The organism is Leptolyngbya sp. PL-A3 (assembly GCF_039962325.1).
Lineage (GTDB): Bacteria > Cyanobacteriota > Cyanobacteriia > Elainellales > Elainellaceae > Vacuolonema.
Window position 1 is genome coordinate 1 of record NZ_JAMPLB010000056.1, and the last position, 43,428, is coordinate 43,428.

Below are 43,428 nucleotides of genomic sequence, written 5' to 3' on the forward strand. Positions count from 1 at the left end.
CACAAAGGCTAAGCGACTTAAGGCAGGGTGGGATGGGCATTATCTCACCAAGATTCTGGCTCAAATTCCTACCCCCTCTCGCAAATTGTAAAGAAAGGTATGCGTTTGCCCTACCCGAACAGTTACTCCTGTTTCAAAAGCTGTTTATACAGTTTCCTGAAGCCCTCATCGTACAAAGCTTTGTTGGCCCAAGCAACGGCTTAACCATTTGATTGGGTAGGCATCCTACCTCATTCCACTCATTGAGCTCCTCCTTAGAGCGCTGATGCTCGTATCTTGCTTTTGGCGATACGGCAATTTTTCCATGCCAAACCTCCGAAAGAAGGTTTGGTTTGCAGCAGAAACTTCCTGAAGTCCTAAACCACTATCGTTCCCGAAATCCCCCTTTCTATGTCTATAAAACTCATTTCTACTTCCAATCAAGCTCTGACCACTTTCTTTGGGGCTTCCACCAGTCGATCTGAGTACCAAACTTCTGAGCAATTAGCCGTTATTGATGCTCGGATTGCTGACTTACCAATTTTGCTCGAAGCGATCAGGAAAGGGGTTGCAACGTACGTTGTCGGGCCAGAAGAAGATGCACTCCTTCAAATCACCCGATTACTCTCGGAAACTGGAGCAAAGCATCTGGCACTGGTGGCTCACGGAGAACCCGGTGTCGTACATTTGGGAGGCGAGGCGATCGCACTAGATCAGTTAAAGCGGCGATCGGCTCTACTTCAGGAATGGAGTCTCGAAACCATCAGCCTCTATAGCTGCAACGTTGCCCAGGATGAGCGCTTCATCTCAGAACTGGAGCAGTTGACTGGCGCTAGGGTATTTGGGGCGATCGGAAAGGTCGGTTCTGCGGCTCAAGGTGGAAGCTGGAATATCGAGGAAAAGCCTGCTAAGTCATTTCTTGATCTGGGAGCCATAGCCGCTTATCAACATACTTTAGCGTTCAGTAATGTAAGCATCTCTGGCGCTGGTCCTGATAACATCTTCAACGCAACTGAGGCACAGAGCGTTACCATTTCTGGCAACCTCAGTCTGAATACTGGTAATGGGCAAGATCCTCAAGAAGATGTTTTAGTCGGCATCTACACAACTAGTGGAACACTACTGTATTGGATGATTGTTAATAATCTTTCCAATACTGCAACTTCTTTCACTACAAGCTTAAACCTCAAGCAAGCTATAGGTTCTTACGAAGGTGGCCTGAACTTTCGCTTTTGGCAAGGAACTTATGGGGGAAATGGAAGTTTAGCTTCCCCAAACTATACCAACGGTGCTACGCAAAGTTTACCGAATGAGACCGTTTTTGATGTTGTTCCTGCTGCTAATGGTCAAGGAAATAGAGGGCCTGCTGACAACGGCAATGCCAACAGTATTAGTACGCTTCCCAGCTTTTCAGTTAATACCGTTGCTCCAAGCACTGCCGCAATTAATGCTATTACCTCTCTTAGCAGTGATACGGGCACCACAGGTGACTTTATTACAAATGCTGCTACCCAGAATGTTCAAGGTACCTTCACAGGCTCTCTTGCTGCGGGTGAATCTATTCAAGTCTCTGCTAATGGTGGCGTCACTTGGATAACAGCAACAACTAGCGGGCAAACATGGACAGCCAGTAACGTTACGCTTGTATCTGGAACCAACACCCTACAGACCCGTGTAATCAATAGTGCTGGCAATACAACGAGTGGTGCAACGCGGTCTTATACCCTCGACACAACCGCTCCCACGGTTACTATCGCTAGCAATAGAACAACGTTCAGGGCAGGCGAGACAGCAACGGTTACCTTTACCTTTTCAGAAGCGCCGGTTGGTTTTGATGCGACCGACATTGCTGTTTCAGGGGGAACCATCACGGGGTTAACCGCCACTGCGAATCCTCTGGTTTATACCGCTACCTTCACCCCCACCGCCAACACAAATAGCCTCAGCGGCTCGATCTCAGTCGCATCAGGACGTTTCACAGATACCGCTGCCAACAGTAACACAGTCAGTAATACCCTCCCCATCACTGGCGACACATTAGCTCCCCTAGTCCCCACATTAAGCCTGACTACCGATTCCGGTACCGCTGGTGATAACATCACCAGCTCCGGGGTGATCAGCGTTGCAGGGCTGGAGAACGGTTCCACGCGCCAGTACAGCACGGACAATGGGCAAAACTGGACGACCTTTACGGGCACCAGCTTCACCCTCACCGGTGATGGAACAAAGGCTGTCCTCGTTCGTCAAACTGATGCTGCAGGAAACACTTCCACCTCCAACGCCTTCAATTTCACGCTTGATACGACTGCACTGGCTCCGGGTGTTGCTTTAAACAACGATACAGGTAGCTCGAATACTGACCGAGTCACCAGCAATGGTGCCCTTGCCATCACAGCGGAAAATGGTGCCACGACTCAGTACAGCACTAACGGGGGAACAACCTGGACCAATTCTTTTACACCAGTGGAAGGGAGTAACACTGTCCAGGTGCGCCAAGTTGACGTAGCAGGCAATACCTCTGCAGCCGCCACTTTTACCTTCACGCTGGATACAGGTGCCGTTGCTCCAGGCGTTGCGCTCACCAGCGACACTGGCAGTTCCAACACAGACAGAGTTACCAGCAATGGTGCGCTGACGATCAGTGCCGAGACAGGAGCCACAATTCAGTACAGCACCAACGGAGGTACGAGCTGGAGTAATTCCTTTACACCAGTGGAAGGCAGCAACACCATCCAGGTGCGTCAGATTGATGTAGCAGGCAATACCTCTGCAGCTACCACCTTTACCTTCACCCTGGATACAGGTGCCGTTGCTCCGGGTGTGGCTTTAGCCAACGACACGGGTACCTCCAACAGCGACAGAATCACCAGCAATGGCGTGCTGACGATCAGTACCGAGAGTGGGGCCACGATTCAATACAGCACTAACGGTGGCACTGCTTGGACCAATTCCTTCACGCCTGTGGAAGGCAGCAACACGGTTCAGGTACGGCAAATTGATACCGCAGGTAACATCTCTGCGGCTACCCCCTTCACGTTCACGTTGGATACAGGTGCCGCAGCACCCGGTGTTGCATTGACCAGCGATACGGGTACTTCTAGTAGCGATCGCATTACCCGCAACGGTGCCCTCAGCATCAGCGCTGAGAGTGGCGCTACCGTTCAATACAGCACCAACGGGGGCACCACTTGGACGAATACCTTCACACCCGTGGAAGGTAGCAACACGGTCTTGGTACGGCAAATTGATACCGCAGGTAATACTTCTCCGACTAGCACCTTTGCCTTCACCCTGGATACCACGGCACCTGTCAACCCAACAATCAATGTGATTGCTGGCGATAACATCGTTAATGCAGCGGAAGCAAATGCTGGATTTGTCCTCACCGGTACGACTGAAGCAGGGTCTACCGTAACCCTCAATTTCTTAGGAATTAATCGCACTGCCACAGTAACGGGTAACACCTGGAGCTACGCCGTTACTGGTAGCGATAGTACCCTTCTAGCCAGCCTTCAGGGCCCAGGCAGAACGGTTGTTGTGACGGCAACAGATGTAGCTGGAAATACTACGTCTATTACTTCACAGCCCTTTACAATCGATACCCTTGCACCCGTAGCTCCTGGGGTTGCACTTAGCAGCGACACTGGCAACTCTAATACAGATAGAGTCACCAGTAATGGGGCCCTCTCGATTACGGCAGAAAATGGGGCCACCATTCAATACAGCACGAACGGTAGCTCTACCTGGGCAACCACCTTTACTCCCGTTGAGGGCAACAACACCGTCCAGGTGCGCCAAATTGATGTGGCGGGTAATACCTCCCCGGCTACCACGTTCAACTTCACCCTCGATACCACTGCTGCAGCTCCAGGTGTTGCGCTCACCAGCGACACTGGCAGCTCCAACACTGACCGCGTTACCAGCAACGGAGCGTTAACTGTCAGCGCTGAGAATGGTGCGACGATTCAGTACAGCGCAGACGGAGGCAGCAACTGGAGCAACTCCTTTAACGCCGTAGAAGGTAACAATACCGTTCAGGTGCGCCAGATTGATGCTGCGGGTAACACCTCGTCTGCCACCACCTTCACCTTTACACTGGATACCGGTGCGCTGGCTCCCGGTGTTGCCCTGGCTAATGACACGGGAAGCTCCAGTACCGACCGAATCACCAACAATGGGGCCCTATCCGTTGCTACAGAAACTGGAGCCACCGTTGAATACAGCACAGATGGTGGCAATACCTGGATCACATCCTTCACCCCAGCCGAGGGGAGCAACACCGTCCAGGTACGCCAAGTTGACGGGGCGGGCAATACGTCTCCTGCCACCACTTTCACCTTTACATTAGACACCATTGCGGCCGCTCCGGGGGTCGCACTCACCAATGATACGGGAAGCTCCAGTACTGACAGAGTCACCAGCAACGGTGCCCTCTCGGTTACAGCGGAAACTGGAGCCACGATTCAGTACAGCATTGATGGTGGCAATACCTGGACACCCTCCTTCACCCCGATTGAAGGAAGTAACACAGTTCAAGTACGGCAGGTTGATGTCGCTGGCAACACCTCCGCAGCTACGACTTACACCTTCACCCTGGATACGGGCGTCTTGGCCCCAGGCGTTGCCCTTGCTAACGACACTGGCAGTTCCGACAGCGATCGCATCACCAACAATGGTGCATTAACTATCGCAGCGGAAAACGGTGCAACGGTTCAATACAGCATAGACGGTGGCACCAACTGGACGACCTCCTTCACCCCCGTGGAGGGCAACAACACGGTTCAGGTGCGGCAGATTGATGTGGCTGGCAACACTTCGGCGGCCACAACCTTCACGTTTGTGTTGGATACAGGCGTTATTGCTCCCAGTGTTGCACTCACCACGGATACTGGAAGCTCCAGCACTGACCGAATCACCAGCAATGGTGCGCTGTCCATCACGGCAGAGCCAGGAGCCACGATCCAGTACAGCACCAACGGAGGCACGACCTGGACAAACTCCTTCATTGCCGTTGAAGGTAACAATACGGTTCAGGTGCGCCAAATTGATGTTGCTGGCAATACTTCTGCGGCCACGACCTTCACCTTTGTGTTGGATACAGGGGCGATCGCTCCTAGCGTTGCCCTAACTAGCGATACCGGAAACTCCAATACGGACCGAATTACGAACAACGATGCACTAACCGTTGTGGCAGAAAACGGCGCCACAATTCAATACAGCACTAATGGGGGCAACACCTGGAGCAATACCTTCATCCCAGTTGAAGGTAACAACACCGTTCAGGTGCGTCAGATTGATGGGGCCGGTAACACCTCCCCGGCTACTACCTTTACCTTTACCCTCGACACAACAGTTGTGGCTCCGGGTGTTGCTCTTAGCAATGACACAGGCCCGTCAAACACTGACAGAGTCACTAGCAATGGTGCGCTGAGTATCACAGCAGAAAATGGTGCCACAATTCCATACAGCACCGATGGTGGAAACGGTTGGAGCAATACCTTCACTCCAGTTGAAGGCAGCAACACAGTCCAAGTACGCCAGATTGACATAGCTGGGAATACCTCTGCTGCCACTAGCTTTACCTTCACTCTAGATACAGGTGTGGTTGCTCCAGGTGTTGCTTTGAGCAATGATACTGGCAGTTCTAACACCGACCGAATTACCAACAATGGTGCCCTCTCTATTACAGCGGAAGATGGTGCCACAATTCAATACAGTACCGATGGTGGCACAACTTGGTCACCTACCTTCACAGCAGTTGAAGGGAACAACACAGTTCAGGTGCGTCAGATTGATGTCGCCGGTAACACTTCTCCTGCTACCACTCTTACCTTCACCCTCGACACAACGGTTGTGGCTCCGGGTGTCGCTCTTAGCAATGATACAGGTCCGTCAAATACAGACAGAGTTACTAGCAATGGTGCGCTGAATATTACAGCAGAAAATGGCGCCACGATTCAATACAGCACCGATGGTGGAAACAACTGGGCCACCTCCTTCACTCCGGTTGAGGGCAACAATACCGTTCAGGTACGGCAGGTTGACGTAGCCGGTAACACTTCTCCTGCCACTAGTTTCACCTTCACCTTAGATACAGGTGTGGTTGCTCCGGGTGTTGCTTTGAGCAATGACACTGGCAGCTCCAACACTGACCGAATTACCAACAATGGTGCCCTCTCTGTTACAGCAGAGGATGGTGCCACAATTCAATACAGTACCGATGGTGGTACGACCTGGACACCTACCTTTACTCCTGTTGAAGGTAGCAACACAGTTCAGGTGCGCCAGATTGATGTCGCCGGTAACACTTCTCCTGCTACCACCTTTACCTTCACCCTTGATACAACTGTTGCGGCTCCAGGTGTTGCTCTTAGCAATGACACAGGCCCGTCAAATACCGACAGAGCCACCAGTAATGGTGCCCTCTCTGTTACAGCGGAAAATGGCACCACGATTCAATACAGCACCGACGGTGGCACGACCTGGACACCTACCTTCACAGCAGTTGAAGGCAGCAACATAGTCCAAGTGCGACAAGTTGATGTCGCGGGTAATACTTCTGCTTCCACTAGTTTCACCTTTACCTTGGATACAGGTGTTGTTGCTCCCAGTGTTGCTTTAACCAGTGATACTGGCAGCTCCACCACCGACCGAATCACCAATAATGGTGCCCTCTCTGTTACACCGGAGACCGGTGCTACTGTTCAATACAGCACCGATGGTGGAAATAATTGGACACCCTCCTTCACTCCGGTTGAAGGCAGCAACACAGTTCAGGTGCGACAGATTGATGTCGCCGGTAACACTTCTCCTGCTACCACCTTTAACTTCACCCTCGACACAACTGTTGCGGCTCCGGGTGTCGCTCTTAGCAATGATACAGGTCCGTCAAATACCGACAGAGTTACTAGCAATGGTGCGCTGAATATTACAGCAGAAAATGGCGCTACGATTCAATACAGCACCGATGGTGGAAACAACTGGGCCACCTCCTTCACTCCGGTTGAGGGCAACAATACCGTTCAGGTACGGCAGGTTGACGTAGCCGGTAACACTTCTACTGCCACTAGTTTCACCTTCACTTTAGATACAGGTGTCGTTGCTCCGGGCGTTGCTTTAACCAGTGATACTGGCAGTTCCACCACTGACCGAATTACTAATAATGGGGCCCTCTCTGTTACAGCGGAGGATGGTGCCACAATTCAATACAGTACCGATGGTGGTACGACCTGGACACCTTCCTTTACTCCTGTTGAAGGTAGCAATACAGTTCAGGTGCGACAGGTTGATGTCGCGGGTAACGTCTCCACAGCTACCACCTTTAACTTCACCCTTGATACAGCCGTTGTTGCTCCAGGTGTTGCTCTTAGCGATGACACAGGTCCTTCAAACACTGACAGAATCACCAGCAATGGTGCGCTAAGCATCACCGCGGAAAATGGCGCAACGATTCAATACAGCACCGATGGTGGAAATAATTGGACCACTTCCTTTACTCCGGTTGAAGGCAACAACACGGTTCAGGTGCGACAGGTTGATGTCGCGGGTAACGTCTCCACAGCTACTACCTTCAATTTCACCCTGGATGCCGGTGTTGTCGCTCCAGTGGTTGCGTTGGCTAGTGATACTGGTATCTCTAGCAGCGATCGCATCACCAACAATGGTGCATTAAGCATCACGGCAGAAAATGGCGCCACAATTCAATACAGCACCGATGGCGGAAGCACCTGGGGTACCTCCTTTGCTCCAGGTGAAGGCACTAACACCATTCAGGTGCGCCAAATTGATGTAGCTGGCAACATTTCTCCTGCTGCTAGCTTCACCTTCGTCCTCGATACAATAGTTGCCGCTCCGGGAATTGCGTTGGCCAATGACACAGGCACATCCAATACCGATAGGGTGACTAGTGACGCTGCACTTGCTATTACGGCAGAGAGTGGGGCCACAATTCAGTACAGCATCGATGGTGGCACAAACTGGACAACGAATTTCACCCCCGTTGAGGGCAACAACACGGTTCAAGTGCGCCAGATTGATGTGGCGGGTAATACGTCCACGGCCACGACCTTTACCTTCACGCTGGATACGGGTGCTGTGGCTCCGGGTGTTGCTTTAGTTAGCGACACGGGTAGTTCCAATACTGACAGAATTACGAACAGCGGTGCCCTGGCTATCAGTGCAGAAACCGGTGCGACGATCCAGTACAGCACCAACGGGGGCACAACCTGGACAAACTCCTTTACGCCGGTCGAAGGTAACAACACGGTTCAAGTGCGCCAGATTGATGCAACGGGTAATATTTCTGCTCCAACGACCTTTAGCTTTACTCTGGATACGGTTGCAGCCGCTCCGGGTGTTGCACTGGCGAACGACACTGGCCCATCCAATGCTGACAGAGTGACCAGCGATGGCACCCTGACTATTGCTGCTGAACCAGGAGCGACCATCCAGTACAGCACCAACGGGGGGACGACCTGGACAAACTCCTTTACCCCAATTGAAGGCAACAATACCGTTCTAGTGCGGCAGGTTGATATTGCGGGTAATACCTCTGCCACCAATAGCTTTACCTTTACGCTGGATACGGGTGTTGTGGCTCCGGGTATTGATTTGAATAGTGATACCGGTAGCTCCAATACCGACAGAATCACGAGCAATGGTGCACTGTCCATTACGACAGAGACAGGTGCCACCGTCGAGTACAGCACGAATGGGGGGACGACCTGGACAAACACCTTTACACCCGTGGAAGGCAGTAATACCGTTCTGGTACGGCAGACCGATACATCTGGTAATACTTCTACGGCTACGAGCTTCACCTTTACCCTTGATACAACGGTGGCTGCTCCTGGGGTTGCGCTGACCAATGACACCGGCCCCTCTAATACCGACCGAGTGACGGGTGATGGTGCGTTGGCGATCGCCGCTGAAAATGGTGCCACGATTCAATACAGCACCAATGGTGGCTCTACCTGGAGCAATGCCTTCACACCAGTAGAAGGCAGTAACACCGTTCAGGTGCGGCAGATTGATGTCGCGGGTAACACCTCTGCGGCTACCACCTTCACATTCACCCTGGATACAGGAGTAGTGGCTCCGGGTGTTGCTTTGAGCAATGACACTGGAAGTTCTAATACCGACCGAATCACGAACAATGGCGCGCTGACTATTACGGCGGAGCCGGGAGCGGCTGTTCAATACAGCATCAACGGCGGCACGACCTGGACAAATTCTTTCACTCCTGTTGAAGGAAGCAACACGGTTCAGGTGCGGCAGATTGATGAATCTGGCAACATCTCTCCTGCTGCTAGCTTGAACTTTACCCTTGATACGATCGCAATCGCTCCGGGTGTTGCGCTGACTAATGACACGGGACTATCCAATAACGATAGAGTCACCAGCGATGGCGCACTCTCCATCACAGCCGAAACTGGATCGACCATCCAGTACAGCACGAACGGGGGAACAACCTGGACGACTTCCTTCACTCCGGTCGAAGGCAACAACACCGTTCTGGTACGTCAAATTGATGTCGCAGGCAATACCTCTGCGGCTACAAGCTTTGCTTTCACCCTGGATTCAGGCGTGGTTGCACCCGGTGTTGCTTTAACCAGTGATACTGGCAGCTCCAATACCGACAGAATTACAAACACTGGTGCGTTGAGCATTACGACGGAGCCGGAAGCGACTGTCCAATACAGCATCAACGGCGGTACGACCTGGACAAATACCTTCACTCCGGTGGAAGGAAATAACACGGTTCTGGTGCGGCAGATTGATGGTTCTGGGAATACTTCTGCGGCTACGAGCTTTAATTTCACCCTCGATACCACAGTTGTTGCTCCGGGTGTTGCTTTGGCTAATGACACGGGCACATCCAACACCGACCGAATCACGAGCGATGGCACCCTGACTATTGGGGCAGAAAATGGGGCCACGGTCCAGTACAGCACCAATGGAGGCACCACCTGGCTCACCACCTTCACACCGGTCGAAGGTAACAACACCATTCAGGTGCGCCAGATTGATGTGGCTGGCAATATCTCCTCGGCTACCAGCTTTACCTTTACGCTCAATACGGATGTAACATCTCCGGGTGTTGCGCTCACCAACGATACTGGGAGTTCCAATACGGACAGAATTACCCGAGATGGGGCGCTGTCTATTACGGCTGGAAATGGTGCCACAATCGAGTACAGCACCAACGGGGGGCAAACCTGGACGACGTCCTTTACCCCCGTGGAAGGTAACAACACCGTTCTGGTGCGTCAACTGGATGAGGCTGGAAATGCCTCCGTTGCCACGAGCTTTGCGTTTACTCTGGATACCACGGTTGCGGCTCCGGGTGTTGCTTTAACCAGCGACACGGGTACATCCAATACGGACCGGATCACTGACAATGGGGCACTCTCCATCACGGCGGAAACGGGAGCTGCAATCCAATACAGTATTGACGGTGGTACGACTTGGGCAGCTTCCTTCACCCCGATTGAAGACAACAACGCTGTTCAGGTCCGTCAGATTGATGTGGCTGGCAATACCTCTACTGCCACCAGCTTCAGCTTCACCCTGGATACAGGGGTTGTCGCTCCAGGGGTGGCGCTGGCGAATGATACAGGTAGCTCCAACACCGACCGAATTACTCGCAATGGGGCACTATCCGTTACGGCGGAAACCGGAGCGACCATCCAGTACAGCACCAATGGAGGTGCAACCTGGCTGACCTCTTTTACCCCTGCCCCTGTAGAAGGCAGTAACACCGTTCTAGTACGGCAGATTGATACATCTGGCAATATCTCTGCGGCAACGAGCTTCACCTTTAGCCTGGATACGATCGCCACAGCTCCAAGTGTTGCCTTACTCAATGACACCGGTAGCTCGAATACCGATAGAGTGACCAGCGACGGTGCCCTATCCATTACGGCGGAAGATGGAGCCACAATCCAGTACAGCACCAACGGGGGGACAACCTGGACAAACTCCTTCACCCCAGTCGAAGGTAACAATACCGTTCAGGTGCGGCAGGTTGATGTGGCTGGCAACACTTCCGCAGCAACCAGCTTTAGCTTCACCCTCGATACTGGGGCACTGGCTCCGGGTGTTGCGCTAACGAACGATACGGGTGGCTCCAATACCGACAGAATCACCAACAATGGTGCTCTGAACATCAGCGCGGAGACAGGATCAACGATCCAGTACAGCACTGACGGGGGAACAACCTGGAGCACTACTTTTACCCCGGTTGAGGGCAACAACACGATTCAGGTGCGGCAGATTGATCTGCTGGGCAATACCTCTGCGGCCACAAGCTTCACCTTTACCCTGGACACGATCGCGCCCGATACTCCAACCATTGGGGCGATCGCGGGAGACAACGTTATCAGTGTGCTCGAATCCACCAACGGCGTTGTTCTCACCGGCTCTGCTGAATCTGGTGCTACGGTCAACCTCAATATTGGTGGGTTTATTCGGACCGTAACGGCTGCCAACGGAAGCTGGAGCTATACCCTCACCAACACGGAGATCAGTGGCCTGGGTCAGGGGACAAGAACTGTTACGGCAACGGCTACAGATGCCGCTGGCAATATCAGCACTCAATTGTCTCAAACCTTTGCGATTGAAACGCTAATCCCAACGACTGCAAGCTTAAGCTTGGGCCTGGATTCTGGTAACTCCAGCAACGACGGCATCACGAACTCGGGTTTAGTGAATGTATCGGGGCTGCAGGCGGGTTCCATCCGGGAGTACAGCACCGACAATGGGCAGACCTGGATTACTTTTACGGGTACGAGCTTCACTCTGACCGATGATGGGGCAAAGTCGGTAGTTGTGCGCCAAACCGATGAGGCTGGTAACATCTCTATCTCTCCAGCCCTGAGTTTTGTCCTCGATACCACGGCTCCGACCCAGACGGCTACGGTCATCCGCATGACCCGGGATACGGGAGCCTCTGCTACGGACTTTCTCACAACGGATGGTGCGGCTGGACGTACCTACACGGGTGTTCTCTCGGGGGCTTTGGGAACTGGAGAAACGTTGCAAATCTCTGTAGATGGCGGTACGACCTGGACGAATGCGACGGTTAACGGAACCAACTGGACGTTTAACGACACCATCGCTAAGAACGGCAACTGGAGCATTCAAACTCGTGTCGTTGATACCGCTGGAAACACGGGAACGGTAACATCGCAGCCCGTCATCCTCGACACATTGGCGCCGACCCAAACCGCTGTCGTCACCTCCATGACCAAGGATACGGGCGACTCAGCAACCGACTTCATCACCACAGACGGTACGGCTGGGCGCACCTACACCGGCACTCTCTCGGCTGCCTTGGGGAATGGGGAAACATTGCAAGTTTCGCTGGATGGCGGTGCTAGCTGGAGCAGTGCAACGGTTACAGGAACAACCTGGACGTTCGACGACACTATCGCTAAGAACGGCAACTGGAATATTCAAACCCGTGTTGTTGACACGGCGGGAAACACTGGAACGGTAACATCCCAACCCGTCATCCTTACCAATGCGGTAGTGTCGCAGACCGCTACCGTGACATCCATGACGCGGGATACGGGGGTTTCTGCCACTGACTTCATCACTAGTGATGGCACCGCTGGACGCATCTACACCGGTACTCTCTCTGCGGCATTGGGTGTAAATGAGTCGCTGCAAGTTTCAGTGGATGGCGGTGCTACCTGGGCAAATGCGGCGGTTACAGGAACAACCTGGACCTTCGATGACACCATTGCCAAGAGCGGGAATTGGAACATCCAAACTCGTGTGATTGATGATGCCGGGAACACCGGAACGGTAACATCTCAAGCTGTCATTCTGGACAACGGATTACCGACGCAAACAGCCACGGTCATTTCAATGACGCGGGACACAGGGGTATTCGCCAACGACTTCATTACGAATGATGGTGCCGCTGGACGCACCTACACCGGTACTCTCTCTGCAGCTCTGGGGACTGGAGAAACGTTGCAAATCTCCGTAGATGGCGGCGCTACCTGGGTGAATGTAGCGGTCAACGGAACCAACTGGACGTTCAACGACAGCACGGCGAAGAACGACAACTGGTCTATCGAAACCCGGGTTGTTGATGTTGCTGGAAATGTTGGGGCGATCGCCTCACAACCTGTCATTCTCGACATGGTCGCACCGACCCAAACCGCTGTCGTCACCTCCATGACCAAGGATACGGGCGACTCGGCAACCGACTTCATTACCGAGGATGGTACGGCTGGGCGCATTTATACCGGCACCCTCTCGGCGGCTCTGGATGCCAATGAGACGTTACAAGTTTCTGTGAATGGTGGCGTGACCTGGAGCAGTGCAACGGTTAGCGGAACCACCTGGACGTTTAACGACACCATCGCTAAAAGCGGCAGCTGGAGCATCCAAACCCGCATTGTAGATACCGCCGGTAACATCGGAACGGTTATCTCCCAACCCGTCATTCTCAACAACGCGCCCCTGCCCCAAACCGCGACCATTACATCAATGACGAAGGATACGGGGGTTTCTACCACGGACTTCATCACCAGTGATGGCACTGCTGGACGGACTTATACAGGCAGCCTCCTGGCAACCTTGGGTGCAGATCAAACCCTGGAAATTTCTGTCGATGATGGTGTGACCTGGTCCAGTGCCACCGTTAACGGCACTACCTGGACGTTTGATGACACCACAGCCAAGAGTGGCGACTGGAGCATCCAAACCCGCATTGTCGATGCTACTGGCAACAGCGGTACTGTGACATCCCAGTTGGTCACCCTCGACACGGCCGCTCCTACGCAGACGGCGACGGTTACCAGCATGACCCGAGATACCGGGGCTTCTGCTACCGACTTCATTACCGAGGATGGTGCCGCTGGGCGCACCTACACGGGTACCCTCTCCGCTGCCTTAGGTGCAGATGAAACCTTACAAGTCTCCGTGAATGGTGGCATTACCTGGAGCAGTGCAACGGTTAACGGAACTGCCTGGACGTTCAATGACACCCTTGCTAAAAACAGCAACTGGAGCATTCAAACTCGTGTTATCGATACCGCGGGGAACACCGGAACGGTAAACTCCCGGACGGTGATCCTCGACACGGTGGCTCCTACCCAAACCGCTGTCGTCACCTCCATGACCCGAGATACGGGCGTTTCTGCCACCGACTTCATCACTACAGATGGAGCCGCTGGACGGACATACACCGGCACCCTCTCTGCAGCCCTGGGAAATGGGGAAACGTTGCAAATCTCGGTGGATGGAGGCACGACCTGGAGCAGTGCAACGGTTACGGGAACCACCTGGACGTTTAACGACACCATCGCTAAGAACGGCAACTGGAACATCCAAACCCGTGTTATTGACACGGCAGGGAATACCGGAACGGTGACATCCCGATCGGTGATTCTTTCCAATACAGTGTTGGCCCAAACCGCGACCGTCACGTCCATGACGCGGGATACAGGGGTTTCTGCTACCGACTTCATCACTAGTGATGGTGCTGCTGGGCGGACCTACACCGGTACCCTGTCTGCGGCGCTGGGTGTCGGTGAAACTCTACAAGTTTCGGTGAATGGTGGCACAACATGGGTTAACGCCAACGCTACGGGCACGAGCTGGACGTTTGTAGATAACGCGGCCAAGACGGGCAACTGGAACATCCAGACCCGCGTCACCAACACGGCTGGAAATGTTGGGGCTATTACAACCCGAGCCGTGACCCTGGATGTTGCAGCTCCCAACGTGCCCACTATCAACGCAGTGGCAGGGGATGGCCGGGTGAATGCTACTGAGCGGGCCGCTGGCGTGACCGTCAGCGGAACAGCGGAAGCGAATAGCCGCCTGAACGTTACCTGGGGGAACACAACCCTCACAACCACGACGGGCGGCAACGGTGCCTGGAGCCTGATATTTAACAACAACCAGATTCCCGCTGATGGCAATACCACGATTAGCGTCACTGCCCAGGATGCGGCAGGTAACACCAGCCCTGCTGCTACCCGCGCCGTTGCCATTGATACGGCGATCGCCACTCCCACCATTACAGCGATTGGCGGACCTGATAGCATCGTTGGCCCGACAGCCGGAGACGGCCAGGTCGTGGGAACAGCCGAAGCGAACAGTACCGTGAGTCTGTTTTTTGGAACGACCCTGCTGGGTACTGTCGTTGCCGACGCCTCAGGGAACTGGAGCTATGCTCTGACTGCGGCGAACATCACCACCCTGGGTCAGGGGAACAACAAGGCGCTTACTGTCACCGCCCGGGATGCCGCCGGTAACCTTTCCACGCCCAGTACTCCCTTCACCTTTACAGTCGCGACTCTGCTTCCTGGAGCCCCCACCATTAGCAGCATTGGAGGTACCGACAGCATTGTCAGCGGCCTTGCTGGAGATGCGGTAGTGGCCGGTACAGCGGTAGCCAATGCGACCGTTACCCTGTTCCTCGGAAGCGCTCCGCTAGCTACGACGGTGGCCAATGCGAACGGTAACTGGGCTTACCCATTAACTGCTGCAGACTTAGCCCTGATTGGTCAAGGCGGAGGCAAGAGCCTGACCGCGAGTGTGCGGGATCTTTTGGGAAATACCTCACCGCTGAGCACGGCCTTCCCCTTTGCCGTCGATACGATCGCCCCATCTGTTCCCACGATTGGAGCGATCGCCACCGACAACATCATCAACCTGGCCGAATTTACCGCTGGGGTTGTCCTGACGGGCAGCACGGAGGCAGTATCTAGCGTCACCCTCAATGTGGCTGGGCAAACCCGTATGGCCACCATGAACGGCACTACCTGGAGCTATACCCTATCCAACGCTGATATCCTCAGCCTGGGTCAAGGACCGGGCAGAACCGTCACCGTTACCAGTCGAGACATTGCGGGCAATGCCACTAGCACCACCTCCCCTGTCTTTACGATTGACACGGTGCCGCCCACGGGTGTGGCGATCGCCCCCATTGCCACCAATAACATCATCGATGCCACAGAAGCCACTACCGGGGTTGTGCTAAGCGGGACAACGGAAGCAGGTTCTACTGTTAGCTTGAGTCTCGGAGGACAAACCCGTAGCGCGACGGTGAATGGCACCACCTGGAGCTACACCCTGACAGCCCAAGACTTGAGCAACTTGGGTGAAGGGGGTGGTAAGACCGTCACCGTGACCGCAACGGATGCTGTTGGCAATACCACAACCCTATCCTCCGCTGCGTTTACCATTGATACACTGCGCCCTGGAGCACCAACGATTGGGGCGATCGCCACCAACAACGAGATCAACGCAGCCGAAGCTGCGGCCGGGGTTGTCCTTAGCGGCACCCTGGAGGCTGGGGCTCTGATTACCCTGAACATTGGCGGACAGACCCGTACTGCCACCGTGAATGGTACGACCTGGAGCTATACCCTCTCAGCCCAAGACTTAGCCAACCTGGGCGAAGGAGCCAATCGAGTCGTAACGGTCACAGCTAGCGATACCGCTGGAAACGCTAGCTCGACCACCTCTCAACCCTTTGCCATTGACACCATTGCCCCTACGGCACCCCAGTTAAGCGCGGCTGATTTGGATGAAAATAATGCTCCCAATGCGTTGGTTGCAACCCTTTCGGCAACGGATAGCAATCCCGTCACCTACACTCTGGTTGCGGGCTTGGGTGCTGATGACAACGCCGCCTTCACCCTCACGGGTAACCAACTGCGGATCAACGACAGAGCAAACTTTGAAACTCAAGCCAACTACAGCATTCGGATTCGAGCTACCGATGTTGCGGGAAATACGATTGAGGTCACGCAGACCATCACGGTTAACGATCGCAACGAGGCCCCCACGGCGATCGCCCTCAGCGGTAACACCGTCGCTGAGAACGTTGCAGGAGCCATTATTGGCACTCTGACCGTGGCCGATCCTGATACCCTGGCAGCCTTCCAAAACAACACAGTGACCGTCAGCGACAACCGCTTTGAAGTGGTGAATAACGCGGGTGTGTTGCAGCTTCAGCTCCAGGCCAACCAATCCCTGAACTATGAAGCCATTACCAACGGGCAACTCAATCTCACGTTAACGGCTCAGGATGCCAACACCCCCACCCTGAGCTATAGCACTGCCGTTGCTCTGACGGTCACGAACGTTGACGAACTGCCTACGGCGATCGCTCTGAGTAACACCACCATTGCTCAAAACCAGCCGGGTGCCATTGTCGGTAACCTGACCATTACAGACCCCGATGTGATTGCGGCATTCCGCAATTACAACCTGACGGTCAGCGATAGCCGCTTTGAAATTGTTGAGGTCAACGGCGTTCTTCAGCTTAAGTTAAAGAGTACTGAGGCGGTCGTGAATCAGGGCCGTACCCAGGCACGTGTGCCGCTGACAGTGACCCTTGCCGCTGGCAACAATCCCAATGCGACGATCACTCAAACCTTCCTGGTATTCGCAATCGGAGAAATTGTTGACCGCACTCTCCGAACTACCCCCGTGTTTGACAACATTTTGCCGGCGGCAGGTTCCGATACGGTAATCGCGACAGTACCGACGATTCGGCAAAATGATCAGCTGGATGGAGGGCTTGGGAGCGATCGCCTACTCCTCTCAGAAGGAACCAGAGCCACCTCTCTCCAACTGACCCTGAATACACCCAATGATCAGTTGCAAGGCATTCCGGGTCTTAGCGTGAAGAACTTTGAGCGATTTGGATTCTCACAGTATGGTGGCACGCTCACATTGACTGGCAGCCTCCAGGGTGACCTGGTTAATAGCGGCTGGGGAAATGACAGCCTGAATGGGGACGGTGGCAATGATAGCCTTCAGGCCGGTCGGGGCAATGACACCGCATGGGGCGGTGTGGGACTGGATCTGCTGAGGGGCGAGATTGGTAACGATCGCCTTCTGGGTGGGGATGGCGACGATTCGCTCTATGGTTGCGCGGACAACGACACTCTGTTTGGCGGATTAGGCCAGGATTTAGTAGGAGGCAATAATGGTAATGACCTCCTGGATGGAGGGGCCGACAACGATACGATTTATGGGGGTCTGGGCAGAGACACACTCCTGGGTGGTTTGGGCAACGATCGCCTGGAAGGAAACGGCAGTAGCGATCGCCTTTCCGGGGATGCCGGTAATGACACCCTGCTCGGAGGTGCTGGAATAGACGCCTTACTGGGCGGTAGCGGAAACGATACGCTCAACGGGCAGGCGGGTGATGATCGCCTGGATGGTGGGAGTGGCGACGACTTGCTGTCTGGCGGCACCGGCAGGGATGTGATTGCTACTGGAACAGGGCGCGATCGCCTGGTTCTCCAACCCCACCAGGGCCTTGATCAGGTCACTGATTTCGCTGACGGCCTGGATCGCATCGTATTGGGTAACTTCCGCTTTGAAGACCTGACGATTCGACAGCAGCAGGGTGGTGTTCTCATTTCCCGAGGAGGCGATCGGCTTCTCCTGCTGGATAACCTGAACACTCGACAAATTACCCGCGCGGATTTCGTCTAACCCGCTCAGCCCGTGATGAGGGGTGGTGCTTTGCACCACTTCTCATCACATAGCAGAACGCAGCTGTCGATTACTTCTAGTTGGTATAGCCGCTCGTGATCGAGCTAACCTCGGTCTGGAATAAGCTGAAGTGCCTATTTTGGTGTACGTGCTACGCACACCAAAATGGGCATTTTGGTTGTGTGTAACCCTTAACCCACCTAAAGACAGAACAATATGCCAACCATCTTTGCGTGCAACACGTTTAATTGAAGAAGTGCCATTATCTATATCTATCCAGACTTCACCACCATGCCGCACTTATTCGAACCGTTTACCCATCGGGGCGTTACCCTTCGCAATCGCACCGCCGTTTCTTCCATGTGTCAATATTCCAGCGAGAATGGCTTTGCTAACGATTGGCATCTGGTTCATCTGGTTAGCCGTGCCACAGGTGGTGCAGGGTTGGTGATGACCGAAGCGGCCGCTGTCACGCCCGAAGGCCGCATCACCCCTCAAGACTTGGGGATCTGGCAAGACGCACACATTGAAAAGTTGGCGCAGATCGTCGAGCTGATTCATCGTAATGGCGCAGCCGCGGGTATTCAACTGGCTCACGCCGGTCGCAAAGCCAGCACCTCCCCACCCTGGGAAGGCGGAAACGTGCTTTCTGACGCCGAGGGAGGTTGGGCTGTAGTTGCTCCTGGTACGGTTCCGTTTCAGCCGGATGGCTTGGATGCGATCGCCCTCACCACGGAAGCCATTCAAGCCCTTACCCAATCCTTTGTGGATGCCGCTCAACGTTCTCTTAACGCAGGCTTTGACATCATCGAAATTCACGCCGCCCACGGCTATCTGCTGCATGAATTTCTATCTCCCCTGAGTAATCAGCGAACCGATGAATATGGTGGCAGTTTTGAAAATCGTATTCGGCTCCTCTGTGAGGTGGTGCAAGCGGTGCGTAATGTTCTGCCCGACTCACGGCCCCTATGGGTACGAATTTCTGCTACCGACTGGTTACCCAACGGTTGGGACATTGAGCAGAGCGTTGAGCTTAGCCATAAGCTCCAATCCCTCGGCGTGGATTTGATCGACTGTTCCTCCGGCGGCATCATGCCGGGTGAAAAAATTCCTGTGGGTGCTGGCTATCAGACGCCTTTTGCCGATCGCATTCGTCGGGATGCCAACATTGCCACAGGTGCGGTTGGCATGATTACGACCGCATCTCAAGCCGATCACATCATTCGGACAGGACAGGCTGATATCGTGTTGCTGGCCCGAGAATTGCTACGCGATCCCTACTGGCCCCTACGAGCTGCAAAACAATTGCATCAACCGGTTCCTACTCCCGTTCAGTACGCTCGCGCCTGGGGATAGTGCATCCTCTCTGCTGTTGCGAAGCGACGGTAAAAAAGGATTCTGAACCCTGTTCCAGGCGTGTAGTGAATGCAAGGGACATCTACCAACTGCACGTCTGGAACATCGATGGGTTTTGGGTACAGGATGTGAGTATCGCTATAATGGCGAGGGCAAAATTCAAATAACAATTTGATGGACGAGCGACGGCAATTACTACACGATCTGGACGATCGCATTGAGTCCAGAGTTCAAGCCATCCGGGCAGAACGCGATTGGTGGCCCTGCCAGCGAGGGTGCGATCATTGCTGCCGTCACCTTGCCCATCCGCCTGAGCTCAGTGCCGTCGAGTGGGAACGGGTTGATGCAGCCGTTGCATTACTCTCAACAACGGAGCAAATGGTTGTCAAACAAAGGATTGAGCATCTTTTAGAACAAATTGCAGACGGTACCCTTAGCTCAGCCGTTGTTTGTCCATTTCTCAACGAATCAGAGGGAGCCTGCCGCATTTATGACTCCCGTCCGATCGCCTGCCGAACCTATGGCTTTTTTGTAGCCCGTAGTCATGATCAGTACTGCAAACAAATTGAGGGTGAAGTGAGCGATCGCCCAGACGACCTCATCATCTGGGGCAATGCAGACGCGATCAGCAACGACATTAAGCGGATTAGCGGTGAACCCATTCCTTTTGACGTGCATTATGGCTGAAAGTTCAGAGGAAAGGGACACAAAGCGCCCCTTTCCTCTGAACTTTCGATCGTTTTCGATTCACTGTGATTGGTGTGGAAGAGGCATTTTGTATCCCTTTCATGTCAATCAAAAGATTAAAGCCTTCGAGTGTAATTATCAGCGGGGGCTAATTCCGGATGAGTCTTCCATACCATACGCCGCAGCCTGGGTAACTGTTGGGCATAGAAGACAGCCACCACAACACAAATTGTTCCGTTAATGACGACGGTAGCAGGTGCACCAATCCAGCTCACAAGGGCACCTTGAAATAAATTACCAAAGGAGATCATACCCAGGAACGACATGATGTAGATGCTCATGACTCGCCCCCGCATTTCATCAGGAACCAGGGTTTGAATAACAGTATTACTGGAAGCAGATTGTAAAAGTGAACCGAAGCCAATAATGGCAAGCAACAAAGCTGAGAGCCAGACTGAGCGGGATGCCGCAAAGCAGATCATACCTAAACCATAAATGATAGGAGCGATCGCGATAAACAACCCTAGACCCCGTACTTCTCGGCGTAAACTCAGTTGAGCTGCTGCAATTAATGAACCCACACCGGATGCCGCCATTAATAATCCCAGTGTGTTTTCATTACCATGCAAAATTTCATTGGAAAAGACGGGAAGAATGACAACAAAGTTTACCCCCAAGAAACTAACGAGCGCAACCATAGTCAAAATAGAGCGAACCGGAGGATATCCGAAGGTGTAGGCAAATCCCTCTTTCAAATGCTGCACAACACTCGATAGCGTAAAGGATTCCTGAGAATTCGCCTTTGTCTTCGGTTGCAGACGCATCGCCATAAGAGCGAGCAGAACAGCGAAATAGCTTATCCCATCAATCAGAAAGCAATAGCCCGCACCAACGCTGGCCAGCAATAACCCACCAATGGCAGGGCCAACTAACCTGGCCCCATTAAACATAGAAGAGTTGAGGGCGATCGCATTCAGCAAATTTTCCTTGCGTTCCACAATCTCGGGTACAAAGGCCTGGCGAGTCGGTGCATCGATGGCATTCACAATGCCTTGAAATAGGCTCAACGCGATGATATGCCAGATTTGAATGGTCCCCGTTAAAGTGAGGATTGCCAGTGCAAACGACTGGAGCATCGATAGCGCCTGCGTCACGATGAGCGTGCGTTGATGGTTCCAGCGATCGCTCAACACCCCTCCAAAGGGAACCAGCACCAAATTTGGTACCTGACTCGCAAAACCTACAACTCCCAGTAACACAGGCGACTGGGTCAAGTGATACACCAGCCAAATCATCGCCACCATCGTAATCCAGGTGCCGACCAGGGAAAGCCCCTGCCCCATAAAAAACAGCCGATAATTTCTCGACTGAAAAGCTGGAAATGATAGGGTCGATTTAATGGAATTCAAAGTTAACGTACCTTTTAAGCTAAATCTAATTGAATCGATAGGATGCGCTATCAGGAGATTGAACGGAACATCTAAATCATTTGCACACCGCCACTCACAGGTAAATAGGCCCCTGTGATGAATTTGGCCTCATCGGACGCTAGCAGCAGAATAGCCCCGGCGACATCATCCGGTAATCCATTACGCTTCAGGGGTACCGTTTGCGCTGCTGCATCTTTATAGTCTTGCGGCAATCGAGCAGTAGCATCGGTCAGAGTCAACCCAGGCGAAACCACATTCGCTCGAATACCATGCGGGCCAAGCTCTAAAGCCAGACTTTTGATAAAGGCATCCAACCCAGATTTAGCCGTGCTATGGGCGACAAAACCCTGACCCGGATGGCGAGATAAACCACTGCTAACGGCAATAATGCAGCCTCGTCCGCGCTCTATCATGGAAGGAACAACGGCTTGGCAGGGGAAGAATGCACCTTTGAGTTCTCCCAACAATTTTGACTCAAAGTCCTCCCACCGATAATCCACAAATGACGCCATAGGAAAATTGGCATTGGCGTTGATAACGAGCGTATCAATGGCCCCTAACGTTTCTGCAACCTGCTGCACCATGGCCTTAACTTGTTCAGAATCGCGCACATCTGCTCGAACCGCCACTGCTCGCCCGCCTTCGGATGTGATCGAGTCAACAACGTCATGCGCTGCTGCTTCACTACCGTAGTAGTTAACGCCAACAGCCGCACCGTGCTGTGCCATTAATTTAGCGGTTTCTGCACCAATTCCACGGCTTGCACCTGTAATTAAAACAATGCGATCGCGCAACAAGTTTCCGCGATCCAAAGATTGCTGGGGATGAGCTGCAACCATACATTTCTCCTAATAATTTTGAGTTTTCGTGCGTTATGCGCACGAAAACTCAACGGTTTTTTGAAACTAAACTTTTCCAGGCGTTGCGAATAACTCGCTGTAATCGTCCGAGAAGTTAGCTCTGACATCTGCAAATTCACCAGGCGTCACCGCCTCGTTGAGCACCATGAAGATAGCTCTGACTTGTAATGCGGCCGCAACGGGGTCTATCCCGGCTTTCTGGCTGACGCGCTCATAAAACTCTTTTAGTGAGAAGAATCCGCCGTTTTCACCCTCATGCCCTCGGAGATATTGACCTAGCTCTTTAGGCAATTGGTCCGCAAGTTGGCTAGCCTCGTTACCGACAATGCGCTCAGCAATGGTCTCTAAAGTGGCACGGGTCGCTTGCTCAGCGGCTTGTCGTGAATCCAGTTGAGCAAGGCCCTGAACCTCTTTAATAAATTCATCGTACTTCATGGTTTTGGGTCTCCATTCACTGTTTTTCTGCTATTGAATCAATCGTTATTCCGTATCATCCTCAAGCCCCTTGGCCCATGTTTTGGGTTAAGCCACCATCGACAAATAATGTCGTTCCATGGATGTATCGCCCATCCTTAGACGCCAAAAATACGGCTGCATGAGCAATCTCTTGGGGTTCTCCCGCCCGTTTCATCGGAATATGCTGGGTCTTCTCTTTCCACGCATTGGGATCATCTATAGACTGTTGATTCATGGGCGTCAAAATCATGCCAGGGGCAATGTTATTGACGTTGATTCGCTTATCACCTAGTTCTAAAGCCAGGACACGAGTGAGATTTTGCAGACCACCTTTCGCGGCGCAATAATCCGCCGTTCCAGGGTTCGCAATCTCTTCATGCACACTGGTGATATTGATAATCACACCACGCTTATCGGAACCATCTATGGCCCGGATGAACTGCTGGCAGCAGAGAAAGGGGCCATACAAGTTAGTTTTGATCGCGTGATCCCAATCCTCGAAAGACATGTCCTTAACAGGCGTGCTTACCGATGAAACAGCTGCATTATTGACCAGGACAGTGGGGATGCCCAACTTGTCCTTAACCGTTTGAAAGAGCTGCTCAACACTCTTAGGTTGAGCCTGATCTAGATGCACCAGAGCCGCTTTTTGTCCTGCTTCTTCAATCAGTTGCACGGTGTGCTCGGCTCCCTTCTGGTCTTCCAGATAAGTTACCGCTACATCGGCACCTTCCCGGGCAAAAGCAACTGCCGTTGCTTGACCAATTCCGGAGTCGGAACCTGTGACGATCGCCACTTCATTTGCCAATTTTTTCTCCGTCATGATTCAGCTCCGTTATAGGTATTCAGGTGAATTGTGATCATGGCCGATCCTCCAGGAGGGATAAGTGCCCACTCTGAGGAGCGAGTAGCCATTACCATGTAGCCTGCTGAGTTCGCTACGGCATCCTATTCCAGATTGGTCTAACCTTATCGCTTCGTTTGCAACGCTATGAAGGCTTATAAGGTTGAGGGAAATGTTTCTGGTAACTCACTCGTATTTTGATGAACCGTGCGATCGAGGGGCTCTACAGCTCGTGTGTCATCGATGTGGATGACGGCATCAAACTGATCGGGTAAACAGGCATAGAAGTAATGGCTGAGCCGTTCAGTTTCAGGGCGATAAATTACTCCGATCGCCCGTTCCATACGTTTTTGCCTCAGTTCGGCAACGGCCTGGTTGTCTGCCCGCAAATCCAGCAGGAAGCGGGGTAATTCTGTGTTGTGAAACAGATCCTCGTAGCTATCGGGCAGAGCTGGGCGGACGTTCTTGAGTTGTGGAGGTTCATCCCAGTTGGAGGCTGCCGTTACAGTTCCGGTATAGGTAGTAAAACCGACCAGAAAAACGGCTTGACCATAGCGTTCACGCATTAACTGTCCTACATTCCACTCTCCCCCCTGGCCCATATCCGTAGCGCGTGCATCACCCAGGTGAGAGTTGTGTTCCCAAACCACCAGTTTGCTTTGCGTACCCTGCTGCTCCAAATGATTCATTAATTGTTCCAGCGTTTCTGCCATATGGCGATCGCGCACATTCCACGAATCAACTCGCCCCTGAAACATCGAGCGGTAGTATTCTTCTGCATTCTTCACCAGCCGTGCGTTTTGCTCAGCATAGAAGAACTCATCTATCGCCACCCCCCCATCCTGCTGGAGATACTTTGCCGTCTGCTGTTGTAGCTCCAATAGTTGATTTACCGTTTCATCCTGGCACGATGCATCGACATCAAAGCTGGCAATATAGCCATACTCCTGAGAGTCCTCCTCAAAATGTTCAAAGCAGGAATAGCGATCGCGTGCCCGCTGAGCGGCCTCCGGATCAACTTGCTCTAAATACTTGAGCACCTCACCGATAGAGGCATACATGCTGTAGAGATCGACGCCATAGAAACCAACTTTCTGGTGGTTTGAAGACAAAGCATCATTGTATTGACGCAACCAGCTCACAAAATTGATGACATCGGTGTTACGCCACATCCAGGCAGGAAATCGTTGAAAGCCCCGTAACGCCTCTTCAGCCGATTGATCCCTGCTTACCCCGCGAACAAAGCGGTTTACCCGATAACCGTCTGGAAAATCAGCCTCTACAGCAACAGCCGTAAAGCCTTTTTCCTGAATTAATCGCTTTGTAATCTCCGCTCGTTGTTCATAAAAGTCATGGGTTCCATGGGTCGCTTCACCAAGCAATACGAAGCGAGCATCCCCAATCAAATCCATTAGCGGATCGTAATCTGAAGCTGCGTCTGTCAGTGGATGGGCTACCTGTCGCACAGCATGCGCAATGGTTTTGACTGTGGTGTCAGGCATCTTAATTACCTATGCAATCTATATGCAATGAATTTTGGCAATCACCACGGATTGAATCACGGGGTGCTGGCCTCGGAAGGCGGGTAGCTACAGCGATCGCTCCAGGTCTAAACTTCATGTTTTCAGAATTCGCACGTACCCGAATTTTGAAAAAGAATGGTTTAAACCTCATACTCTTGCAAGGTGATGTGCAGCAGTCATCCAATGAGAAATTATGGCTGACTAAAGCGTAAGATGTGGCTGCGATCGCTCTACCCTCATGCTCTACGAAACTAGCCTAAAAGTCTCATCTATGCTTTTCCTCCAACTTTTGAGGCATATCTCCCTATGGAGTTCTTGAGCCTTCAGATAGAGATTATCTTGGGTTTATAAATCGTTAATTTTTCACCCTATTATTCTGGTTTTCTGTACGATGAGCCTGTTTACGTTTCATACTTTAGCTAGACCCTAAAAAACCTCAGTTTGTTTTGTATCTAAGCGAGTGAAGGGCAATACCTCTCCACTGCTCATTCGCTTATTCAATACCTTTGCTATCTTCTCAAGCATCTAATTTTACGGGCGCATTACCTCGTGACTCATAGATCTCCTGCATGAATTGTTGTGCGGCGAAGCTGCACAACAATTCACACTTGCAAAAACTGTTTTATGCAAAAGGTCTAATAATTGCGGAATCGCTCCCACAAAGTTGTAGTATATTGTATTACAAGCCAATGATAGCTGATGGGGTTGCTCAGGGAGAGCGATCGCAACACTTAGCAGAGTATAGGGAAGCCACAACTATGGATAAGACCCGGCACACTAAAGTTAGCAAGTACCTCAGTAAACACCTGCGGCATACTCCAGAGCGCCTGGGTTTGACCCTAGATGTCGGTGGTTGGGTAGGTGTTGACGAACTCTTGTCGGCTTGTGCGGCTCAGCAGTTTCCCATCACTCGCGCCGAGTTGGAAGATGTAGTTGCCAACAGCGATAAGCAGCGATTCTCCCTGGATGCGACAAAGACCCGCATTCGTGCAAATCAAGGGCATAGCGTTGCTGTTGACCTCCAATTGGAGCCACAAACACCGCCCGATGTACTCTATCACGGGACGGGTGAGCAATCTGTGCCTGCTATTTTGCAATCGGGACTGGTCAAGATGTCCCGGCACCATGTCCATTTGTCCAGGGATGTGGAAACGGCTCGTAAAGTTGGAATGCGTCATGGTCGCCCTGCAATTTTGGCGATCGACACAGCCGCCATGCAAAGGGCTGGTTTTACTTTCTACTGCTCTGAAAATGGCGTTTGGCTGGTGGATGAGGTGCCAGCAACCTATTTGGAAGCCGTGAAGACTGACAGCTGAGGGTGTGAGAGATGCGATTACATCGATTTACGGATAGTCAAGAGTTTAGCTACCAGGTTCAGGATTATTTGTTCGAATGTGAGGCGGAGCATAATCTATTGCTGGGAATTTTGCATAATTTAGTGCATTATCCAGAAAGGTACTCAGAACCCGCTTATCTCGCTTGTGTCTTGGATAGTGTTGAGGGAAGTAATCAAATCCCCGGTAAAATTTTGGCAGTTGCGATCCAGACACCTCCCTTTAAATTGGTGTTGTCAAAAGTGGTTGACTTGGAAGCCGTAACGTTGATTGCAAAAGACTTGCAAATGTATCCGCAGCCCCTTCCCGGTGTTGGTGGTCTGGTGGCAGAGGTGGAAGCCTTTCTGCAAGCATGGCAAACGCTCACCGGACAGCCTTCTCGCCGTGTAATGGAAATGCGAATTCATACCCTAACCGAGGTGAAGCCCGTAGCAGAGGTGAAAGGACAACTCAGGGTTGCGACAGAAAGCGATCGCCCCCTTTTACTCGATTGGGTTAAAACCTTCGCTGATGAAATCGGTGAGGTTGTTAGCGCCAATCCACAAAGGGTAGTTGAGCATGGGTTGAAACAGCAGAGTATGTATCTGTGGGAGGATGGTACACCGGTTTCCTGGGCGAGTGGAAGCCGCTCCTTGCCTAAAGCTGCTCGTATTGGCCCCGTTTATACACCACCTGAATATCGACGGAAAGGTTATGCGACAGCCTGTGTTGCCGCCTTGAGCCAAAAATTATTGAATGAGGGGTGCGATCGCTGCTTTTTATTTACTGACCTCGCCAATCCCACCTCCAATCACATCTACCAGCAAATTGGTTATCAACCCATCTGCGACTGGCACGAATATGCATTTGATGATGCTTAAAGCCGAGTAACCCTACACTCAATGTAGAACATGTTACTCCTCTGAATCTGGCTCAATTGAGAAGTACAAAAGCGGTCGACCGTTCACAAGGGTACGGTTGACCTGCTTCATTCCCAACTTCCGTAGCACCTGTACAGAAGCGATATTGGGTTCATCTACATCCGCGTTCACTTCCTGCAACTTTAGTATTCTTAAGCCATACTCTAGAACGGCTCGGGCTGCTTCAGTGGCATATCCCTGCCCCCAAAAGTCTGGATGAATGCCATAAATCAGGGAGGGAATGGCTTCTGTATCTAAAAAGCCCGCAAATCCAATGCATTGGTTTTGGTGATGGACAAGCCATAGCCCATAGCCATGCCGCTCAAAGCTATTCAAGCTTGCCTCAATAAAGGTTCGTGATTCCTCATGAGAAATGATGCGATCGTCGAACAAGTAATAACGGATGCGATCGTTCATCCACAAAGTATGTAGAAATTCGATATCCAAACGAGAACAGGGCCGCAGTTGAAGTCGACCAGTCGTCAGGTTCGCATCCATCAATTGCAGATTCATCCTGTTTCTGTTCATGTCAGGTTAAATGGGGCATTGTCCATCTTGACATTCTGGGCCACGGCCAATATGGGCATCGTAAAATGCTTCTATGGCATCTGGGTCATAGCTATCCAACTTTTCTAGATATCCCCAGGATGTGAGAGCGATCGCAGCATCCAGGTCTTCTCTAGGTGTTAAAACCAACCGTGGGTTTACCTGGCTCAAGTTGCGGATTTGCCCTCGCAACCGTCTTAAAGTCCACCAACCAACCTGAGCTGGGTTGTAGCTGATGACAATGCCACCATGTTCCAGGTTGTGAACCAGTTGCTCATCTGCAGGAGCTTGGTTGTGAATTCCCCAGATAGCTTCAACGGTGTAATGCGCCCCGGATGTGGGTGGGTTTGAATTGTAGGTCGCCCTTTCTTCGGGAGGGATATGGCTTGCTTCTAATAGCGGAATCTCATCTCCTGGCAAGTCGGTATTTTGTGGCTGGGGTGGCAAGGGTGTACCCGGTGAGTCTACAACAAAGCTCTCGATTTTCCCCGGTTGCTCTTTCAGCCCATTTACACCTGCAAAACCGGTTACAAAAACAATGAGGCCAAAGGGCACCACTAACCAGAGTCGATCTCTAACTTTATCTGCCAGAGTATTACGGTTTCGTCGGGTTCGTACTGTTTTACTCATAGTTGCAAATCCAACTTATTCTATTTCCGTCACTATTCACCCGTTCAGAGTTAGCATTGTTCACATTGATAGATAGAACGTGTGAACGTCGTTAGGCGAGGATGGTCTATCAGCCTCTTACCCTCCGTCCATAAGCCCTTTGGAGCGCTATTGATGTGGTTGCTTATCCCACCTCTTACCCTTTGGTTTGCTAACGGCCAGTTGCGTTCATGGTAAAGGATTTATAGCAATTGCTGCAGAATGAACCGCACGATCGCCATCTCCGGCCGTATCGGTGTTGTCTCCCCTACTGAAGTTTCGTCCCTGGCAAGGCTAGCACGGACATTCGATGATAAACCTCTCCAGTATGCCAAAAGCAGAGTTGCACCTTCATTTGGAGGGTGCGCCCCGTTGGGCTAGCGTACGGGAGGCTCATCAACGACATTATGGTGCGGAATTACCTGAACTGCCTCCCTGGTATGCTCCGAACTTCCGCTTTACACATTTTGGAGAATTTCAATCTCTATTTCAGCGCTACATTCATCCGTGGCTACAAACCCCTTTGGGCTATGCAGAAATCATCCATGATGTCGTGGATAGCTTGGTTGAACAAAATATTCGTTACGCTGAAATTAATGTGGCTGCTTCTCTGGTGGAACGCCACGGAGCCAGCCTGGAGCAAGTATGGGAGATATTAGAAACCGAGATTAAACGGGCGATCGCTCAGGGTTGTGTCATCCGCATTTTTGTGGGGTTAATGCGCAATCACGGCGTTGAGGAAGCGATCGCCTGGGTACGCAAAACCCGTTTAATCGCCATCGTTTCAGGATTTGATTTACAGGGGGATGAGGTAGGCTGGCCTGCCAACAAATTTAAACCAGCCTTTGATCTAGCAAGGGAAGCTGGTAAACGAATCAAGGTACACGCAGGGGAAATGACCGGGCCAGAAAGCATTCGCATTGCGGTTGAAGAACTAGAAATTCATCAGATTGGTCATGGAACATCTGCGATTCATGACCCAGAGGTTATGGCATTATTGCGCGATCGCCAGGTCACCGTTGAAATGTGCCCCACATCTAATGAGCGCTTAGGTTATATATCGTCCTATTCAGCTCATCCAATTTTCGCGCTAGATGCAGCGGGGATAGCGGTTACTGTCAATTCTGATGACCCAACCTTTTTTGGCTATACCCTAACGGATGAACTCTCTCGATTGATCAAAGAACGACAGGCCAGTTTAGTCGATCTGAAGCGTTGGACTCGAAATGCCTTTTCCCAGGCAATTTTAGATGAACCGACCCGGAGGCGTTTTATAGCTGAGCTGGAGAACTGGAGCCTGTAACTTGGGACGTGGCACAATATTACAGACTGAGCCCCTGTTGTCGTGCATAAATGGTTTGATTATTACATGAGCCACTTCATCTTCTGGATTCTCGGATTTGGCACGTTGTGGATTGGGCTAAAGGTATTTAATGATGAGGCTGTGCTGATTACTTCTGCCATTGTCGGTTCAGTTCTCATTCTGATCGGGCTCACATCTGCGCCTCCTGGATTACAAATTGCGATTGAAACTGCTCTGGTTATTGCCCTATTCAACCTCTGCATTCAGTGCATCTTAAGGGGCGATCGCTCTTAATACTTCTTTCTTAAGAACCAAGCCCCTGATTTTGTGTACGTAATGCGCACGCAAAATCACGGGCTTGAGAAAATGGCAAAGGTATTGGTTTTATTTGCGCTTCTAAGAGGTGAGCCGTTTACGCTCAATCATCAAGGCTGCCGCCATGGAACTGGCGATCGCCAGCATTGCAGCAATTCCCATAACCAGACGGAATCCATCGACAAAGGCGAGGGCGATCGCACGTTCCAGGGCACTTGCGATGGAATGACTCAAACCTGGAGGTAACGTTGCAGCCGCCAGGTTAATACGCTGTGCATCCAAAAATTGTAGAGCTTCAGTAGATAAAGATAGAGCGGCAAGGTGTTGATCAAGGCTGTGATTGAAACGATTGAGCATGATTAGCCCCAAAATAGCGATCGCCAGCAAACTAGCAATGCGAGAGACGGCATTATTAACGCCTGAGGCTGCACCAACATAGCGCATATCGACGGCATTCATCACCGCCGTAGTTAAGGGGGCCACACAAACGGCCATACCCAACCCTAAAACGACAACGGCTGGGAAGAATGTCCCCCAATAGCTACCACCGATACCAGGACGGGCCATGAGGCCAAACCCTAGTGCGGCGATCGCAGGGCCTATTATTAACGGCAGACGAGCTCCGTAACGGCTCACCAGATTCCCTGACCAGCGGGAAAGGAAAAACATAATGATGGGAAAGGGAACGAATGCCGCTCCAGCAGCGGTAGCTGAATATCCCTGTACCTGAATTAAATTGAAGGGCAGGAAGAATAACGCTCCGCCTAAAGCCGCATACAACAGCAGTGTCAACAAATTGGCTCCGCTGAATGTACGAGAGTGGAACAAGTTCAGCGGCATCATGGGAGACCGCAGGCGAGATTCTAATGTAAGAAATGCGCCTAAAACAAGAACTCCCAGGGCGATCGCCCCCACAACTACAGCATCGAACCCATTAGCAGCTTCCAGCAAGCCGTATACAACACTCCCTAAACCTGCGATCGCCAGCACAGCCCCTAGCCAATCTAGAGCAGATACTTCTGGATCGCGACTCTCTGGAACATACCGAAGGCTAATGAAGATTACGATTGCAGCTAAGGGCAGGTTAATCAAAAACACCCAACGCCAAGACAACGTTTCAATCAACCAGCCACCGAGAACGGGGCCCGCAGCTGAGGTAATAGCCGTGAAGCCTGACCACAGCCCAATCGCAGCTCCCCGTTGTTCGCTGGGGAAAGACGCACCAATGATGGCTAGACTGCCAGGAATCAGTAAGGCACCCCCAATGCCCTGTAGGCCACGAGCTACGATGAGTTGGCCAATGTTAGGGGCTATCCCACACCATAAAGAGGCGATCGCAAATACAGCCACCCCTAACACAAAGACCCGCCGCCGCCCTAAATGATCGCCCAATGACCCACCCACTAAAATCAGGGCTGCCACAAATAATGCATAGGATTCTACGACCCACTGCACATCGGAAACGGTGGCATTTAATTGTGTTTGTAGTGTTGGTAGGGCAACATTGACAACAGTACTATCGATAAACGCCATGCTGGAGCCTAGAATGGTCGCGACAAGAACCCATCTGGCGTTATTCCGACAGGGATTTGAGCACGGTTTAGAGTGAATTACTCCTTCATCGCAGGGCGGTTTAATGGGGTTTGACATGGGTAAACCTTGGAGATAATTAACCGACCCTGGAAGGCGATCGCACCTAATCTACTTGTTAGATTCACGAAAAATACTTGCAGGCTAACATCCCTCTAGTAGGCTGCGGCCTAAGTTCACAACCTATGTTTTGTGTGGGGTGCGAAGCACCCCACACAAAACATAGGTGATGGATTTCCGCCTCAGCGTACTAGTGAGATGCAACATATAGGCCACATTTCGCTAGAGAGATGTTCGTCCATCGCAATCATCAATATTTCTTGGCTTGTTCGTCGGTAAAACACCATAGCCATTCCTCTCCCAATTCCGCCGAACTAATGACGGGATGCCCGCTTTCTTCGTAATGGCGGCGGGCGTGTTGATTTTTAGAAGAATCGCAGCACAGCATTTTGCCGCAGGTCTGACAGATCCGCAGGTGCACCCAGCGATCGCCAGTCTGCATGCACTCCTCACAGCGAAATACAGGATAATTGGCTTTTGAAATTAAGTTTTCCAGAGTTACTTGATTAAGATGTTGACAGGTCATAGACGTTCACCGAGATAAGTGGGTTAACGTACAAGATATGCTTCAAACCTCTCTCCAGAAGAATAGGGTAAAGACCCGCAGATGTCTATCTCAGATCTGCGCCTTATAGTCAGATCTTGCGCTAAACTGGCCTGCTGCACTTTGTCCCAGAGCCCACATCATGCCGTCGTGAAGCCATAGCACTATGCTGAATTGTGATGGAGGAACAAATATGGCACTGGTTAAACTAGGAGCGAGTGCGCTCATCGTACCGCCCGCTCGTCCCGGCTTCAACAATTCCACAACTTCCTGCTGGGTCCTACTTATGACTACCGGCAAGAGCCCTATTTCTATGACATGAAGCCCTTCAAGAACATGAGCAACGGTTGAAAGATAGAGGCCCTGCGAGAGCATCTCGTTAAGGAATTGAGGAATGTTGGCTTTTGCCAGAAACACCGACTAAAAGCCAACATTCCTCAATTCCTTACTTGTTATTAGAGTCTTGAGATTCCAGTAATGGTAGAAACTTCCGAATCAAACCCGCTGTAACACCAGGTAGCTCTAGCTGTGGCGTAAAGCCAACATCATCAGAATGGTAGAAGATACGAACCGTTTGAGGATTCATTTCAGCAAGGCGACGCCCTACCTCTGGGCCGGTGAATTCAGATGCTTTGCCCCAGATAATAGCAGTCGGCACCGTAAGCTGAGTGATGTACTGGGATAAATCAAAGCACAAGTCTCCCCTTGCAAACGAAAGCGCCGCGTATTCAGCATTAGGTTGCTGAGCAGACTGAAGGTACGCCTCCACAATTTCGGGATAAATTCGGTCTGGATGAGAAAACTGGCGCTGCTCTAAATAAGTACGAATGCCAAAACTTGTTGCGACACCCGTGTTATAAAGCAGTTGGCCTAGAAACGGAATATTGAGAGTTCTCGCAACTTGAGCCGGACCACTATGGCGATAATCCTTTCCAAACTCAGCTAAACCAGCGGCGGTTGTCAAAATCAATGACTTAAATAGTTCAGGGCGGTTGATGGCAACCCGAATGGTAAAAGCAGCTGTAAGAGCAGAAGCAATGACTGTTACTGGACTACTGCATGTCTGCTCAATAAATTCTGTAATAGTCGTGATGTAATCTTCAGCTTGATAACTACGGGCAGGATGATCAGAACGACCCCAACCAATTAAATCGGGTGCCAGAACTTGATAGTCTGCGGCAAATGATGGATATACCTTTGACCATTCATAGGCAGAAGAACCACCTCCTAACCCATGCAAAAAAACTAACTTTGCTTTGGACGTACCTTCTGCACCCCAGGGTTCTTCTTGAGGCACGTAATAGGCCATCCTACCGAGCTTAGTCATGATCGAGCGTTCGCCAAAGCCAGGAGGTAAGAACATTAGCCCCTCATCAACTTGCGTGTTTCATCTCAATCGTGAGGGTAGGGCCAGGAATAATGCATCATCCAAAAGTTCAATCCAAAGGGAGTTGCTAATATGCTTCTTAATAGTGAGAACAGATTGGCTACCCATCTCTCAGCAGCCGTTGTAGTTATGGTTCACCCTATTTATCCGATCGTTCAACCAATGTTTTGAACTGCATGTAGGCCTGTTCCGGTGTCAGTGGCTCACGATGTTCATCAGGGATATAAAATTGGCTACTATCGGCAAAGTGGCGCACCACAAAGCTATGAATTAGTCCTAACTGCACCGCCTTTTTACCCAAGGCTTCAGCGGTATCTACCAAGCTTAGTTCATCATGATAAGGAGAGTGGCCCGTCATAGTTCCTCCTGGTTGCCTTCTTCGTCTAAAGTGGTCAAATGCGGTCCCAATTCTCTAGGGAGTAGGAGATGATGTTGAAACCATCGCCCTGCTAATCGAGCAACTTCGGAGAGCGCCCCTGGCTCTTCAAATAGATGTGTAGCCTTGGGAATAATCGCCAGTTGCTTTTCACAAAGAAGCTGCGCCATGGCTTGCTGGTTGAGGTCGATAACGATTGGGTCGTTCTCTCCCACAATCAGTAACGTTGGAGCCTGAACGTGGGCAAGTACGGGTGCTGCCAGGTCCGGACGGCCACCACGGGACACGACTGCGTGAACGGTATCGGGGCGAGCATTAGCTGCCATCAGTGCGCCGGCAGCCCCAGTGCTGGCTCCAAAACAGCCAATCCTAAAACCCTGAGTATCCGGATTTTGGGTAAGCCAATCAAGAGTGGCGATGAGGCGATCGCCCAACAACCGAATATCAAAGCGCAATTCCCGAGTGTGCTGATCAACGGCTTCCTCATCAGCCGTCAACAAATCAAGCAGTAGAGTTGCCAATCCGGCCGCTTGAAGGTTTTCGGCAACATAGCAATTCCGAGGGCTATGCCGACTACTGCCACTGCCATGGGCAAACAGCACAATACCCATGGCATTCGCTGGAATATTCAGGTTTCCTTCTAGCACTACTGAATCTGCTGGCACATGCACCAGGAGATCTTCATGCGTCTGCTTAAATGTACTCACAGTTTCTGCTCGATTATCCTCAGCCAGAAAGTCCAAACTCACTCTTTCCCCAGGGTTAGTCAGGGCCGCACCAGCGATCGCAGTTCCCCGAGGCGACATCAATTGAAATCGCCACATTACCGCAGCAAAACAGGCTGGGCATTGATGCGAACGCGAAAGAGCGTATAGGGCTTCTGACGCAGATCTTCCCCCTTCTGGTACTTAGCCTGACGGTGCAATTGATTTGCCGTGACGTAGAGATAGCCATCAGCTGCTACTGACATCGTATCGGGCCACAGAAGACGTGGATCATGAATAACCGCTTCCCATTCACCACCTGGGGGACGACACAGGATGGCGTTGTGCTCATAACTGGTGGCGTAGATACAGCCCGCGGCATCAGATTCAAGCCCGTCTGAGCCGCCGCCTTTGTCACCTTCATCTAGCACAGTTGCGGCAACTTCTGAATCGGAAAGGGAGCGATCGCACAGGGCATCAACAGCCACACTATAAAGCTTACGGCTAGCAAGGGGGCAGTAATACAAGCGCGAGCCATCAGCGCTAATGGCAATGCCATCGGCTCCCATTTTTAAGGGTTTCGTTTGCCCATCGGGTTGCCGTTCCATAAATGGGCGACCTTCGACAACAGGAAGGAAGCTCGACCCATCTTCCGCTTTCGTCGAAGCATGCTCATGCAACCTGCGCCAGCTCTCTCCAGACGCTAAATCCACCACGATAATACCGTTTGCTCCCTGGTCAGACGAGTCTGTAATGAAAGCCATTCCCTCGGCCCCTCGCCGCAGGTCAAACCGTATATCGTTTAGATAAGTTGTTGGCAGCGCAACATCCTCAGGGAAAAGGATGGTTTTAACCACCTGATCACTCGTCAAATCCACACAAACAAGCTTTGGCCCGCCATATTGGGTGGGCTGGAACATGGGGCTGCCCGTATCAAGAATCCAGAGGCGATCGCCTGGGTCAACAACAACACTTTGCACTGATACCAGTGCTGCGGCAGGGTTATCAGGTTGAGTTTGATTAAAGGCTTCGTTGGGATAGGCGACAGGGCAGCCATCTCGAAGCTCCGCCACTGTGAATTCAACCTCATCACCCCACTTAGGGAAGTTAACAAAAATACGTCCCTGACGGGATACCGTCACACCTGTCAGCATCGCGCCATCAAAGTGTACGACAGTCTCCAGAGTACCGAGCGATTCATCCGTCGCTAACTTCTGTATTTGACTAACCATAGGTACTATTCAAATCCTCTCTAATGACTTCACACAGCATTACTTTGAAGTGCGAATGATGAGAAATGGAAGCCGAGCGTGAATGGTGTTACCTTCAACTTTTCCAATCTTAAAAAGGTAATTGGGTAACTGCGTCTTTCCAACGGCGTATCACCTCCATCTAGCCACAAAAAATGCGATGCCTGGGACAAAAGCATCCCAGACACCGCATTTTTTGATAGCTATTCGATCGAGTTTGATAGATATAGCTTTTGATTCGGCTTTGGTCAAACATATTATTGAATCACCAACTCAACCTCTCTATTAGCAGTAAGTTCACAGATGTTGGCCGGGTCTACATAGTGACAACTCATTTCATCCATACAAATCAACGCCCATCCGGCCTGATTAATAGACATCAGTTTGTAGGTTGTATCTTGAACAAAACAGCCCTTATGGTTCCGCGTTCCTGGAGTGACTTGAAACATATAGTCATCAGAGTTTAACATGCTACTTCCTCTTGCTTGATTGTTGACCTTAGTTAATGAAGTCTAATTCATCTTGTTTTCATTCTATGGGGAGGGCCTACATCTTTATTTGATACTAGTCACTTAATTTAATTCTTTATATTGAAAATCTTCCATAATTAACGATATATATCCAGGCTTAATAGACTTCATGTACTATTAGCCAGAAAAGCCAAACGTTATACGCTGAGAAGATTTCAACTTCTGGCACTTTCTAAAACTAAATGAGATAGTAATCAAGACGACACTGAGCTTCTCTAACTTTCGAATGAGATAGGCTTAAGGGGAATGCAATATTCTCACTCAAAAGGTAGAGATACTCTGATGTAATAAATAAAGTAGCTTTGATAGCGCTTAAGCAAAGTATATTAAGTTCTACTTCTATAGCAAGTACTCGACAGCCTAAGCCTGCTCATTACAGGCAAGTTTGATACTGACCTATTTTCGTCAGAAAACGTAATCCAAATTAAAGGCACCGACCAGAAAGTTTTAAAGACAGGAACTGCCATTCAGAAGCAAATCAGTATTGATCGAGATGGAGAAACTTTTTGCTATGACATGAGCATCTATCTACTTCACGATCTAAAAGTTATAGCGATGTGAAATGGCCTTCACTAGAGATTGAAATATAACACCACATTGAATAGTAGGAGTTGATAAGTAGTCATGCGATTAAGTTTACTCCAGAGAACGAACTGCATCATGGTCACGTCACGGTTCAGAGTAATTGGGTAAGAGCAGTTGCTTCACAGTCATGATTCCCATACAGCGCTTTGCGATTGAATCAGCCATGGTTGTTTTTGTGAGGGCCGCGCGGAGCGCGACTCTCATAAAAACAACCAGAGTTTAAGCGTTTGAAAAGCGCTGTAAGTTTGGAAGTAACCCGCGATCGCCACAAATTCTACATTAAGCCTTCAACTGTTGCCTTCTCAGCCCCCTGAAGATTAGCGTAGTGAGACAAGGGACATGCTTGCTGCAGGAGACAATAGTTATGCGCCCCTCATTCTAATTGCCCATGAGTTCCATGCCGAAGAAGTATTAAACGATGTGCTTCAAGCCATTGAAGAGCCGATAGAGCAAGTCTCTAGCGATCGGGCATACGACCATCATCATTGCCATGACGGGATTGCAGCCCAAGTAGCCAAGGCAGTGATTCCTCCGCGCAAGGATGCAGTGATTTGGCAGCATGGCAATTGCAATTGCAAGCCGCATCCACGTGATGAGAATTTACGCCATATCCGCAAGTATGGACGCAAGCGTTGGAAACGCGAGTCTAGCTATAATCGTCGCTCGATAGCGGAGACGACCATGTTTCGTTTCAAAACGATTTTTGGCGGCAATCTGAGTGCACGTAAATTTGACAATCAAGCAGTGGAATTGTTCGCTCAATTACCTCCACTCGCACCCCCTCTCCACACACTTGCTGTACAGCCTTGGCAAAGTTCTCCCCTGAATACCCTTGATCCCCCAGAGCACTTCTAACTTGGAGAGTTTCTCTTTGGCCTGATCTAAAACAAGGACGGCTCCCAAGCGCTCTGAGGTGTTAGCCTCTGTCACCAACAGTTCAATCACCAATCCTTGAGAATCGACGACGATATGCCGCTTACGGCCTTTAACCTTTTTGCCACCGTCGTAACCGTAGACGTCCCCCTTTTTTCGGTTGTCTTCACTGATTGAGAATCGGCAATGGCAACCGTGGAATCGGCCTCTCGCCCCATCTCCTTCCTCAATTTCTCACGGGCCGCATCATGCATTTGTTGCCAAACTCCTTTGCGCTGCCACTGGCGGAAGTAGCCATAGACCGTTGTATGGACGGCAGGTCATGGGGCATCATTTCCCATTGGCATCCGGAGCGAAGCACGTAGAAAATCCCGTTGAGAATTTCGCGAAAATCTACTTCAATTGGATGTTCAAACCTCTTGGGCTGTGGCAAGAGTTTTTGCATCACTTCCCATTCGCCATCACTGAGGTCGCTGGGATAAGGTTTACGGTGAGGGTTCGCAATTTCTGGAAGACAGCTCATCATTCTGAGTAAATGCAACCGCTTTCAGCCTAATGCCAGTTCAGGGAAGGTTTAGTAGCTCTTTAGATTCTCTTTACGAATCAGCTCTCAAACAGATTCGAATAAGCAAAGATGTTGTCGCACAACATGGGTTTGAAATTGTTTTCAAATCCTTGCCTGACCAGGTTTACTGGAAAAGGTTTAAGATCTGAGCCTTTAAGGGATGGAGTACCGTTCGTTCAGGATGCAAGAAACACAAAAAGCGCAGCTCAACTGCTCTACAGTTACATCAATGCCCTAACAGCTAAGACCGATTTATCACTGGTGCGATTGCGCCCGTATCTGAGCCTGGTTCTAGATGGTCGTGGTTAAGACATTGGTGAAGTGGAGACACTATCCCGTTTAGGAGACTAGATCAACAGCGCCATCTGGGTCAGGGCAGCATTCACCGAATGTGTGGAGGAGCTGATGAATAAGTCAACCCAAGAGCGAATTATCGGTTGTTAATCCCAAGGCAGCTGGTATCGACCTGGGAGCTGATTACCATTGGGTGAGTGTCCCGGAAGGTTGTGATGAGCAGTGTATCCGTCGCTTTGGTTGCTTCACCGCTGACCTGTATGCCATGGCAGAGTGGCTCAAAGGGTGTGGGATTGAAACGGTAGCGATGGAAGCGACGGGAGTGTATTGGATTCCAGTGTTTCAAATTCTTGAAACTCAGGGGTTTGAAGTTAAGCTGGTCAACGCCCGCCACGTTAAAATCGTGCCGGGGCGCAAAAGCGATGTACTCGACTGCCAATGGTTGCGACAGTTACACAGCTATGGGTTGCTGGCGGGTCTTTCCGTCCCGATGACCAAGTGTGTGTCCTACGGAGCTACATTCGCCAACGGGACACGTTGATCAAAAGTGCGAGCACTCATATTCAACGGATGCAAAAGCTCTGACCCAAATGAATGTGCAACTGCACCGTGTCATTAGTGACATCAGTGGCACCACAGGTCTATCCATCATTCGTGCCATCGTCGCTGGGGAACGAGGCTTGCATAAACTCGCTGCCCTTAAAGATTTCCGCATTCATGCGAGTACCAATGAAATTGCGGCGGCACTGGAAGGGGACTACCGGGGAGAACTGGTGTTTGTGCTCGCTCAAGAACTGCAACTCTACGAGGTCTTTCAAGCGCAAATTGCTGCTTGTGATGTTCAAATTGAGCAGTGCTTGAGCCAGTTTGCCGACCAGGTTGACCTCACCACCTCACCCCTGCCACCCTCAAAACGACGGGGCAAGAAACAACCGGGTAATGCGCCCAACTTCGACTTGCGCACCCATTTGTACCGCATCAGTGGGGTAGACTTCACCCAAATTGATGGCATTGGGGTGTTAACGGTACTCACCCTACTATCTGAGTTGGGCTTAGACCCATCCCGCTTTCCTTCGCTCAAGCATTTTGTTTCCTGGTTGGGGCTATGTCCTGGCTCTCGCATTACAGGGGGCAAGCGCAAAAGCTCCAAAACTCGACAAGTTGCCAATCGTGTCGCCACCGCTCTGCGAATGGCAGCCCAAACCCTCGTTCGCTCTCATTCTGCACTCGGCGCTTTCTATCGTCGGATGCAAGCCCATCTAGGTGCTCCTAAAGCCATTACAGCCACTGCTCACAAACTCGCACGCATCTTTTACCACTTGTGGACATCTGGGGATGCTTTTGTTGACCCAGGCATCCATGCTTATGAACAGCAGTACCAAGAACGGGTTGTCAAGAATCTCAAGAAAAAGGCTTCAGCGCTTGGCTTTGACCTGATTCCTCAGACTACATCCCCTGAATGTGTTTCTTAGGAGGAGTTAACCTACACTGCTGTACCGCTGATGGTGGGCCTACATTACTTGGAAGACCTCTATGACAGGGAGTGACGAATTGGTAGTGGCGCAGTGAGCAGAAAATCCTACTGACAATTCTTTCGTGGTAAGGGAGCGTCCCAGCAAGAGGTGCGGTCCCTGCTTGACTGACAGAAGTACTGGGAGTTGAAACGAAAGCTAGGAGGGAAGCAGAGCCTGATCTAAGCTGATAAGTTACCACACAAATCGGCAAAATCAATGGCACCTACTTCCCGTCTCTATCATGCGCTGCATGAATATTTGAGTCAATGCCAAAACCTCTGGTGCGATGTCAGACATCTCCAGACTTTGTGCTGGATGATGATTGGCATCCTTGAGAGCTAAAACGTTCACCTCAATGGGTTTGGAGTGCATGTGGTGAGTCGAGCCACCTATGCTCAGTCCCACCAACGACGGTTTCGGCGATGGCTATCGAATCGACGGATTGACGTAGCAGCAGTCCATCAAACGCTGATCGCTCAATCGTTATCCCAGTGGGGTAACGACCGGATTTATCTGAGTCTGGATACAACAATGGTGTGGAACTGCTTCTGCATTGTTTGGGTCGGGGTTGTGTATCGAGGTCGAACCGTTCCAATTGCTTGGAGAATCGTAGCTCAGTCGAGTAGCACCGTGCGGCTATGGACAATCCAACGGGTATTGCGGCAGGCAGCACGGGTGATGCCGAAAGAGGTGAGCGTGGTGTTGCTGGCAGACCGAGGCTTTGCCGATGGCAAGTTGATGAAGTACTTACGGGAGAACCTGAAGTGGCATTTTCGCATCCGCATCAAACGCTCGTTCCAGTTTCAGTTTCAGGGCAAATGGCACAAGGTTTCATCGGTAAAACTGCCAATCGGACAAGCTTACTTCACCCCGGTAGTAGCAGTTGGTAAGACCAAGCCCTTTGCGGGTGTCTACCTAGCGTTTGCTCATGACAAGCTCAGCAATGAGGATTGGGTGATTGTCAGTGACGAACCGACAACCTTACAGACCTTTGCTCAATACCGCTTGAGGTTCTGTGTTGAGGAAACATTTTTGGATCTCAAATCGAATGGTTTCAACCTGGAAGCCTCGCGTTTGCGAGATAAGTTTGCCTTGACTCAACTGTGTGGTGTAATTGCCTTGACGATGCTGTTTTTGGTTTTGCAAGGAACTCAGGTGGTGGCATCAGGCAAGCGTCGTTTTGTGGATAGTCACTGGAATCGTGGGATGAGTTATCTCAAGTTAGGCTGGAATTGGATTCGTTTAGCCATCACCAAACAATGGAAAATACATCTTTTTCGGTTTCTATCTGGTGCATCTGACCCACAACCTGCAATGGCTTCTAAGCGACAGCATAACCAGTCTTTTAATCGTGAATTCACCGTCTGTCAGGTGACAATGCCCTTGTCAGGAGACGACAGTGCAGTAGGCGGATTTGACGAGCAACTGTGAGATCGCCAATTGACACTTAGGTATCAGACAAAATCAACGACAAAAAAAGACATTGTTCAAAAGTCCCGCATGCGAAGTGGAGACCCGAACAATGTCTGGCAAAACAATTGAAAGTTTTCAAATACGAGTGTACATGAATGCACGAGAACTGGGGTTGACTCAGGTAGATTCAGCTACCATTGCCGAATTTTCAGAACGGACTGGCCAACGCATTGAGGCTGGTACCCATCAGCCCAAGCGAGGGCAAGAGCGCCCTCGCCGTACGGGTCATGACCCACTGGCTGAGGTCTGGGAAAGCGAATTGAAACCGATGCTAGAGCGGGAGCCAGGGCTAACGCCCATGACCCTATTTGAGTATCTGCAAGAGCGCTATCCCGGACAATACCCGCAGGTACTGAGAACCCTGCAACGACGAGTGCAGGAATGGAAAGCCCTGCATGGTGAAGCGCGGGATGTGATGTTCGAATTGCGCCATGAGCCAGGGATGATGGGGTTTTCTGACTTCACCGAACTCACAGGGGTGGAGGTGACGATTAACGGCCATCCCTTTGAGCACTTGATTTACCATTACCGCTTGGCCTATAGCGGCTGGCAATATGCCCAGATTATTCAGGGAGGCGAGAGTTTCGTTGCCCTGTCAGAGGGGTTGCAGAATGCCTTATTTACCTGTGGGGGTGTGCCCAAGCAACATCGCACCGATAGTCTCAGTGCGGCCTACCGCAACCTGGGTGGGCAAAAGAAGCCTGCACTAACGACGTTGTATGACCAACTGTGCGACCATTACCGCCTGCAACCGACGCGCAACAATCGGGGCATTGCTCATGAGAATGGCAGTATTGAATCCCCTCATGGGCATCTTAAACACCGCATCAAACAGGCCATCCTGCTGCGGGGAAGCAGCGATTTTGCCAGCATTGAGGACTATCAGGCACTGATTGATAAAGCGGTCGCCGGATTGAACCGACGCTCTCAGGCCAAGTATGAGGAAGAAAAGCAGGTGCTCCAAGCACTGCCTCAGTACCGAGTGGCCGATTACGAAGTCGTCAGTGCTCGGGTCAGTTGCCA

General features: G+C 51.2%; 23 protein-coding genes and 3 pseudogenes. 11 read left to right on the forward strand and 15 right to left on the reverse strand.

Going from position 1 to position 43,428, the window contains the following annotated elements; all coding sequences use genetic code 11:
- Positions 1 to 390: 390 nt before the first annotated feature.
- From NDI52_RS26910 to NDI52_RS26920, 3 genes are all read left to right on the forward strand, one after another.
- Positions 391 to 18,459 carry an Ig-like domain-containing protein gene (locus NDI52_RS26910; RefSeq protein ID WP_348256587.1) on the forward strand — a complete coding sequence of 6,023 codons (18,069 nt, stop codon included), beginning with the start codon at positions 391 to 393 and terminating at the stop codon, positions 18,457 to 18,459.
- Positions 18,460 to 18,750: 291 nt separating this feature from the next.
- Positions 18,751 to 19,815 (forward strand): NADH:flavin oxidoreductase/NADH oxidase, encoded by a 1,065-nt coding sequence (locus tag NDI52_RS26915; RefSeq protein WP_190771263.1) that lies wholly within the window; start codon positions 18,751 to 18,753, stop codon positions 19,813 to 19,815.
- A 174-nt stretch (positions 19,816 to 19,989) separates the two neighbouring features.
- Positions 19,990 to 20,502 carry a YkgJ family cysteine cluster protein gene (locus NDI52_RS26920; protein ID WP_190771264.1) on the forward strand — a complete coding sequence of 171 codons (513 nt, stop codon included), beginning with the start codon at positions 19,990 to 19,992 and terminating at the stop codon, positions 20,500 to 20,502.
- Between the two features lie 116 nt (positions 20,503 to 20,618).
- Here the strand turns inward: NDI52_RS26920 and NDI52_RS26925 are convergent, their stop codons facing one another.
- The 5 genes from NDI52_RS26925 to NDI52_RS26945 all read right to left on the reverse strand — a co-directional run bounded on the left by NDI52_RS26925 (position 20,619) and on the right by NDI52_RS26945 (position 25,594).
- The gene (locus NDI52_RS26925; RefSeq protein ID WP_348256588.1) at positions 20,619 to 21,911 is read right to left on the reverse strand and encodes an MFS transporter; all 1,293 of its coding nucleotides are present in this window, start codon (positions 21,909 to 21,911) and stop codon (positions 20,619 to 20,621) included.
- 71 nt (positions 21,912 to 21,982) lie between these two features.
- The gene (locus tag NDI52_RS26930) at positions 21,983 to 22,771 is read right to left on the reverse strand and encodes an SDR family oxidoreductase (protein WP_190771265.1); all 789 of its coding nucleotides are present in this window, start codon (positions 22,769 to 22,771) and stop codon (positions 21,983 to 21,985) included.
- Between the two features lie 66 nt (positions 22,772 to 22,837).
- Positions 22,838 to 23,227 (reverse strand): DUF2267 domain-containing protein, encoded by a 390-nt coding sequence (locus tag NDI52_RS26935; protein WP_190771266.1) that lies wholly within the window; start codon positions 23,225 to 23,227, stop codon positions 22,838 to 22,840.
- A 61-nt stretch (positions 23,228 to 23,288) separates the two neighbouring features.
- Positions 23,289 to 24,071 carry an SDR family oxidoreductase gene (locus NDI52_RS26940; protein WP_190771267.1) on the reverse strand — a complete coding sequence of 261 codons (783 nt, stop codon included), beginning with the start codon at positions 24,069 to 24,071 and terminating at the stop codon, positions 23,289 to 23,291.
- 176 nt (positions 24,072 to 24,247) lie between these two features.
- Positions 24,248 to 25,594, reverse strand: a complete 1,347-nt coding sequence (locus tag NDI52_RS26945; protein ID WP_190771268.1) for an erythromycin esterase family protein — start codon at positions 25,592 to 25,594, stop codon at positions 24,248 to 24,250.
- 779 nt (positions 25,595 to 26,373) lie between these two features.
- Between NDI52_RS26945 and NDI52_RS26950 the strand changes: the two genes are divergently transcribed.
- Together NDI52_RS26950 and NDI52_RS26955 are read left to right on the forward strand one after the other, a co-directional pair.
- On the forward strand, positions 26,374 to 26,931 hold the full coding sequence (locus NDI52_RS26950; protein ID WP_190771269.1) for an RNA 2'-phosphotransferase: 558 nt from the start codon (positions 26,374 to 26,376) through the stop codon (positions 26,929 to 26,931).
- An 11-nt stretch (positions 26,932 to 26,942) separates the two neighbouring features.
- On the forward strand, positions 26,943 to 27,809 hold the full coding sequence (locus tag NDI52_RS26955; protein WP_190771270.1) for a GNAT family N-acetyltransferase: 867 nt from the start codon (positions 26,943 to 26,945) through the stop codon (positions 27,807 to 27,809).
- A 33-nt stretch (positions 27,810 to 27,842) separates the two neighbouring features.
- On the opposite strand, the gene NDI52_RS26960 is transcribed toward NDI52_RS26955, so the two are convergent.
- The gene (locus NDI52_RS26960; protein ID WP_199308058.1) at positions 27,843 to 28,361 is read right to left on the reverse strand and encodes a GNAT family N-acetyltransferase; all 519 of its coding nucleotides are present in this window, start codon (positions 28,359 to 28,361) and stop codon (positions 27,843 to 27,845) included.
- 21 nt (positions 28,362 to 28,382) lie between these two features.
- Positions 28,383 to 29,024: a DUF3105 domain-containing protein gene (locus NDI52_RS26965; protein ID WP_190771271.1), complete on the reverse strand. Its 642-nt coding sequence runs from the start codon at positions 29,022 to 29,024 to the stop codon at positions 28,383 to 28,385.
- Between the two features lie 328 nt (positions 29,025 to 29,352).
- Here NDI52_RS26965 and NDI52_RS26970 point away from each other — a divergent pair, with 328 nt between their 5' ends.
- Together NDI52_RS26970 and NDI52_RS26975 are read left to right on the forward strand one after the other, a co-directional pair.
- Entirely contained in the window at positions 29,353 to 30,345 is a 993-nt protein-coding gene (locus NDI52_RS26970; protein ID WP_190771272.1) for an adenosine deaminase family protein, read from the forward strand.
- Positions 30,346 to 30,387: 42 nt separating this feature from the next.
- Positions 30,388 to 30,639, forward strand: coding sequence for a hypothetical protein (locus NDI52_RS26975; protein ID WP_190771273.1), 252 nt, complete (start codon positions 30,388 to 30,390; stop codon positions 30,637 to 30,639).
- 102 nt (positions 30,640 to 30,741) lie between these two features.
- On the opposite strand, the gene NDI52_RS26980 is transcribed toward NDI52_RS26975, so the two are convergent.
- The 7 genes from NDI52_RS26980 to NDI52_RS27010 form a co-directional block, all read right to left on the reverse strand.
- On the reverse strand, positions 30,742 to 32,310 hold the full coding sequence (locus NDI52_RS26980) for an MFS transporter (protein WP_190789548.1): 1,569 nt from the start codon (positions 32,308 to 32,310) through the stop codon (positions 30,742 to 30,744).
- Between the two features lie 250 nt (positions 32,311 to 32,560).
- Positions 32,561 to 32,836, reverse strand: a complete 276-nt coding sequence (locus NDI52_RS26985) for a UBP-type zinc finger domain-containing protein (protein ID WP_190774910.1) — start codon at positions 32,834 to 32,836, stop codon at positions 32,561 to 32,563.
- A 463-nt stretch (positions 32,837 to 33,299) separates the two neighbouring features.
- A complete protein-coding gene (locus NDI52_RS26990) occupies positions 33,300 to 34,217 on the reverse strand; it encodes an alpha/beta hydrolase (RefSeq protein WP_190774911.1) in 918 nt (305 codons plus the stop codon).
- 163 nt (positions 34,218 to 34,380) lie between these two features.
- Positions 34,381 to 34,599, reverse strand: coding sequence for a hypothetical protein (locus tag NDI52_RS26995; protein WP_190774912.1), 219 nt, complete (start codon positions 34,597 to 34,599; stop codon positions 34,381 to 34,383).
- The gene (locus NDI52_RS27000) at positions 34,596 to 35,441 is read right to left on the reverse strand and encodes a dienelactone hydrolase family protein (RefSeq protein WP_199308060.1); all 846 of its coding nucleotides are present in this window, start codon (positions 35,439 to 35,441) and stop codon (positions 34,596 to 34,598) included. The genes NDI52_RS26995 and NDI52_RS27000 overlap by 4 nt, the downstream gene beginning before the upstream one ends.
- Positions 35,441 to 36,553: an L-dopachrome tautomerase-related protein gene (locus tag NDI52_RS27005; RefSeq protein ID WP_190774913.1), complete on the reverse strand. Its 1,113-nt coding sequence runs from the start codon at positions 36,551 to 36,553 to the stop codon at positions 35,441 to 35,443. The genes NDI52_RS27000 and NDI52_RS27005 overlap by 1 nt, the downstream gene beginning before the upstream one ends.
- 275 nt (positions 36,554 to 36,828) lie before the next feature.
- Entirely contained in the window at positions 36,829 to 37,041 is a 213-nt protein-coding gene (locus tag NDI52_RS27010) for a hypothetical protein (RefSeq protein ID WP_190774914.1), read from the reverse strand.
- A gap of 1,050 nt (positions 37,042 to 38,091) precedes the next feature.
- Between NDI52_RS27010 and NDI52_RS27015 the strand changes: the two are divergent.
- A pseudogene (locus tag NDI52_RS27015) lies at positions 38,092 to 38,439 on the forward strand (transposase); the annotation flags it as partial.
- Position 38,440: 1 nt separating this feature from the next.
- On the opposite strand, the pseudogene NDI52_RS27020 reads toward NDI52_RS27015, so the two are convergent.
- Positions 38,441 to 39,082, reverse strand: a pseudogene (locus tag NDI52_RS27020) (IS5 family transposase); the annotation flags it as partial.
- Positions 39,083 to 39,533: 451 nt separating this feature from the next.
- Between NDI52_RS27020 and NDI52_RS27025 the strand changes: the two are divergent.
- From NDI52_RS27025 to istA, 3 genes and pseudogenes are all read left to right on the forward strand, one after another.
- Positions 39,534 to 40,890, forward strand: a pseudogene (locus NDI52_RS27025) (IS110 family transposase).
- 417 nt (positions 40,891 to 41,307) lie between these two features.
- Positions 41,308 to 42,363 (forward strand): transposase, encoded by a 1,056-nt coding sequence (locus NDI52_RS27030; protein ID WP_190789549.1) that lies wholly within the window; start codon positions 41,308 to 41,310, stop codon positions 42,361 to 42,363.
- 91 nt (positions 42,364 to 42,454) lie between these two features.
- The coding region (istA, locus tag NDI52_RS27035) for an IS21 family transposase (protein ID WP_348256589.1) at positions 42,455 to 43,428 on the forward strand (974 nt) is incomplete at its 3' end.

Excerpts from the sequence above, each read along its gene's own strand:
- NDI52_RS26915 (WP_190771263.1), top strand. The coding sequence starts at position 18,751 with ATGCCGCACTTATTCGAACCGTTTACCCATCGGGGCGTTACCCTTCGC.
- NDI52_RS26945 (WP_190771268.1), bottom strand. The coding sequence starts at position 25,594 with ATGCCTGACACCACAGTCAAAACCATTGCGCATGCTGTGCGACAGGTA.
- NDI52_RS26920 (WP_190771264.1), top strand. The coding sequence starts at position 19,990 with ATGGACGAGCGACGGCAATTACTACACGATCTGGACGATCGCATTGAG.
- NDI52_RS26930 (WP_190771265.1), bottom strand. The coding sequence starts at position 22,771 with ATGGTTGCAGCTCATCCCCAGCAATCTTTGGATCGCGGAAACTTGTTG.
- NDI52_RS26935 (WP_190771266.1), bottom strand. The coding sequence starts at position 23,227 with ATGAAGTACGATGAATTTATTAAAGAGGTTCAGGGCCTTGCTCAACTG.
- NDI52_RS26940 (WP_190771267.1), bottom strand. The coding sequence starts at position 24,071 with ATGACGGAGAAAAAATTGGCAAATGAAGTGGCGATCGTCACAGGTTCC.
- NDI52_RS26960 (WP_199308058.1), bottom strand. The coding sequence starts at position 28,361 with ATGAATCTGCAATTGATGGATGCGAACCTGACGACTGGTCGACTTCAA.
- NDI52_RS27000 (WP_199308060.1), bottom strand. The coding sequence starts at position 35,441 with ATGTGGCGATTTCAATTGATGTCGCCTCGGGGAACTGCGATCGCTGGT.
- NDI52_RS26970 (WP_190771272.1), top strand. The coding sequence starts at position 29,353 with ATGATAAACCTCTCCAGTATGCCAAAAGCAGAGTTGCACCTTCATTTG.
- NDI52_RS26995 (WP_190774912.1), bottom strand. The coding sequence starts at position 34,599 with ATGACGGGCCACTCTCCTTATCATGATGAACTAAGCTTGGTAGATACC.
- NDI52_RS27005 (WP_190774913.1), bottom strand. The coding sequence starts at position 36,553 with ATGGTTAGTCAAATACAGAAGTTAGCGACGGATGAATCGCTCGGTACT.
- NDI52_RS26980 (WP_190789548.1), bottom strand. The coding sequence starts at position 32,310 with ATGTCAAACCCCATTAAACCGCCCTGCGATGAAGGAGTAATTCACTCT.
- NDI52_RS26990 (WP_190774911.1), bottom strand. The coding sequence starts at position 34,217 with ATGTTCTTACCTCCTGGCTTTGGCGAACGCTCGATCATGACTAAGCTC.
- NDI52_RS26965 (WP_190771271.1), bottom strand. The coding sequence starts at position 29,024 with ATGAGTAAAACAGTACGAACCCGACGAAACCGTAATACTCTGGCAGAT.
- NDI52_RS26985 (WP_190774910.1), bottom strand. The coding sequence starts at position 32,836 with ATGACCTGTCAACATCTTAATCAAGTAACTCTGGAAAACTTAATTTCA.
- NDI52_RS26910 (WP_348256587.1), top strand. The coding sequence starts at position 391 with ATGTCTATAAAACTCATTTCTACTTCCAATCAAGCTCTGACCACTTTC.
- NDI52_RS27010 (WP_190774914.1), bottom strand. The coding sequence starts at position 37,041 with ATGTTAAACTCTGATGACTATATGTTTCAAGTCACTCCAGGAACGCGG.
- NDI52_RS26950 (WP_190771269.1), top strand. The coding sequence starts at position 26,374 with ATGGATAAGACCCGGCACACTAAAGTTAGCAAGTACCTCAGTAAACAC.
- NDI52_RS26955 (WP_190771270.1), top strand. The coding sequence starts at position 26,943 with ATGCGATTACATCGATTTACGGATAGTCAAGAGTTTAGCTACCAGGTT.